This is a genomic window from Amycolatopsis sp. NPDC049868, assembly GCF_044461365.1.
Classification (GTDB): domain Bacteria; phylum Actinomycetota; class Actinomycetes; order Mycobacteriales; family Pseudonocardiaceae; genus Amycolatopsis.
Genome location: NZ_JBITKV010000017.1, coordinates 115,343 through 173,013 on the forward strand (window position 1 = coordinate 115,343; position 57,671 = coordinate 173,013).

Sequence of the window (57,671 nt, forward strand, 5' to 3'; positions counted from 1 at the left end):
GCGACCCGATCGAGGCTGGGGCGCTCGCCGCGGTCTACGGCGCGGACCGTCCGGCGGACCGGCCGCTGCTCCTCGGCTCGCTCAAATCGAACCTCGGTCACACCCAGGCCGCCGCCGGGGCCGCCGGAGTGCTCAAGATGGTGCTGGCGATGCGGCACGGCATCATCCCCGCCACGCTCAACGTCGATCGGCCCAGCTCCCATGTGGACTGGACCGGGGGCCTCCGCCTGGTCACCGAGGAGACCGAATGGCCGGACGGCGACCGCGTCCGGCGGGCGGGCGTCTCGTCGTTCGGCATCGGCGGCACCAACGCCCACGTGGTACTGGAACAACCTCCGGCAGAAGACGAAGCCCCAGCGCCCGACGAGGTTTCCCCCGCTCCACTGTGGACTTTGTCGGCCGGCTCGCGGGACGCCCTGCGTGCACAGGCCGCCCGCCTGCTCGCGCACTCCGCCGCAGAGACCGACGCCCGCGACCTCGGGTTTTCGCTCGCCACGACGAGGGCCGCACTCGCGCACCGCGCCGTCCTCACCGGCGACCGTCCACAGTTGACCCGCGCGCTGGCCGCGCTGGCGGCCGGCCGGACCGACCCCGCGCTCACCACCGGCGAAACCGTGGACGGCGGATTGGCTTGCCTGTTCACCGGACAGGGCAGCCAGCGCCTCGGAATGGGTCGCGCGCCGGCCGAGCGGTACCCGGTGTTCGCTCGCGCCTTCGACGAGGTGTGCGCCGAGTTTCCCTTGCCGTTGCGCGAAGTCATGTTCGGTGAGGACCAGGACCGTCTGGACCGCACCGAATTCACGCAGCCCGCGGTGTTCGCGTTCGAGGTCGCGGCGTTCCGGCTGCTGGAGCATTGGGGCATTCGCCCGGATCTGCTGCTCGGGCATTCGATCGGCGAGCTGGCCGCGGTGCACGTCGCCGGGATGCTGTCGCTGCCGGACGCGTGCCGGATGGTCGCCGCGCGCGGCTCGCTCATGCAGGCGTTGCCCGAAGGGGGCGCCGTGTGGGCGGTGGCCGCCGCCCCGGACGAACTCGGCGAGCTGCCGCCGGGAGTTTCGGTGGCCGCGGTCAACGGTCCGCGTTCGGTGCTGCTCTCCGGCGTCGCCGAGGCCGTCGCGACGGTGGCGGAACGGTTCCGCGAGCAGGGCCGCCGGACCAAACGCCTGCGTGCCTCGCACGCCTTCCACTCCGAGCTGATGACGCCGATGCTGGCCGAGTTCCGCGCGGTGGTGGCAGAACTGGACTTCCAGCCGTCGCGTGTTCCCTTGGTATCGGGCTTGACCGGCCGGATCGCCACCGACGCGGAACTTTCCACACCGGACTACTGGGTGGCGCACGCCCGCGAGGCCGTCCGGTTCTTCGACGGCGTGCGGACGCTCGCCGACGAGGGCGCCACCACGTTCCTGGAGATCGGCCCCGGCGCGACCCTGACCGAGCTGGCCGCGGACTGCCTGGACGACGCCGAGGACACGGCCGTGCTCCCTGCGATCCGGGACGACGACGTGCGCGCCGCGATCGCCGCCCTGCACGTTCGAGGGCACGGACCGGACTGGGCCGCCTGGTACGCCGGCAGCGGAGCGCGCCCGGTGCCCCTCCCGACTTACGCCTTCCAGCGCAGCCGGTTCTGGCTGCCCCCCGAAACCGCACCCGCCGCGGAAAGCAGCGAGGACACGGAGTTCTGGGACGCCGTCGCCGGCGGCGACCCGGAGCGGTTCGGCAAGCTCCTCGGCACCGACCTCGACGTCACCGAGCTGCTGCCCGTGCTGGCGCGCTGGCGACGCGGCCGCGACCAGGACGCCGAGGCGGACCGGCTGCGGTACCGGATCAGCTGGCAGCCGGTCGCCGACCGCGACGCCACCAAACGGAACTGGGCACTGCTGCACCCCGCCGGGCACTCTGTCCCCGAGCCGCTGGCCACCGCACTCGGCGGCACCGTGCGCGCCGTCGAGCCCGGTGCCTCCCGCACCGAGATCGCCGCGCTCCTGCGCGAATGCGGGCCGGTCGACGGCTTCGTGTCCTTGCTGGCGCTGGACGAACGGCCGCACCCGGACGCTCCCGGCGTCCCCGTCGGGCTCGCCCTGACCACCGCCCTCGTCCAGGCCGCGGCGGACCTCGACCTCGAGGTCCCGCTGTGGTGCGCGACCCAGTCCGCCGTCTCGACCGGCCCCGCCGACCGACTCGACGCGCCCGGTCAGGCGATGGCCTGGGGGCTCGGCCGGGTCGCGGCACTGGAACATCCGCGCTGGTGGGGCGGGCTGGCCGACCTGCCGCAGACGGTGGACCGGGCGGCGGCCGAACGGCTGGCCGGGGTGCTGGCCGGGGACGAGAACCAGATCGCGGTCCGCGCGTCCGGGGTGTTCGCGCGGCGTCTGCTGCGCGCTCCGGCGGCGAACGGGGCCGGCGGCTGGCCGCGCCGCGGCACCACCCTGGTCACCGGCGCGTTCGGCGCGCTGGGCCGTCGGCTCGCCCGGTGGCTGGCCGCCGAAGGCGTCGAGCGGCTGCTGCTGACCGGACGCCACGCCGACGCCCCCGGGTTCGTCGCCGAACTGACCGCGCTCGGCGCGGAGGTCGAGGCGGTCGCGTGCGACGTCGCCGATCGGCAGGCGGTGGCGAACCTGCTGGCCGCGATCCCCGCCGACCGGCCGCTGACCGCCGTCGCGCACGCGGCCGGGGTGCTGGACGACGGCGTCATCGGCGCGCTGGACCCGCAGCGCCTCTCGCGGGTGCTGCGCGGCAAGGCCGACGGCGCTCGCCACCTCCACGACCTCACCAGCGGACTGGAAGCGTTCGTGCTGTTCTCCTCCGCGACCGGAGCCGTCGGCAACGCCGGACAGGCCAACTACGCGGCGGCCAACACCTACCTCGACGCGCTCGCGGACCAGCGGCGTGCGGACGGGCTGCCCGCGACCTCGCTGGCCTGGGGGCCATGGGGCGACGGCGGCATGGCGGTGGACGGCGCGGACGCGACGGTGGTCGGGGATCGGTTGCGCCGCAACGGCATGACCGTGCTCGCTCCCGACGTCGCCCTCGCCGCGATGGCGAAAGCGGTCGCCAACGACGAGTCCGGTCTCGTGCTCGTCGACGTCGACTGGGACCGGTTCCTCCAGGCGTTCGCCGGCACCCGGCCCAGCCCGCTGTTCCGAGAGCTGCCGGAAGCCCGCCAGAGCCAGGCCGCCGCACCGGCGGCCGAACCGGCCACGCTGCGGCTGACGGGCCTGTCGACGGCGCAGCGCCGCCGCGAACTGCGCGACCTGGTCTGCGAGCTCGCCGCGTCGATCCTCGGGCACGCCTCGGCCGCGCAGGTCCAGCCGAACCGGCCCTTCCACGAGCAGGGGCTCAGCTCGCTCGGCGTGGTCGAACTGCGCAATCAACTCGGCGCGCGGACCGGGCTGCGCGTGCCCGCCAGCGCCCTGTTCGACCATCCGACCCCGGTCGCGCTGGCCGGGTACCTGGAAGCCGAACTAGCGGACGCCCCGGCCGAAACGCCGACAGCGTCCGAAGAACCGACCGCGGCGGTCGAAGAAGGTTCCGAAGTGTCCGAAGCGGACGTGCTCGGCCGGGCCGAACGGGAAGTCTTGCTGGCGCTGGAGGATCTCATCGATGACTGACAACGGCGAGTTGCTGGCCACGCTGGACCGGGTGACCTCCGCGCTGCGGGCCACCAGGGAGCGGCTGCGCGCGACGCAGGCGCGGGCGCGGGAGCCGATCGCGATCGTCGGAACCGGCTGCCGGTTCCCCGGCGGGGTGACCGACCCCGACGCGCTGTGGCGGCTGCTCGAAGACGGCAAGGACGCGGTGACGGCGTTCCCCGCCGACCGCGGCTGGCCCGCCGACCTCTCCGGCGCGGGCGGCTTCCTCTCCGACCCCGCATGGTTCGACGCCGCGTTCTTCGGCATCGGCCCGCGCGAAGCCGAGTCGATGGACCCGCAGCAGCGGTTGCTGCTGGAGGTCTCCTGGGAGGCGCTGGAACGGGCCGGCATCGACCCGGCTGGCCTGCGCGGCTCCCGCACCGGCGTGTTCACCGGCACCAGCGAGCAGGACTACCGGCAGCTGTTGCTGCCTCGCCTGGACGAGCACGCCGACCATCTGGCGACGGGCACCTCGGCCGCCGTGGTGTCCGGGCGGGTCGCCTACCTGCTCGGGCTGGAAGGGCCGTCGGTCTCGGTCGACACCGCGTGCTCGTCCTCGCTGGTCGCCCTGCACCTGGCAGTGCGCGCGCTGCGCGGGGGAGAATGCGACCTCGCGCTGGCCGGTGGCGCGCTGGTGATGTCCACCCCCGGCATCTACCGCGCGTTCGAACAGCAGGGCGCGCTCGCCTCTGACGGGCGCTGCAAGGCCTTCGGCGACGGCGCGGACGGCGTCGGCTGGGGCGAAGGCGCCGGCGTCGTCGTGCTGGAACGCCTGTCCGACGCCCTCGAACAGGACCATCCCGTGCTGGCCGTGGTCCGCGGCACCGCGATCAACTCCGACGGTGCCTCCAACGGCCTGACCGCGCCCAACGGACTGGCCCAGCAACGCGTCATCCGCGCTGCCCTCGCCGACGCCGGGCTGCGCCCCGAGGACATCGACGCGGTCGAGGCGCACGGCACCGGCACCCGGCTCGGCGACCCCATCGAGGTCGCCGCCCTGCAAGCGGTCTTCGACGGGGACCGGGCCGCGCCGCTCGCCCTCGGCTCGGTCAAGTCCAACCTCGGGCACAGCCAGGCCGCCGCCGGGGTCGCCGGACTGCTGAAAATGGTGCTCGCCCTGCAGCACCGCACCCTGCCCCGCACCCTGCACGCGGACACCCGTTCGTCCCAAGTGGGCTGGACCGGCGCGGTCGAGGTGCTCACCGAGAACCGCCCGTGGCCTGCCGAGGAAGGGCGGCCGCGCCGGGCCGGCGTGTCCGCGTTCGGCATCAGCGGCACCAACGCGCACGCGGTCGTCGAAGAGGCACCGGAGCGCCCCGCCGCCGCGCCGGCCGGGAAGGACCAGCTGCCCTGGGTGCTGTCCGCGCGCAGCGAATCCGCTTTGCTGGCCAAAGCCGGACAGCTGCTGTCCCATGTGGACGGACGTGATCCGGTGGCGCTGGCACACGCGTTGATCGCTTCGCGCAGCACCTTCGAACACCGCGCTGTCGTGCTGGACGAAGACCCGCGGATGGCGCTGGACGTGCTGGCCTACGACTCGATCACCCCCGGCCTGGTGCGCGGGACCGCCGATCTGACCGGCAAGGTCGTGTTCGTCTTCCCCGGACAGGGCGGCCAGTGGGCGGGCATGGCCGCGGACCTGCTCGACAGCTCCCCGCTGTTCCGCGAGCACCTCGAACGGTGCGCCCGCGCGCTGGCCCCGCACACCGACTGGGACCTCCTCGCCGTCCTGCGGCAGGCCCCGGACGCGCCGTCGTTGGAGCGCGTCGATGTCGTGCAGCCCGCGTTGTTCGCGGTGATGGTGTCGCTCGCCGCCGTCTGGCGTGCTTCGAATATCGAACCGGACGCGGTGATCGGCCACAGCCAGGGCGAGGTCGCCGCCGCGCACGTCGCGGGAGTGCTGAGCCTGGAAGACGCCGCGCTCGTGGTCTGCCGCCGCGCGAAGGCGTTGACCGCCCTGTCCGGCCTCGGCGGCATGGTCTCGGTCGAACTGTCCGCCGAGCTGCTGCAGCCCCGTCTGGAGGAGCGGCTGGTGCTCGCCGCGATCAACGGGCCGGACTCGGTGGTCGTCGCCGGGGCTCCCGAAGCGCTCGACGCGCTGGTGACCGAGATGGCCGAGTCCGGGATCAAGGCCCGCCGCCTGGAGGTCGACTACGCCTCGCACTCTCCGGCGGTGGAGCTGGTCCGCGAACGGCTGCTCGCCCAACTGGCCCCGGTCACGCCCCGGGCCGCGGAAATCCCGTTCCACTCCACGGTGACCGCTTCCGTGCTGACCGGCACCGAACTCGACGCCGGGTACTGGTACCGGAACCTGCGCCAGCCGGTGCGGTTCGCGGAAACGCTGGCGGGCCTGCCGACGCCGGAGTTCGCCTTCTTCGTCGAGGTCGGCCCGCATCCGGTGCTCGCGCCCGCAATGGCCGCGACGGTCGGGGAAGACGCCGTCGTCACCGGCACCCTGCGCCGCGACGAAAGCGGCCGGGGAGCGTTCTTCGGCGCGCTGGCCGAGGTCTACGTCCGCGGATTGAGTCCGAAGTGGACGGAACTGGGCGAGCCGGGCAGTCCCGGGTTCGCCGCGCTGCCGACCTACCCGTTCGAACGCAAGCGGTTCTGGTTGGCGCAGAAGGAAGTCCGCCGCAGCACGCATCCGGTGCTCGACCCGCCGGTCGAGCTGGCGGGCACCGGCGAACTCGTGCTCGCGGGCCGGCTGTCGACGGCGGAGACGCCGTGGCTGGCCGATCACCGCGTGCTGGACGCGGTGGTGCTGCCCGGTACCGCTTGGCTCGAACTCGCCTTGCAGGCCGCTGCCGCTGCCCGGTGCCCGGCGGTCAAGGAACTCACCCTGGAACGTCCGCTGATCCTGCCGAACGACGCGACGGTGGCGGTCCAGCTGCGGGTCGGAGCCCCGGATGCGGACGGGCAACGCGGCCTGGAGCTGCACGCGAGGGTTGACGGCTCGGCGTGGGTCCGGCACGGCGAAGGAATTCTCGGCCCGCAGCAGGCGGAACCCGAGCCGCTCGGCGCGTGGCCGCCGGAAGGTGCGGAATCGGTCGCGCACGACGGGCACTACGCCGGCCTGGTCGAGCGAGGACTGCGTTACGGCCCGGCCTTCCAGGGCTTGCGCGAGGTGTGGCGACGCGGTGACGAGGTCTTCGCCGAGATCAGCTGCCCGGTCGACACCAAGGGTTTCACCGTGCACCCGGCGCTGCTCGACTCCGCCTTGCACGCCCTCGGCTTCGCGGCCGGCGTCCCCGCCGTCGACGGCCCGATGTTGCCGTTCTGCTGGACCGACGTGACCGCGCATTCCACGCGCCCGGCGGCGTTGCGAGTTCGCCTGCGCGGCGAGCTGAGCGGCTCGGTGCGGCTGGACGTCGCCGACGACCGCGGCACTCCGGTGCTGTCGGTGGCCTCCCTGGCACTGCGGCCTGCCGCGGCCCGCGACGGCGTGCCCAGGGACGCGCTGTTCCGGGAGAAATGGGTCGAGGTTCCCGCCACCGGCAGCGCCGCGGGCACTGTCGTGGCTGTCGACACGGACAGCGCACAGTTCCCCGCGTACGCGGACCTGAACGCGCTGGCCGCCGCTGTCGTGGCGGGAGAACCGGTGCCGAACGCGGTACTCGTCAACGCTTCCGAGGGCTCGGTGCGGGATTCCGCGCACCGAGCGCTGGCGCTGGTGCAGTGGTGGCTCGCCCATCCGGCGTTCGCCGCGTCGAAGCTGGTGTTCCGCACGACGGGCGCGGTCGCGGCCAGGGGCGGCGACGAGCTGCGCGACCTGGCCGGCGCGGGCGTGAGCGGCCTGGTGCGCTCCGCCCAGACCGAGGAACCCGGCCGGTTCGTCCTGCTCGACGCCGACGAGGTCACGCCCCTGACTGTGGCTGCCGCGCTCGGCACCGGCGAACCCGAACTCGCCCTGCGCGGGGGAGTGCTGCTGGCACGCCGCCTGGTGCGGGCGTTCGCCCCGACGCCCACACGGTTCGCCGGCGCGGACGACGTCGTGCTGATCACCGGCGGCACCGGCACCCTCGGCGGACTCCTCGCCCGCCACCTGGCGACCGCCCACGGTTTGCGGCGGCTGGTGTTGCTCAGCCGCCGCGGCTCCGCACCGGAACTGGTCGCCGAACTCGCCGGGCTCGGTGCGACGGCCGTCGTGGAGTCCTGCGACGTCACCGACCCGGCCCAGCTGTCCCGCGTGCTCGCCGAACACCAGCCGACCATCGTCGTGCACGCGGCGGGCGCGCTCGCCGACGGCGTCGTGGCGGCCCAGACCCCGGAGCAGCTGGACGCGGTGCTGCGGCCGAAAGCGGAGGCCGCGCTGCACCTGCACGAACTCACGAAAGACAAGCCGCTCAAGGCGTTCGTGCTGTTCTCCTCGGCCGCGGCCGTCGCGGGCAGTGGCGGCCAGTCGAACTACGCCGCCGCGAACGCGGTCCTCGACGGGCTCGCCCGTCGGCGGCACGTACTCGGCCTGCCCGCGCTTTCGCTGGCGTGGGGGCGATGGGCCGAGCGCAGCGATCTGACCCGGCACCTCGCCGTCGGCCCCGACGAACTGGCCACCGAGGAAGCGCTCGCGCTGTTCGACGTCGCGGTGTCGCTGCGCGATCCCGTGCTGGTGCCCGCCCGGTTCGACCCGGAGGGCGCCGAGGATCGGCCCCTGCTGCGGGAACTGGCCGACCGGCCGGACACCGAGGACGGCGACCTGCGGCAATGGCTGGACGGCCTCGCCGGCCAGGAACGGGAACAAGCGCTGCTCGACTTCGTCCTTACCACCGTCGCGGGCGCGCTCGGGCACGAGGACGCCGCGGAACTGCGCCCCACCGCAGGGTTCCTGGAGATCGGCGTCGACTCGCTGGCCGCGGTCCGGATCCGCAACCAGCTCGCCGGGGCGCTGCGGCTGCGGCTGCGCGCGACGGTGACCTTCGACCACCCCAGCCCCGTGGTGCTGGCCCGGCACCTGGCCGAACTGCTGACCACCGGTGCGGAGGAGGCGATCGACGAGGAAGGCGCGCGGATGCGCGAATCGGTGCTGATCGCCCGAGACTCCGAATGGCAGGCGACCCGCACCTTCGCCGACTCCGTCGCCGATTTGGCCGAGCGGCCCGTCCCGGTCCGGCTGGCCGGCGGCGACGCGCGCACCGCGCTGGTCTGCGTCCCCGGCATCGTCGGTATGTCCGACCCGGTGCAGTTCGCGCGGCTGGCCAGGTCCTTCAAGGGCGAGCGGGACGTCTGGGCGGTGCGGCACCCGGGGTACCGCCGCGCCGAGGCACTGCCCCGGACCCGGGAAGTGCTGGTAGACCTGCACGCGGAGGCCCTGCGCGCCGAACTCGGCGACCAGCCGTTCGTGCTGACCGGACTGTCCGCGGGCGGACTGGTCGCGCACCAGATCGCGCGCCGCCTGCACGAACTGGGCACCCCGCCCGCCGGGGTGGTGGTGCTCGACAGCTACGTGCCCAGCGAGCATCAGCGGCTGGTCCGGCTGCTGCCGGGGCTCGGCGAGGAAGCACAGGCCCGGATGGACAACCCGGACCTCGCGGTTCCCGGCGACGACGGCTGGATCACCGCGATGCTGCACTACCAGGACTTCGACTGGGCCCCGGCCGAACTGCCGATCCCGGTGCTGTTCGTCCGCGCCGCCAAGCCGCTGGAGGGCTGGCCGTCGGACTGGGCGCCGGTCTGGCCGTTCCCGCACACGCTCGCCACCGCCCCCGGCAACCACTTCACCATCCTCGAGGAGCACGCGGCGGACACCGCGGCGCTGATCGGGGCATGGCTGCGCGACGCCCTCTCACCCGCGGGCGACGAGCAATCCGACCGGACGACCACCTGAGGGGATCCACCGTGCCACCCATGCGAACCGCCCGGCTGGCCGGGCACACCCTTGGCGAAAGCCTTGCCCTGCTGGCGAAATCGACCCCCGAGGCGCACGCCAGGTTCCCCACCGCGGGTGACGGGATCACCGCCGCCGAACTGGACCTCGCCGCCACCGCCGCCGCGCACGAGTTCCTCCGCGCCGGGGTGCGCCCCGGCGACGTGGTCGGCGTGCTGGTGCCGACCGCGGCCCGCTTCTTCACCACGATCTTCGGCCTCTGGCGCGCCGGGGCCGCGGTGAGCGTGCTGCCGGTGCAGGCCGGATTCGCGGACGTGCCCAACACCGCGCGGCGGCTGGCGCGGATCGTGACCGCTGCGGGCATGCGCAACCTCGTGCTCGACCCCGGCTACGCCGAACTCGGCGAGGCGCTGCGGGAACTCGGCACCGGCGTGGCGCTGGTGCCGCCGCCGGACCCGCACGGCACCGGCGACGCGCACTCGCTGCCGACCGTCGAACCGGACTCGCTGGCCGTCGTGCAGTTCACCTCGGGCAGCACGAGCCTGCCCAAGGGCGTGATGCTGCCGCATGCCACGACCATGGCCGGACTGCGGGCCTGCGTGGTCTCCGGCGCGTTCAGCCCAGACGACGTGTTCCTCCAGTGGGTGCCGACCTTCCACGACATGGGACTGATCGGGCTCCAGTCGCACTGGCTGAACGGCGCGGACGTGCACGTCTTCGCGCCGACCACCTTCCTGCGGCGCCCGGAAGCGGTGCTGGCGCACTTCGCCGAGCACCGCGGCACCGTGATGACCGGCCCCAACTTCTCCTACGACTACCTCGTCGACCGCGTCCCCGCCGAGCGGCGGGCAGCCATGGACCTCTCCAGCTGGCGGCTGGCCTTCAACGGCGCGGAACCGGTCAGCGCGGCGACCGTCCGCCGGTTCGCCGAAGCCTTCGCGCCCGGCGGTGTGGACCCGTCGGTGATGTACCCGGTGTACGGGATGGCCGAAGCCACCCTGTCGATCAGCTACCCCAGCCCGGGTTCCCTCCCGCAGATCCGCGCGGTGGACCGCCAGGAGCTCAGCGGCACCGGCCTCGCGCGTCCGGTGCCCGAATCCGCAGGCGCGGCCAAGCCGGTGGTTTCGGTCGGCCGCGCGGTGCACGGCATCGAGCTGCGGGTGATGCGCGACGACGGCGCCGTCGCCGCCGACGGCGAACTGGGCGAAATCCAGATCACCGGCGAAGCGGTGACCACCGGCTACTTCCGGGACCCCGAAGCGACCGCCGCGGCGTTCGACTCCGGCTGGTTCCGCACCGGCGACCTCGGCTTCGAATTGGACGGCGAGCTGTACGTCACCGGGCGGCGCAAGGAGATGGTCGTGGTGCACGGCCAGAACTTCTTCCCCGACGACGTCGAGACCGTCGCCCGGACCGTGCCCGGGATCTACCGCGGCCGGTGCGTCGCCTTCGCTGACACCGACGACGAAGGCGGCGAACGGATCGGCGTGATCGTCGAGACCGCCGAAGACGCCGCCACGGTCAGCGAGGCGGTCCGTCGGCGGATCGCCGCCGAGGTGGACCTGCCGCGGGTGGCGGTCTACCCCGTCAAACCGCGCTGGATCCCGCGCACCACCAGCGGGAAATGGCAGCGGGTCCTGGCCGCGCGGCTCCTCGCCGAGGGCGCTGGGGGCACTGCGGGCGCCAAGGACCGGGCCGAAGTTTCCGAGACCGCACCCGACGCGCAAGGAGAACGAGTGTGAACACCAGGACGACTTCGCGGGCCGGCGTGCCCCTGCTCGCCGACGAGCAGATGCACAGTGCCCGCATCTTCGCCGAATACCAGCACGCCACCTGGGAAATGCACCACATCCCGTGGTCGGAGTTCACCCCGCAGGCGGTGCGACCCGAGCACGTGGTCTTCGCCAAGGGCGCGATCATCGGCGAGTCCAATGTGGTCGCCGCGACGCACGGGCTGCTCAACGAGTTCGGCATGGACTACGACTTCTCGCAGTTCACCTGCATCTGGGGCTACCAGGAGATCCAGCACCACCTCGCGTTCCAGACCTGGTTGCAGCTGGCGGGCCACAGCATCGAGCACCGCACCATCGCGTCGATGCGCGAGGCGTACCCGCCGGGCGTCACCCGGGCGGCGACCTTGGCCACCAACGTGATCTGCGAGGTGCTCGCCACCCACGCCTACAAGTGCGTGGCGCGCAGCATGGAAGAGCCGGTGCTGGCGGAGATCCTGCGCAAAGCGAGCGGCGACGAAGCCCGGCACGCGCGCGAATTCGTGTACTACACGGCGCAGCAGCTGGCCGAGCGGCCCGAAGAACTCGCTTCGGTGGTCGAGACCCTCTACATCTACATGGGCACCACCCGCGACCTGTACCGCCACCCGGTGAGCCGCTTCAAGGGCAACCTGCCCGAGCTGGAGGGCCACGAGACCATCGACGAGATGTTCGCCTACTTCGCCGAGGTCGACGAGGACGGCGCAGAGTGGGCGAAGTGCTGCGAGCAGCTGTTCAAGTACTTCTCCGCGATCACCGGGTACAAGCTGACGAAAATGGCCGACGTCCGGCGCGCGATCGCCGAGGAGTCGATCAAGGCCGAGGCGGCCGCGGTATGACCGTCGCGTCGTCTCTGCCGGGGGAGGAGATCGAATTCCCCTGGCACGCCGAACCGTCGTTCAACTGCTTCGGCTGCGCGCCGCGCAACCCGGTCGGCCTCAAACTGCGGATGCGGAAGCTGCCGAACGGCGAATTCGGTGCGGTGACAGTGTTCTCGCCGGACTATGCGTCCTACCCGGGGATCGTGCACGGCGGCATCGTGCACGTGCTGCTGGACGAGGTCATGGGCGACACTCTCGCGCTGGTGCACGGCATGCTCGCGTTCTCGGTGAGCCTGAGCAGCCGGATGCTGCTGCCGCTGCGCGTCGACGTGCCGTACACGACGGCCGCGCGGATCACCGGACAGGGCAACGGCGTGCTGCACACCGAAGCCGAGATCACCGGACCGGACGGCGAGGTGCACGTGATGGCGCGCGGCACCTTCCAGCCGATCCGCTCCGAACAGGCGAAGGACCTGATGGATCTGGACGAGGCCGCGTTCGGCCGCGTCAGCCACTATTTCGACCACGGAACAGGAGAATCATGAGCACCGACACGATCACCCGCGAGGAGATCGCGGCCGCGACCGCCGAGACCCTCGCCGGGGAGCTGAAGATCCCGGCCGCCGACATCGCCGCCGACGACGTCCTGCGGGACCTGCCCGGCGCGGACTCGATGAAGATGCTGCGTGTGGTGTCCAAACTGGAACGCCGGTGGGACGTCGAGTTCGAGGACGAGCAGATCTTCGCGGTCAAGACCGTCGACGAACTGGTCGAGCTGGTGCGGAAGGGCATCGGAGACGAGCTGGCGGGGTCATGACCGCGACGACCCCGCAGCAGGCGCGCGACGCGACGAACCAGCATTACGAGCTGCCGCCGGAGCTGTTCGCGCTCTATTTGGACCAGCGGTTGAAGTACAGCTCCGGGCTGTACGACGCCGAGCACACCGACCTTGACGACGCGCAGACGAACAAACTGCACTTCGTCGCGCGCGAACTCGGCCTGCGCGGCGGGGAGCGGCTGCTCGACATCGGCTGCGGCTGGGGAAGCCTGCTGCTGTTCATGGCACAGGAATACGACTGCCGCGTGACCGGTGTGACGCCGTCCGGACCGCAGGCGGACTTCATCCGGGCGCGCGCGGAGGAAATGGGCGTCTCCGAACTGGTCACGCTGGTGCCCGGGGCTTTCACCGGCGTTGAGGTCCCCGGGCCGTTCGACGCGGTGACCATGCTGGGCTCGATCGTGCACATGCCCGACCGGACCGACGTGCTGCGCAAGGTTCGCGGGCTGCTGCGGCGGAACGGGTCGCTGTACGTGTCGGAAAGCTGTTTCCGCGACCACGAGACCTATCGCGAGTTCTCCCGGCGGCCCGGCACCGTGCACGTCACCGACAGCATTTTCGGCTTCGCCGACATGGTGCCCGCGTCGGTGCTGGTGGAGGCGATGGAGGCGGCGGGGTTCAGCCTCGCCGGGCTGACCGACCTGACCGCGCACTACCACCGCACGATCGAGCAGTGGGAGGAACGCGTGCACGCCCGGCGCGAGCGCGTCGAAGAGGTCGCGCCCGGCATGAGCGAACCGCTGGTCCGATACCTGCAGACGGCGAACGCGGGCTGGGGCTACACCACCAAGCACTACGCGTTCACCGCGGTCAAATCGCGCATGGGCCCGACGGAGGTGCGATGAACCCGGCCGCGGAGCCCGGCATTCGTGCGGGACTGCCGCCGGAGGAGATGCGGCGGCTGGCCGGCTTCGCGGTCAGCCGTGCGGGCGCCCGGCAGTGGTCGGTCGACGATTTGGCATGGGACGCGCTGCGCCCGGAGGAGCTGACCGAGACCGACAGCTCGGTGGTCCGGTTCATCACCTTCATCGAGGACCACATTCCCGGGTACCTCACGTATTTCCTCGAAGCGTTCCCGGTCTCCGGCGGCGATCAGGCCATCGAGGAGTTCTGCTTCAACCGGGAGTACTTCCGGTTCCTGATCTCCTGGGCCAACGACGAGGAACGGCACGCCTCGGTGCTGACCAGGTACCAGATCGAGGCGGGCATCAGCGATCCGGACACGCTGATGCGGGAGCTGGCGCAGGAGGGGCGGAAGAAGTTCGCACTGCCCTATGAAACGCCGGTGCAGGCGTTCACCTACACGCTGGTGCAGGAGAAGGCGACGCAGCTGTTCTACCAGCGGTTCAAGGCGGTCGCCGCGGAGCCGGTGCTGCGCGATCTGCTGCACCGGCTGGCCCGTGACGAAGCCCGGCACTTCGCGTTCTACAGCGAACTCGTCGGCGCCTACATCGAGCGACACGGACTCGGCGCGACGGTGGCGGACCTGAAGGACGTGCTGGCCACGTTCCGGATGCCGCTGGCCGACACGCTCAAGGGCTATTGGCGGTGGTCGATGAAGGTCGCCGACGCCACGTCGTACGACCACACCGAGGCCTACGACGCGCTGGTGCGGCTGGTCACCGGCTTCGCCGGCGAGAGCGGCCGGGCCTCCGCCGCGGACCTGACCGAGTTCGTGCACCGGATCCGCGCCATCTGACCAGGGACGAGACGAGATGAGCACACTGTTCGACCCCCGTGACCCCGCGGTGCGCACCGATCCGTACCCGGTGTACCGGAAGCTGCGGGAGACCGATCCCGTACACCAGTCGGACTTCGGGTTCTGGGTGCTCTCGCGCTACGCCGACGTGAATGCCGTGCTGTCCGCGTCCGGCGTGTCCAGCGAGTTCTACCGGAGCCAGAGCTGGACCGAACGGCGGGGCGGCCCGGACAGCCCGCTGGTGACCAGCGTGCGAAGCTGGATGCTGATGCTGGACGGCCCCGCGCACCGGCGGATCCGCGCGGTGATCGGGAAAGTCTTCACCCGCGCCTCGGTAGACCGCCTCCGCCCGAGGGTGGCGGCGGAGACCAACCGCCTCCTCGACGCCGTCGGCGAGGGGCCCACAGACTTGATCGCCGACCTGGCCTTGCCGCTGCCGGTTACGGTCACCTGCGATTTGCTGGGTCTCCCGACGGAGCATCGGGACCAGTTCCGCCTGTGGACCGAACAGATCAGCCGGGTGATCGACCCGGCGATCACCGTCGAGGACTCGGCGGAGATGAACCGGGCGGAGACGGAGTTCCGGGAGTACGTCAAGGAGGAGCTGGACCGGCGCCGGGCCGAACCCCGGGAGGACATTCTGTCGCTGCTGGCCCACGCTGAGGTGGACGGCGTACGCCTGACTGACCACGAGATCATTGCGAACATCCTGTTTCTGTTCGTGGCCGGTCATGAGACTACGGTGAACCTGATCGGGAACGGGTTGCTCGCGCTCTTGCGCCACCCGGACCAGTTGAAGCTGCTGCGGTCGAATCCGGACTTGATCCCCGGTGCGATGGATGAGCTGACGAGGTACGACGCTCCGGTGCAGATCTTGTCGCGGCTGCTGGACGAGCCGGTGGGGCTTGGCGAGGCGGTGTTGCCGGCGGGGTCCAAGGTGATGTTGTTGTTCGGTGCGGCTTGTCGGGACCCGGAGCGGTATCCGGAACCGGATCGGTTGGATGTCACTCGGGGCGCGGTGAAGAATCTGGCGTTTAGTGGTGGGCCGCATTATTGCTTGGGCGCGGCGCTGGGGAAGATGGAAGCGGCGACGGTGTTGCGGGAATTCCTGGGGAGGTATCGGGGGATTGAGATGGTGAATGAGGGGGAGTTGCGCTGGCGGGGGAATGTGAGCTTTCGGGGGTTGGAGAGTTTTCCGTTGATGCTTAAGCGGTAGGGGTAGGGTGGGGTCCTGTCATGGTTTCCGTGTAAGCCACGGATGATTTCTTGCTGATTCCAGTGGAGTGGTAGTCGGTTAGTGCTTGTTTCCAGCCTCGGGTTCCGGTTCCCGATGGTCCGCCTCGGTTGCTGGTGATGTTGCGGAGTCCGAGGTATCGCGGCGGTGTCGCTGTCGAGATGGCCGCAGTTCGTGGTAATTTTCCGGAGTTGGAAGTTGATGTTCTCGATGAGGTTTGTCGTGTAGACGATCCGGCGGAGTTCGGGTGGGTAGTCGAGAAATGGCGTGAAGTCGTTCCAGGCGTGTCGCCAGAACTGGATCGCGGCGGAGTATTGTTTGCCGAAATCTTTGTCGAACTGGGTGAGTGCGATCTCGGCCGCTTCGAGTGTCGGTGCGGTGTAGATGTCCCGCATGGCGGCGGCGACTTTTTCCGGTCGCCGTAGGAGATCACGTGTACGACGCAGGTTTGGACCACGGTGTCGGGGAACGCGCCGCGGATCGCGCCGGGCAGGCCGTCGCAGCAGGCGATCAGGATGTCTTTCACGCCACGGTTGCGCAGGTCGGTTCGTCGAGCCGCTCGGCGGCCGGATCTGGCGGAGTACTTCGACATCGGGCAGTCGCGCTCAGTGCCTTGGGAGCGCAGGACCGAGGCATCCCGGTTGCTCGCCGAGCTGAAGAATCCGCGCCGGATGTGGAACGCCCTGGTCGTCGGCGAGGGCACCCGATGCTGGTTTGGCAACCAGTTCTCGCTAATCGCCCCGCGGTTCGCCGCCTATGGGGGTGGAGCTGTGGGTGCCGGAGCTCGGCGGGCGGTTTGATCCGCGGAACCCTTCGCACAAGATGCTGATGAGCGTGCTAGGCGGCATGAGCGAGTCGGAGCGGCAGCACGTTCAGGCTCGGGTGAGGGCAGCGATGGACGCGCAGGTCCTCAACGAGGGACGGCACCAGGGCGGCCGCACGCCGTACGGCTACGTGGTCGTAGACGGCGGACCTCATCCGAACCCGAGGAAGGCTGCGGAGGGGTTCCGTCTACGGGTGCTCGCGATCGACGAGCCTGCTGCCGAGGTCGTGCGGCGGATCTTCGCCGAGTACCTCGACGGGAAGGGCGACCGAGCGATCGCGAACGGGCTCAATCTCGATGGGATCCCGTGCCCTTCCGCTCGGCGGCCGGAGCAGAACCGGCATCGGCTCGCCGACGGATGGCAGGGCAGCACGACGCGATCGATTCTGGAGAACCCGCGCTACACCGGGTACGCCATCTTCGGTCGATGGGCGAAGCATGAGACGCTCCTGAACCCTGACGACGTAGGCGCTGGCCATGTGGTCCGGTTCCGGCGTGCGGCACCTGACCGCATCGTGCGCTCACGGCAGCCGGCGCATCCGAAGATCGTTTCGGTGGAGGACTTCACGCAGGCCCAGCTCATGCGCAGGTCACGGGCTGCTGGCGGACTGCGCGGTATCGCGAAGCTGGAGCGCGAGCGGCCCGCCGCCAAGCACACGTACCTGCTGAAAGGGCTAGTGCGCTGTGACATCTGCGCTCGGAGGATGCAGGGTGCGGTGATTCGTAAGGGCATCTACTACCGGTGCATCGCGCGGACGATGGCGCCGGGGTCGCCGGTGCTGGCCGATCATCCGAAGACGGTGAACCTTCGCGAGGACGTCGTGATCCCACCGCTCAATGCCTGGCTTTGCCAGGTCTTCGACCCGGACAACCGCGACGAGACCGTGGCCGCGATGGCCGGAGCCCAGCCGGGTGGGTCGGGAACGGGACGCGAGACCGTCGAGAAGCGGTTGAAGGCCGCAGAGGCACGGCTGCGGCGTCATCAGGCGGCGATCGAGGCTGGCGTGGATCCGGCAGCGCTCGTGGACGCGATGAACCTTGCTCAGGCGGAGCGCCAGGCGGCACGAGAGGAGCTGGAGAACCTGCCTGAGTCCGCCACGATCGACGCGGCGGAGGTGTACGCAATGCTGGACTCGCTGGGTGATGTCGAGCGGGCACTCAACTCGCGGAACCCGGACCGCATCACGCAGGTCTACCGGGATCTCGGGCTGCAAGTGCTCTATGACAACAAAAAAGAGGCGGTCGTAGTGACCGCCTCTCCACGTGTGGATAACGTGTGTGTCCGAGGGGGGACGCGGTCACAAATCCGTGGCAGATCTCCTAATTTCTGGGAGGTCATGTGTGGACGATACATGACCTCGAGACCGTTGCTCCACTCAGCAGCCGCGGAGGGCCTGTCACTGCTTGTCTTCGGTGGCCATGGGCGTCTTGCGTCGTTGTTGAAACGCAGTGAATTTCGCGGTCAGCTCAAACATGTAGTCCAATAGGGCCTCGCAGAGATCTAATGCGTCCTCGGCATCTTCTCGTGAGATCTGCGTTCCGGTGTAGTGTGCGCCTTGGTTGCCCAAGATCCGCAAGGCTTGTGCCCAGTCGAACAGGCGCTCATCGATCGCTCCGGATTCCTTCATCTCTCGAAGGCCCTCGAACAAGTTTCGCTTCTTGGTTCCCTTAACTGCGCACACACCTTCGAGGGTCCGGCGGACCATCACGCCGGCAGCGGTATATGCCTTGGCTTCGAAGCACAACCGCGCCTGTTCGTGTTCGTCGCGGAGTTCTCGCGGAACCGAGAGCCCGAGCCGCCGTCCGGGTGCCGGCCAGACGCGAGTTGGTTCGTCCCAGCCACCACCGTAGTCTTCGGATAGAAACAAGCTGGACTGTCCGCAGCTGGTGCAGCTGATCAACAAGCTCAGCAGCGGCGGTCCGTGCTCCGGGTCGTAGCCTTGGTGGCTTCCTTCGGTCTGACCCAGGACTGACTTCGAGCAGTGGGCACACACCATGGGGATGGCCTCAGGAATGAGCGACATGCACAGTTAGTCGCAAAGTCCGCTCCGCGGCGTTACAACGGTGCACGAATCATCGCAGGTAGGCGGCAACCGGGACGTGGATGAGTTCTGACTGTGGCACTGTGACCGATCGGAGCCCTTTCCGGCTCGATGTCGCGGGGCTTGACGCTCGGCTGGTGGAGGACCGCGGCCACCAGAGTATGGCGCGAGGGGCCGTGCGTGACCACCAGTTCTGTCGGTGCGAGCTCGTACCATGGGGCAGGCGAAAGCGAGGACCGCAGATGTTCGACTGCTCAGTGGACTACCCGACGGCAGTGGCCAGCTACGACGTCGAAGGCCTGGACGCGGCCATCGACTGGTCCTGTGACCACTTGCAAGACGACGACATCCTCACTGGTTGGACTCACCTGAAGTCAAATCTGCGCAACTGTGATCGGCTAGAACAGTTCGTAGCCCGGTATCGGAACGTCAAGCACGTGACGGGACGCGGCGGTGGATATGTCCGAGGTACCGGCCCGGTCTTGATGGCCTGGCCGGATATGGCCGACCTTGGTCAGCTGATCCAAGCTGGCGGCTATCACGTCCGAGCCCTCTGCGTCGTCACCTGGAACGCTGACGCGATCAGGCCCTGGGTTACGGCGGTCCGGCCCACCATCCTTGGCGACGACTCGCCATGGATGGAGTTGACTCCTGAGCTGGATGGCGTCGTACTCGAGGCTCTAAAGAGCATCACCCGCACGGTGAACCACAACAACACGATCTCGGCGGGGTTCGAGAAGGACCAGGTGGTGGGCACCCTGCTCGCCCTTCGCGACGCCGGCATTGCCATGGACGCCGAGGCTATCGAAGGCTGGTCGCTGGCCAACGGCTGGTCAGGCAAGAACCCGCAGCGGCTCGGCCAGTATGTGCGCGACATCAACGCCGGCAAACGCCCTCGCTGTCGCGCCATCCTTCGAGCTGACTACGCCGACTACCTACGTCGGCGCGCTGCTGGCGATGACGACTGACGCGCCTGCGTTCCCGGCCAGGGGCCGCGCGGCACTGGTACAAGTTCTCGCAGAATTAGAGATCAAGGACGAGCTCATGACGGTCTACACAGACTGGCTCAGGACTGACGGCTCACCTCAAGGAGCCATGGAGGCCCAGGCCGGGTTCCTTGATCGGGTCGCAGGATCGTACTGGGACCAGGTTCGCCACGTGATCAACGAATGGTGCTCTCACCTGCCAGCCAACTCGCGGCCAGGGTTGCGTAGTCGCCTACTGGACCGCAACGCCGATTCGAACGTCTACTCCGCGCTGTGGGAGCTGTATCTGCACGAGATGCTGCTCGGATCTGGGTACTCGGTGGAGATCGAGCAGCAAGTCGGCACTCGAGGACGGAAACCGGACTTCCTTGTCTCCCGAGGAGACGAGCAGTTCGTCGTCGAGGCGATCTGGACGGCTGAACGTATCGGTGACCCGCGGCACGGCAAACTAGCTGCTCAGTTACGTGACGCGATCGAGAAGAATATCCAGAGTCCTGACTTCGTCTTGTCCATGGCGATCGACAGAGTCGGGCCGGCTCTTCCGCCGCAGAAGCGATTGAAGTCCGAGCTGGGCCAGTTCTTGTCCGAACTGGACTACGGCAAAGTCGCCGCAGGAGGCGAGCGCCAACGAGCGCCGCGGTACACCTGGCGTGAAGCGGGATGGTCGGTCACTTTCGGCGCCATCCCGCGCGCCAAGCGCTCACGCAGCGGGCGGATCATCAGCATCTACCCAGCGATGAGCTTCTTCCGAGTCGACACTTCGCCGGTGCTCGACGCGGTCAAGAGGAAAGGCGGGAAGTACGGCAGGTTTGGAATCCCTTACGTCGTTGCCGTTGGTTGTGCGGGGGCGTTCGTCGAGGACGACGACATTGAGGCATCTCTGTACGGCAGCACGATCGAACGTGCCGATCGCGCAGGCATACCGACGTTCGAACGACAAGCAGATGGTTACTGGAAGCCAGGACGAGACGACGAGCATTCGATCGTCAGCGGAGTTCTCACCGTGGACAACCCTGCGCCATGGACCTGGACTAAGAAGAATCCCGCCCTGTGGATGAGCCCTCGTCAAGGGGCGCTCCCTGCGCCAGTCTTGCCGACATGGTCGACCGCCCGGGTTGACGGGGCCCTGATCGAACGTGAACCGGCAGCCGTCGCGCCTTACATCGCGCTGGGACTGGCTCAAGATTGGCCGGTTGGCGCTGCATTCGTTCGCGCCACGACGAGAAGCCGCACTGAGGTTAGTGGCCGACCTTCTGTGCACATCGGTCACCAGGGGCCTTCGAAGGCATGAGCCTAAGCTTTCCATAGAGCCATCGTTGGGTCGAAATGACTCTCGTTTGCGGAGGTTTCGTGCTCAATTCGCTAAACGAAGGGAGTATCTTCGGTACGTGACGATTTATGAGGCAATGCGCTGTTGTCTCAAAATTTAGAGTGAGCGACGTTGCTGTCATGGAAACGGCTCTGCTGGCGAGGGCGAGTCAGCGCCTCGCAGTGCGGTTAAATACAAGTACGTCCCATCCTGTCGTAATCATGAGCGCGCCGCCGGTGCTAAGCGCGACAGCTCCGATATCGCGGAAGTCGAAGGCGTTTAGTTCTTCACCGGTGGCGAGGTCCCAGACGCGTGCAGTGTTGTCGTTGCTGGCGGTGACAGCGACTGCGCGGCCCTCGATCGTGGCACAGGCTACTGCCTCGACGGATTTGGTGTGGCCGGTTAAGGTGGTGATTTCTTCACCAGTGGCGAGGTCCCAGACGCGTGCAGTGTTGTCGTTGCTGGCGGTGACAGCGACTGCGCGGCCCTCGATCGTGGCACAGGCCACCGCTTCAGGCCAGCCGGTGTGGCCGGTGAAGGTAGTGATTTCCTCGCCAGTGGCGAGGTCCCAGGCCCGCGCGACAGGTGTGCCGGCGGTGACGGCGATTGCGCGGCCCTCGATCGTGGCACAGGCCACCGCCCGCACGGAGCTGGTGTGGCCGGTGAAGGTGGTGATTTCTTCGGCAGTGGCGAGGTCCCAGACCCGAGCGGTCTTGTCGTTGCTGGCGGTGACGGCGACCGGCCGGCCGTCGAGCGTGGTGCAGGCCACCGCCCGCAGCGAGTCGGTGTGGCCGGTGAAGGTGGTGATTTCTTTGCCAGTGGCGAGGTCCCACACCCGCGCCGTTGTGTCGTCGCTGACGGTGATGGCGACCGAGCGGCCCCCGACGGTCGTGCTCGCCCCGGCGGCGATTCTGGCGGAGTGACCTAGCGCTGCGGGTGAATCACCCACGCTGGCAAAGAGACGCCAAACCCGTGACGTCTCGTCGATGCCCGCCGTGACGGCTATCGGGTGGCCTTCAAGGGTGGAGCAAGATACCGCCCGCACGGAGCTGGTGTGGCCGGTGAAGGTGGTGATTTCCTCGGCAGTGGCGAGGTCCCAGACCCGAGCAGTCTTGTCGCGGCCAGTGGTGACGGCGACCGGCCGGCCGTCGAGCGTGGTGCAGGCCACCGCTCGCAGTGAGTCGGTGTGGCCGGTGAAGGTGGTGATTTCTTCGGCAGTGGCGAGGTCCCAGACGCGTGCAGTGTTGTCGTTGCTGGCGGTGACGGCGACCGGCCGGTCATCGAGCGTGGTGCAGGCCACCGCCTCCAGCCAGTCGGTGTGGCCGGTGAAGGTGGTGATTTCCTCGCCAGTGGCGAGGTCCCAGACCCGAGCGGCAGCGCCGGCGGTGACGGCGATCGGGCGTCCCTTGAGCGTGGCGCAAGCCACCGCTTGCACAGAGCTCGTGTGGCCGGTTAATGCAAGAAGCTCCTCGCCGGTGGCGAGGTCCCAGACCCGAGCGGTCGCGTTGTTACCGGCCGTCACGGCGATCGGGCGTCCTTTGAGCGTGGTGCAGGCTACCGCTCGCAGTGAGTCGGTGTGGCCGGTGAAGGTGGTGATTTCTTCGCTAGTGGCGAGGTCCCAGACCCGAGCGGTGTTGTCCTCGCTGACCGTGACAGCGACTGCGCGTCCCCCGAGCGTGGTGCAGGCTACCGCTCGCAGTGAGTCGGTGTGGCCGGTGAAGGTGGTGATTTCTTCGCTAGTGGCGAGGTCCCAGACCCGAGCGGTGTTGTCCTCGCTGACCGTGACAGCGACTGCGCGTCCCCCGAGCGTGGTGCAAGCTGCCGCCATTATCGAGTTGGTGTGGCCGGTGAAGATTGCGTGAACGATGTGAGCAGCGTGCCGTCCAGTGGTCCAGCGTGGTCGCCACTCCAGTGATGCTGACAGCTCCTGGTGGAGGCGTGAAACACGGAAGCGCGCAGCATCGGTAGCAAGGACTTGGCGCCGACGACGGGGCGGTAAATGTCGGTGGCTATCGATCGAGCAGCGGTAGACCGCGGCGGCGAGGATACCCGGTTCCGTGTTTGTGCGATGCAGGGCCAGAAGGAGCGCAGCGGGCTCGGCGTACACAAGGTACTCAGCGTCGGCCACCAGGTTGTCGATTTGACCTGCGAGAGCAGCGTGGGTGGCGAGGTGTCGCAACGCATACGGGTGGGCGCGGGTCCAGTCGCGGCAGCCCCCAAATATGCGCGGCACCCGACTCAGTAGCACCTCGGTGATGGCTTCGTGCATCGCAGTCTCGTCAGCATGCTCACGGAGGTGGTCGGCCAAGGCATGATGGTAGAGCCGGTAGGTGGAACGGCCATCTTCGATGGCTTCGACGACATAGGAGCCTGCGTGCTTGCGTAGCCACAGCAAGTCCTCGTCGGTATAGGAAGTACCGGAGGCGCGGCAGGCCACGGCGGCCCAGATGTCTTCCCAAGGCAGGCCCTGGCCTTCGGCGTAAGCGAGGGGGCGGAGCAAGTCGCTGACGCGGGCAGCGTTGTGCCCGAGTCGGACTTCGAGGTCGTGACGCATCGCCTCGCCAGGCAGCCTGGGAAGGGTTCGGCGCCAGGCCGGATCATTTGGGTCGGCGACCCGTACGTGGGCGGCGAGGGTGGCGCTGGTGATTCGGGCGACCAGGAATGAAGGGTGCGCTGCTTCAGCAACGGCGTCCGCGACAGCGCGGAGCAGCGACGGTGGCGCATTGCGGTAAGGGCTGTGCGCGCTGGTATCCAACAAACCACGGCCGACGTACGTGGTGAGCGCTGCGAGGTCGGCGTAGCGATCGGCATCTAGATCGACCGTGTCCTCACGGCTAAAGCCCAGGCGCTCGAGTAGAAAGTCTCGGGTGCCGACGAGCAGTCGCAGTCGTCCGGCTGCGTGATCTGCCAGGGGCCGTAGCAGGCGGCGGACGAGATGGTCGGGATCAGTAGCTTCGTCGAGAGCGTCGATGAGCACGGTCAACGGTGTGCTGCGGTCATCGAGTTCTTCCAAAAGCTGGCCGGGGGTGCTGGCATTGGACTGCACGGCGGCGGCGATACCAGAGAGCATCTCTTCGCTGGTGAGGCCTTGAGCGTAGATCGCCACGTCCACCGCGTCCATGTCGGGTACAGCCGCGGCCGGAAGGCCGAGGCCGCCCAGGGGAACAGTGGCGCGCCGGTCAGGATGGGTGAGGGCGGCGATGAGACCGAGAACAGCAGTCTTGCCCGATCCCGGATTGCCAGTGACTACCTGCAGTGGCCGGGCAGCGTCAGGGTGGTGTAGCCAAGCGGTGATGTCCAGCAGTGCAGTGTGGCGACCGGTGAACCACCAGCCGCCGGTGCCATTGCTGGTGCCGCCCATGGCGCGGACCAACAACCGAGTACGGAGTTCGGTGTCACGTCGTTCGGCTTGGACCTCGAATTCGCTGGCGTGCTGGAGGGCGAGATCGATCTCGGTCATGCGCGGGTCGTGGCGTGGGTTGGGTAGGAATGGTGGTACCTCGCCGGTGAGTCCGGTGATGCTGTGCCCGATCGTCTGGTAACCGGGTTTGGCTACGCTGGTGTTCATCAACTTCACGAGCGAGTCCAGTGGCAGGGTCGCGGGGTTGTATCCAGCGGTAGGCAAGGCGCGGACCGCTTCGCGCAGCAGCCGTGGGAATGCGCCGGCTCCGGCCTGCTCGGTCGGCTGCGCGGAAGTGATGACGGCCAGGCCCGCCCCGTGGTCGTCACCCCAGGTGCGGGTCATCGTAGTGATCGCGGCGGCGGTGAGTTCGGCGACGCCGTGGCCCGAGTAGCAGGTGTCCAGCATCAGCAGCACCCGTCGGACCCGAGTCCTGAGCAACATGGCGCGTGCCAGGTCAGCAGTCGGTAGTGCGCCGGCGACGTCGTTCGGGTTGGTCTCGGAGGTCAGGAGCAGATGCTCGTGGGTCTCGTCGAGGACTTCGCCGTGTCCACCGATGTAGACGGCGACGATGTCGTCGGGTCGCCGCGCCGCGTCCAAGCAGAAATCCCGCAGCATTGCGGTCAGCTGGTCCTTGTGCGGGTCGAGTCCGAGGGAGCTGATGTGCTTGTAACCGAGGTCATCGGTGAACAGGCGGATGATCTGCTCACGGGCCTCGACGAGTTCGGTCCGGTCCCACTGGGGTGCCTTCGGGTAGTGCGCGACCGCTGCTGCAAGCAAATACCGGCGCGGCTCCTCTGGATCAATAGGCATACAAGCCTCCCGCGATCGCCGCCCCGGTGAGCTCGTCTGTCAGGTATGCGCCGACGGCATGGGCGTGGACACCGTTGTGCACAACCATGTTGATCACTCGTGGCCCGAATCGCGGGCGGAGGTCTTTCTCGAGCGCGACGACGTCACCGCAGTCGACCACGTTCGTCCACGCCAGGTCCTCAGAACCGGGCCAGGCGCCGAGCCCGCTGATGGGGGCCGGATCCAATCGATCGAAGATCAGCTTCTCGATGCCCAGCGGCGATCCCAATGTCACCAGCGCCCGCACTGAATGGCCCGGCATCGCCGCCAGGAGCTCATACGCCACCACCGATCCGAGGGAGTGAGCCAACACCACCCGGGTCTCCTCCGTGATCAGCTTGCCCACTGCCGCCCGAGCTGCCTCGCGCAGCTGCTGGTCCTGCAGGTAGAGGCGGACCTGCTTGAGGTCGGATACCATCGCCCGCAGCGCCAGACCGCCGAAAAACCGGGACCGAGACAACTGTCGCAGCGCCGCCTGAACCGATCCTGGCGCCCGCAGCAGCGTGTCCGCGTCCGGTGGTGCCACCTTCGGATCCACCCGCGCCGCCTCCCGCCACCACGCCAGGAGCAGGTCCTCTTCCAGACCGAGAGCGACGTCGTCGACGGTGAACATCGGGTCGCCGACGGCTAACCGTTCCCCTACCGGGCGGAACAGATCCCCGTAGAAGCCCATCACCACGTCGTCCGCGGTGGCGGCGCCCGCATGGCCAGCGCGAGTTAACCCGTCCAAGATAGCTGGCGTCCAGTCACGCAGCAGCGTCTGCTCCCCGGCAACCTGCTGCCCGATGCCGTGCACGCAAACGATCTGCCCCACACCGCCTCCCTCCGAGAGAGCACACGAGTCTAGGTGCGCTACGGCTGGTGATCGCCGGGTACGCTGCGCCCGTTCCACCAGTGCCTGTCGATCACTCGAATGGCTCAGCGGCTTGGAGGGGCGTGGGACGCAACGCCGAGCAATAAAGAGCCTAGTTGTAACCGGCCAAGGTCCTTGGAACGTGGCCGCCGTGGCAATCGGTTCCTGTGAAGCGATCATTCTGGCTGCATGTGCTCGCTTGTCATTGGGCTAGGTGAGGGTGAAGCCGGCTCGGCGGCCTCGGCAGGGTTGTTGTTCGTCTATGTTCTCTTCAACTCGTTCGCTGCCTGGACAGTCATCTCGGCGGGTTCTGTACGCCAAGGTCCCCAACCGTCGTCGCCGCCCTCGCCCGTCGATGCATGCGAGTTCTATGCTGCGGTAATGAGTGAGCAGTCGGTCGACGACAGGGCCGATATCCGGCAGCATCTTGACTTCACAAAGGCGGAATGGATCCGGGCTGAGCCGAAGGGCGCGACCGTCGACGACTGCATCGAGTACGCCTTCATCGGGCACACCGACGGCGTCACCTACACCGCCATGCGGGTGTCGACGGATCCGGACAGCGTCCTGGTCTTCACCCCCTCGGTGTGGCGCGAGTTCGTCGCGGGCGTCATCGACGGTGAGTTCGACCTGACCGAAGAAATCGCGAAGGCTTGAGCGTCAGCCGTTCTCAGTGACGTCCGGTTCACCCATGCCTTGGTTGAACGCCCCTGCGAACTAGGTCGCGAGCGTGCTCGGAGAGCAGGGCACCCATCCGGGAGGCCGGGTGGCGTTGTCTGGTCCTAACCGCTCCGCAAGGGCATCCCTGGGGCTGAGTCGCTGTCGTCGGTCTGTTTGGGCGGTGCACTGCTGGCTTTCGTCATGGGGCAGGACGCGGTGCGGTCCCGGCTTGGGGCAGGTGGAAGGGGTCGGGATGGGCACGTTGAGTGGGGCGGAGTTTGTGCAGGCTGTGGCTGCTCGTCGCCGTGGTTCGCCGCTAGGTCTGGTGGTCCGGTGGAGTTGGACAGTCCGGTTCACCTGGCGTTGGTGACGTTGCTGGGTGGGCACGCGCAGCGGGAGGTGGCGCGGGCTCGTCATCGGGTGTTGGCGGCGATGAGTACCCAGACACGGTTACAGGGTCGTTTTCTGGGTGGGCGCCCACCGTATGGGTATCGGTTGGCCGATGGCGGGCGCCATCCGAACGCTATTCATGCGCGGTGGGGGCTGGCGGCTGCACGTGCTGGAGCCGGATCCGGGTACCGCGCCATGGGTGCGGTGGATGTTCGCCGAGCGGGCTCGGGGCCGGTCTGTGGCGTCTCTGGTGCGCGAGCTGAATGACCAGGGCGTTCCCTGTCCATCGAGCGCTGATCCGGCGCGGAACTCACACCGGCTGGGAGCGGGATGGATCGTGCGGACGGTCGGAATCCGCGGTACACCGGACGCCAGGTGTGGAACCGTCAAACCACGACGGGCTACGGTGCCGGTGGACGCCGTGGCGGGCGAGGTTCGGGGGTCGTGCGCCGGAATACGGTGCGAGCGTGGAAGGTGTCCGAGCACCTGGCCCACGCTCCTTTGGTCGACGATGCCGTGTTCGTTGCTGTTCAGCGGATACGCGCCGACCGGCGGACCAAGACGGCGGCACGCGCAAATATGCGCTGGCAGGACTGGTGGCCTGCAGGGTGTGTGGCCGTCGGATGGACGCGCATTGGGTTCATAGGCGTGCGGGTATCGATGTCGTCACGGTTACACCACTGCCACCCCGCGGCCGGCTCACGCAGCTCGCAATGTCTATGCCCGAGAAGATCACCTTCTGGAGACATTGGCCGGTCTGCCTCCCCAGGGTGGACAGGCCGACGATCACAGGTCGGGCGACATCGGTGAAGACCTTCGCTGTCAAGGATTGGAGCTGGTCTGCGGTCATGAAAGCCGAGAACTCCGGCCAATCGCGGCACAAAAGGTCGTCAGGCTAGTCTCATCCGGCCAAATGCCCTTTGCTTTCGAAGAACGTCCGAACTCTAGCGACGTACCGAAGCTTCAGAGTAGCCCCGAGGCGTCGCTGTCCTCGGGCTCGACGCCCAGGCGTTGATATAAAGTTGTCCCACGAAATATCGTGGGATAAAAGAGTGTCCGAGGACGTGATCACAGATCCTTGGCAGATCCCCCAATTTCTGGGAGGTCATGCGTGTACTGTAGCAGATGCGTTGCTCTGCCTCGACCGGGGATGTCCCACGGTTGCTGCGATATAGACGAATTCCGTTGCGTTCTGGGTGTCGACATGGGGTCCTCGTCCGTTCAGTCGGTGCGAGTTCTAATTCTTGATTCCGTTGCCGGCTAAGTGCAGTTGAGTGGTTGACGCTCTTGCGTGGATCGGCGTGAACGGGTGGCGTTGTGGTGAACTGGCTTAGGGTGGAGCGCGCGTGTGTCTGGCTCTCACCTGATCGGGCGGCGTTGCCGGATTACTGAGGGGCCTGCGCAGGCAATGGGCACGAGTTATTCGCGGCATGAAGTTATCCGTCGTCACGTTTGCGTCATTACTGGCGTCTGACGCTACGAAGGGTGAGGACCGCAGTGGCAAGGGGCGGGGTGAGCTTAGTCTTGTATTGCCGCTTGGACGAACGCGACTAGATCACCGACTCGTCTCCGAAGACTGTCGGTCCACGACGATTGGCTCCAATCCTGACATATGGTCCTAGCGATGCGGACCTTGTCTGGGTTGGCTATGGAGCCGAGTGGATTCGTCCAGGGGTCGCCGTCCCAGTTCACTTCTTTCCTTGGGTGAACTGCTTTAACCGCTTCGCGTAGCAGCTCCTCAGGAACGTAACTTTCGATCGTGTATCCGTCGGTTGCCCACGCCAGGCCGGGCTGTCCGGGTTCGTTCAATTCATCGATTATTCGCTGCTTTGTCGCGTTGAGTTCCTGCTCGCCGGAGGTGGTATCAGAGTCGATCACGATCGCGAGGTGACGATTGAGTCGACGTAGTGATATGAGCTGCTCAGGCCAAGGATCGTCGGCAGTCAGATGTGAAACCAGGCTGCCTCCGTAGAACATGATCGAATAGTCAATACCCTCGGTGAGTTCTGGATCCAGCTGCTGGATCCAATGGTTGATGTAGATGCGATCGCTTGGCCCTTCGACCCAGATGACTGAGTTGGTTTGCAGCAGGTCGGAGGGGCGGTAGCCGAGGTCGGCGCAGATTGACCACAGCTGTGCGGAGGATTTAGCTTCGCTAGCTTGGAGGCCATTGCTGGTCGCTTTGATTTTGAAAATATTCGCGCGTTCGTAGTCGAGCATTGCAGCTGAGTGCGTCGCGATGAGATATTGGTTCTGTGTGTGGTCGGTTAAGTAGCGGATGAGCTTGCGTTGCAGGATCGGGTGCAAGTGGATCTCAGGTTCTTCGATGCAGACAAGGTGGTCGCGGAGCACGGTTGCTGCCGCTGCGAGGATGATCACCTGGTGGACGCCGGTTCCGTAGTGTTCTAGGGGGAGCATGGTGTCGCCGCGGGTGACGTTGATCGCACGGCGATCATGTTGAACTTCTAGTTGGACGGCGTCGTCGTCGAGTACGACTTGTAAGAACTTGTTGATCGCATGGAACTGCCGTTTGGCGGCACGGTTCGACGACGGTGGGTTCTGCAGTTGCTGAAGCTTGTCGATCAGGCCGCGACCGTCGTGCTTGTTCTGGCCATCGCCGGTATCCGGTCGAATCTGGCGGAAAGCATCAATGGCTGATACTGGCGGGAGGGTGTTAAGCACTGTGAGGTGTTGCCGAATTATGCGCTTGGCGTCTTCGCCCTCCTGTCCGCCGCTGGATTGGGTGAGTGCGCTGGAGAGGTGGCCAAGTGCGCGCCCGATGCCTTGTCGGGTTGCTTCTATTGCTTGAGCATGGCTTACGTCGTATCTCCCCTTGAGTTCTCCGCTGGTCACCGTGTATCGGATCCAGATGAGATCGTCATCGGTGAGGCGAAAGGCTGGCTGTGACAAGAACCGTTGAAAGTCGTCGTAGCTGCTGTTTCGGTAGTTGATGCTTGACTCGAGTCCGGTTATGAGCTCGTGGTCGGAATGGATGGCGAGCGCTAGTTCGAGGGGGTGTGAGTCCCCGCGGAGAGTTTGTGGTGCATCGTCGGTACCCGGAGCCTCAGGACGCCCGGTGAGGAACCGTTCAGCGAACCGAAGGATGGTCGACTTCCCCGCGTTGTTCTGGCCAGCCAAGAGCGTGATCTTGCTCATCGGGGCAATGAGGGTGAGATCGCTATGTGCGCTGCGATACCCGACGAAGCCGAATCCGGCGACTAGGCGGTTTGACAGGGGCGACTGGTCTTCCGGACTGGTCATGGCGATCATCTCTCGTGGAGCGCTAGCGGGCTATCGGTGGATTAGCTGAATCGAGCCGGAGTAGTTGGTCATCTATGAGAGGCGTTACCAGTCAGTACGACAGCCAGCCATGCTTGGATCTTTTGCATGACCTCTGCTGGCCGCGGCGCGGTCGAAAGGACGCCGAACTCCCGGTACTCCGGATGGTTCACGGGCAAGGGTGGGAGTCCGTCCTCGCGTAGGCGGACGACCGGGTAGCCGGCGTCGAGGAAGTCGCGGCTCTTGCGCTCGTCAACCTCTGATTTGTCGGCGTGCCAGTACGCCCCGTCATACTCGATCACCACTGTGCGTCCCGCGACTTCGACGCTGATGTCGGCCGTCCAGGACCGGGCTGCGGGGCCGGTAGTGCGCAAGATCGCGCCGGACCGGGCCTGGCCGAATGCGTCGACGGCCGCTTGATAGTGGGCCAGTTCGACGCGCGACTTGCCTGCCTCGCGGCATTCCGGGCAGTCGCCGCCGCTCGAACGCGAGCTCAGCGACATCTGCCACACGTGCGCTGGGTTGATGGGACAGACCCACTCAGGTGTAAAGGTGAGCGTGGCGTGTGGGCGTATGTGCCAGGCGCTGACTGGATTCACCGGGCTCCAGGTGGCAGCGAGGTCCGGACTCTGCCAGGCGAGCGAGCCGAGGATGGTGCGGCATTTCGGACAGCGGAGCCGCTGGTACTTGTCGCGATCGCGAACTGATTCCTGCCACTCGTGTCCGCAGCATTTTGCAAGCCACCACACTGTCCGTTTCGAGTCCCAGACCACATTCTGTGGAGTCAGCTTGCCGTTTCGGGTCGGATGCCACTGACCGGCGATCTCGGGAAGGGTGTCAGCGAGCCACTTCTTGTTTGCGGCGGTCTTCTTGCCACGGCAGTGTGGACAGCCCGAGTCGAGAAGGCGCCCTGGCGCGATCCGCGGATAGTGCCCGCTGTCACAGCGGAACCGTCGAAGCCTCGAGTCCCCGACCATCACCTCGCGGGGAGACCCTTCATCTGCCCACATTGCCAGCAGCTCTGGGACCTCGGAGACAGGGGTGACATCCCAGCGCGCCAGTGTTTCTCGCCATTCGGTCTGCTCCCGGCTCCTGCAATCTGGGCAAGAGGGTCCTAGAGTCATCTCCCTGACCTTCGCCGTGAAACGAAGGGAACACTGTGGACAAATCCAGTGACACAACCGAGTTGCCCGGACAGTCACTGCCTTGAGCGTCGTTTCATCGTTCCGATCGTGATCCCACCACTCGAGGGCTGGTGACTCCGAGTCGGTAAGGAAGGTCTTCGCGGCGGCGGGAGTGCTGGGGACCGAGGCTCGGGTGTTGCGCGAGCACGTGCATCCCCACCCAGTGTCGGAGACGCGGTCGACGGCGAGCTTCTGGCAGGCACGGCATTTTGTCACCATTACAGTGCTGGAGGTGATGACTTCGTCGAAGATCCTTACAAGGTCGAAGTTGTGGGCGTCGAGATGAGCCGTGAGCCGTTCCATCGGCCACCGTCTGGAGTTCAGGGAGTCGCGGACTGTGTCGGTCGGGACTGCTTCGAGGATCTGCTCTGGCGTGTGTTGCAGGAGATCGTTGATCGCTCGTTCAAAGGTGCTGAGTAGGCTTGTCTCGTTGCGTGTACCCCAGCGCCGAAGAAAGCAAGCGCGGCAGGTCTTCTCGCCGGATCGGTTCTTGTCGAGGATGTGCTCGAGCCGGTAGTGCGCCTGCACACCGCAGGTCAAGCATGTCGTGAGCCACCACGCTCGAAGCCCGGGGAATGGTTCGTCGGCTCGAAGTCCAGCGTTGTAGATGAACTCGCCGATGCAGTCGCGGCACCACGCCGGTTTTGTTCGCGTCGAGAACGCGGCTGAGTTCGAACACGTGCTGGTTGAGCACTCCTGCATGGCAGCGCGGGTCATGGCACCTCCTGTCGTCGACCGTTCATCGCCGCCAAGGTCATCTTTGTGACCGACGTGAGCAAATCGTGACGTCAGGACCGATGTCGCAAGGCATGCGCCGGAATCGGGAATTTCCAGGGGCAGTTGAGGTGAACGCCTGCCGCATGTTGATGTTGACGCGGGGCGGCCTGAGCACTGAGCGTGAAGTTCGTCCAGGCAGTCCTACGGAGACATGGTTGCCCAGGCAGAGTCAAGAGGCCACCAGCGATTGTCTGTTATAAGTCGACCTCGTGGCTACGAAGCCACGACGAATGATTGCTATGGCTGGGCTAGTGGGTGGGGTTGTCCGGTCATTGCGGCGAGTGCGGTGGCGACTGTTTGGAGGTCGGCTTTGATGTAGGTGGTGGTGGCGGGGCCGGTGTTGTCGGTGTGGCCTGCGTAGGCGCGGGCGATGCCGTAGCCGTAGTGGCGTTCGACCCAGGTGAGGGTGGTGTGGCGGAGCCAGTGGGTGGAGATGCCTTGGTTGGTGATCCAGGGGAGTTGCTGGCCGAGGCGTTTCCAGAGGTGGTCGTAGCGTCGGCTGGTGAGTGCCCGGCCGTCGCGGTAGCGCAACAGGCGCTCGCATGGTTCGAGTGCGCCGCGGGCGGTGGCGTGGTCGGCGAGACGGCTGGCGAGCAGTGGGCTGATGGGTTGCCAGCGGAGTGTGCCGCCTTTTTCTTCGAGGCGGACGAGGCATTGGGTGGTGTCGAGGTCTGTGAGGCGGAGGGCGAGGGCTCCGCCACGGCGGCAGGCGGTTTCGGTGTGCAGGCGGAGCAGGAGTGCGTCGAGGACGGGGTCGTTGCCACTACAACGGGCGGCGGTGTTGATGTGGTCGAGTTCAGTGGCGGTGAGCGCGCGGCGTGGGCTGGGGAGACGGCGGGGTTTGGCGACACGGTGGGCGGGGCTTGCCGCGGCGGGGATGAGGTCGTCGGCGATGGCGCGGTTGAAGATTGCGCGGGCGGCGGCGATGACGTGTTCGCTGGCGTGGCGCCCGTTGCGGGTGTTGCGTCGGGTCCGGGCGTGGGTGGCGGCGTCGTGTTGCATCGCCTCGATGTCGGTGGCGGTGATCTGGTCGAGGCGCCGGTCGCCCCAGGCTGTGGCCATGCGTGTCCAGTAGTTGCCGTAGGTGCGGGCGGCTCCGGGGCCTGCGGCGGCGATGACCTGGGGGAGGTAGTCGGCCAGGGTGGGGATGCCGGGTGCCTCTGCTGGGTTGTCCTGGAGGTCGGCGAGGGTGACGCCCAGTTCGGCCAGTGTCTGGCGGGCGGCGAGGATCTGGGCGGGGTCAGGCGTCATGATCCAGTCCGGTTATGTCGCGGTAGTGCCCGGTCAGGAGGTGGGCGACGGTCGTGCCGGGGTGGACGATGAGCAGCTGTTCGCGGATGGAGGCAGCGAGCACGAGGGGCCGGTCGGGTTCGATCCCGCACAGGTGGCGTGCGGCGGCGGGAAGGGTGAGAGCTCCGCGGGCATCGATGGCGTGCGGGCCGGAGGGTTCGGGTGCGATCACGATCAGCCCGTGCAGCGTGTCCAGTGCCAGCCGTCGGCCTGGGTTCCAGCCGAGTGCGCGGAGCAGGAGGCGTTCGTTGACTCGGCCGGTCCGGTCGATGCGGACGGCGCCGATCAGCAGGTCAGGGCCTGATTCCACCGGCAGCCGCGGCTCGGGCAGAGTCGGCAATCGGGCAGGTTGGGGGCGGCGCTGGGTGCTGTCGGGCACCAGTGCCGCGATCAACTGCTCCCGAGGCCGGACTGCACGTGCGGCCACGGGGACGCGTTGTCCCACCATGTCATGGTGGTGCCCGGAATGATCGACACAAACCCCGCGACGCCAGGATCACCCGTTCGTGAGGATTGGGCGAGGCTATTCGAACCTGAGCTAGAAGAAGCCTCTAATTGTTGCACTCGTCGGCGGCAGTCGTGCCACATGGTCCATGTGTCGATGGTCGCTGTGCATGTGTCATCAGCCTCAAATTTGGCTGGATACACATTGAGCTTCTGTCACCCGCATGCTTCACAGGTGATAACACCAGTCTCAGGATCAGCCCTTAGACACGTCATGTGTCGTATTAGGAGGACGACTGGTGCCATCCCGTCACTCGAGCGGCGGTCGTTTCCTCACATGGGCGACCGCCACGATCGATGTGGGGAGGTATCCGTGGCAACAGGACGTCGTCGCAAGACTCCGTTCAGGGCTTGGGGAGTGGTTCTCGCGGTCCTGGCATACTATTTTTATTCGGAACGGCTGTGGCAGCCTTTGCTTTTCGCTGTCGCAGCCTTGCTGCTCTACTTGACCGTAGTTCGGCTGACTCGTTGCAGGGTCGAGACGGTCAAGCATCGGCCGTGTCTCTGGCTTGTTCGGGGTATCGTCGGCACGTGCGACTTCCACGTCGGTTACAAGCGCGGGCTTCCTGTTCTTGTCCGCGGTAGAGGTTTTCTTGGGCTTCCGACCTTGATGTGGCCGCGTGACACCTTCGATCGTGGCGCTTTGCCAGAGCGGCAGCCAAGCTCGGCTGTCCGCGGTGCGGCCGCCATGTCTTCGAGGGCGGACAGGCCGGGTTACGACTGGGCGATGATGTCAATCGCCGGGGTGAGTATGTTGGTAGCGATCGCGGCGTTCATCAGAGACCTGATCGCCGGTTGAAGTCATCGGCGAATCGGTTTGTCGCTGGGCGTCGTCCATCAGATGTAGTGCGTAGTGGAGCCGGATCAGGCCGAAGGGACACGCAAAGTCGCCTTCAACCTGGCGAACGCTTAACGGTTGCGTGATGAACGTCGGGCGGAGCGGTTGGTGCAGCCAGGGTGTCTCAGGAAGTGGTTGCCCAAGGGAGCACGATGTAGGGCGCGACACAGCTTAGGCGATTTAGTCGCGTCAAGTAGAGCGGAGATCGGGATCGGCCAAGAAGATGATGCGGTCGGCCTTGCGTCCCTGCAACGGATTGTCGCATCAGGGGAGCAGGCGTATGGCGAGTACGGTTCCATCCGGGTGAATTGATACCGGGCCGCCCCATGAGCTGTCCCAGGAATCGCTGGGCCAGGCGGAGCGGTGCTCGTAGGCCTTGTGGCGGTACTGCGTCACTCGTCCGTGAGCCAGGAGCTCGAATAGTGCGATCTCTACGCCAGAGAAGGCTTCCACGCGGGTGCCGTTCAGTCGGAAGACGTGGTCGGTGCCGACGAAGCGTTTGCCGAGGAGGGTGTGGTTCGCGTCCTGCACGCTACCGGTGGCCGCGTGCGTGAAGCCGATGAAGTGCTTCCGTCCTTGGCGCTCGGTCAGGTACTGGGCGGTCTTTTCGCCATTGCCGGCGAAGGCTGTCAGTCCCGCGGCGGCCGTTCGTGCGAGCACGCGCCCGAACCATTCGTAGTGATCCGGTGTGATATGGAAGCCGGGGATCGAGATACGGGCTTCGTCACCGTTGGAAGGCAGGTGGATTTGGGGGAAATGGTTGACGTCGCTGAGCTCGGCATCCAGGTCGCTATCCTCAGCGCTGGGATTGGCCAGCCGTCCGCCGCTTCCTTCGGCGCAGAGGGCGTGCACGGTGACGTGGCCATCCAGGGGCAGCTCAGTGCTGAAGATCAGGCAGGGGGTCTCATTCCATGGTCCGACGTGCACCGCCTCCACATGAGCCGATGCAGACGCGAGTTGGACGTGGGAGTGTGCGGCGTTGCTGTGGTTGCCCTTACAGGCGATCGGCAGTACTAGCGAAGGCGCTCCCGGCTTCCACAGCTCGGCGAAGAACTGCGGGCGGTACCGGTAGTTCTGTCGTTGTCCCTTGTCTCTGCTGGTCAAGGCCCAGCCTGCGCGCAGCGCCGTGTCCGCGGGCACGATGGAGACGACGCGATCCGGATATCGTTGCGCCAGGATCCGCCTGGCCAGTACCAGTGCGAAGCCGACACCGAGCTCGCTCGACTGGACGGCCTTGTAGTAGTCCGCCGTCTCTTTGCCCTCAGCGGATAGCTTCAGGAAGGAACCTGTGTCGCCGGTCAGCGCCTGGTTGTACTTCAGTGCGCCCCAGTGCTCGGCGAGTCCGCGCGCGGCGCCTCGTCTGGACAATGCGATGGCTCTGCCGAGTACATGCAGCACCTCCCACGGTGTCAGCTGCGAGTATTTGTCTCCCCATGCGCGTATCTGATGGAGTTCGGGCTTCCGCCGTAGGACTTCGTCGTCTTTGGCACTGCTCTCATCGTCCCGCTTCTTTGCGCGCCTTTCGTCGTCATCGGCTGCGGCGGCGGCCACGGCGCCAACCAAACTGGAATCCGAATGGAGGGAGACGTTCGAGCGTTGCGCGAGATCCCTCAGCACGTGCTTCGCCGGCTTCAACATCATTTTCCTTATGTGCCCTCTACGTCGACCTGGTCGCACTGCCGCGTGATCAACACCGACACACAACGATACGTTCTTGATCACGGGCGCGGTTCCGCTCAAGGAGTGAGGTATGTCGATGATCTTGGGGCGTAGTCGACGGCCAGAGTTTGAACCTTGCCCAACCATCGTGCCGGGCGAGCCTCCGTCTCGGGTCCGGAAACGAAAACTGGTGATCGTCATCGCGTTCTGCGCGGTTCTCGTAGTGGGCATGGCCACGTTCATCGTCATCAGGGCCTTGTCGCCGACGTGTCCGTCGAGCGGCCACGAGCAGGTGAATCCAGCTACAAACTTGCGTTCCGGCAGGTCGCCGTCCGCCGGCAGCCGAGGTTTGTCCGCTGCCTGGGGATGAAGGTGGCGACCGACCACGGCCAGACCGTCTACGGAGCCCGTCGTTCGATCGCGAGAGAGCCCACGTGTTGGCCGGATGTGTCGGGTGCGATCACGATCAGCCCGCGCAGCGTGTCCAGTGAGAGCCGGCGGCCTGGGTGCCAGCCGAGCGCGCGTGAGAGGAGGCGTTCGTTGACGCGGCCGGTCCGGTCAACGCATACGGCGCCGATCAGCAGCGGGGCCTGATTCCACCGGCAGGCCCGGCTCGGGCAACGCCGGTAGCCGGGCAGGTCGGGAGTGGCGCTGGATGCTGTCGGGTGCCAGTGCCGCGATCAACTGCTCTCGCGGCCGGACGGCTCGTGCGGTCCCGGGGACGCGTCGTCCCACCATGCCATGGTCTCGCCTGGTTCGGTCCGCGCAACCCCTGCGATGTCTGAATCACCCGTCTGTGACGGTGCAGCGCGAACTTTGTCTTCGCAGATGTCAGGCTGAGCGCATCGTGTCCATGTCCGGAGGTTCTTGTGCTGCAGACGGGGCTGATCGTCTCCAGGGAGGTGTCGCGTTGAGTGGTGGCGATCCCACCCAGTCCCCGGTCACTTTGTCTCTCGGGGCGGTCCCCAGTAAGGCGCGGAAGCCTGCTTCGGTGGTGCACTCGCGGGCAAGCTTGGCGATGTATGCCTCGGTATAGCCGTAGTCGCGGTGTGGCTCGTCGTAGAGGCAGTACTTTTCTTCGGTCCTCTCGGGATGCGGATCTCCCACCTTCGGCCGCACACCGATCTTTTTCCAGGCGGTGGTGAAATGGTTGGTGTTGAATACGAACGGGATCCGGTCTTGAACTGCTTGCGCGGCCTGTGTCGGCCGGAGCAACCCGTGTCCGACGACGGGGCGCTTCTGTTCGCGGACGACTACGTAGCCTTTTCTGCCGATCGCCTCGACGGCGGCCCGCTGTTCGTCGGTCAGGTCGTCATAGCGGGTGAACTGGACCGCGAGCGCGTCCGGGTCCTTGGGCGCGAGTTCCTGGAGCACTCGCAGCCGTAAGTCGTACCGAGGGTCCCGGGCGACGGATGCGTCGAGGCCGGCGTCGTAGTCGGCGATGAAGGTTCGCAGCGGTACGGGTAGCTGTGAGCGCAGCCGTCGCAGGGTGCGTTCGCCTTCGTCGGTGAAGCTTCCGACGAAGACCGGGAATCGCAGGCGGGTGGCGAGGGACGATCCGGTTCCGAATTGGCCAGTGAGTTCCTGCTCGTAGTTGAGCAGGAGCGCCTGGCTCTGTCCGCTCACGGCGACGGCGAGTGCTTGCTGCTCGCGGGCGTACCGGTGCTCGATCTTGTTGCGCAGCGCAACGAAGAACTCGAGATTGGCCCGCACTGCGGCGGCCTTGTCGGGCCAGCGATGCCGCACGCAAGTGGCCAGATCCCAGCGCTTCGGTTCACCGTCGACCCGTTCCAGCCGCCGTGCTCGTCCCCGAGTGCGCCAGTACCGGAAGTCGATGCTGTCCCGAGTGAGTTCGGCGTGCAGGAGGTAAAGCCAGGCAAGGTGCATGTGGACTACGAAGCCCTCGAAGGAACGAACCTCCGACGAGTCGTTGTACAAGCGCACGGCAAGCTGCGCTTCATCGCGAGAAGCGCTGACCATGTGCATAAATCGTGGTCGCGGTGGCATGAGATGAAGGTCGGGATCTTGTCACCGACTGTTACTGGCCTGCCCTGCTCGGGGCAGATGCCGAACGGTGGGGCGAGACCACGGTCTCGAGATGACGCTGGACGGGACAACCGTGGGTAAGACGTTCGAAGTGGCTCAAGCCGAACGCCTGAGCGTACTGCTGAGCCGACGGGATCAGGCGATCTGACGTCCGTTGGGTCGGTTGAGTTTCCAGTCGTCGGGGTCGTGGTTGCCCCAGACCGTGGTGTCCGGCCTGCTGGCGAGCAGTTTCAGGTTGCGCAGACCGTTCTCCTTGTCAGGGTTGGGAGACGTCCAGAGGCATGCCAGTGGTCTGGTCGATGTTGCTGCGCAGGTGGGCGGCGTCGCTGCTGAGGACGATCTGCTTGCCGTCGGGCAACCGCACGTGGAGTCCGAGGGTGTGTCCGGTCAGGGACTCGGCGCGGACGAAGCGCCGGGTCGCTGCCCACTAGGTGCTGGACCTACGGCCACAGTTTTGTTTCGGTCGGAGAAGCTCGCGTAACAGGTTGACCCGCTCTACGACTTGTTGAGTCGTTCGACTGATTCGAGGGTGGGTGGCGTGTGAGCGACGTTGACGGGATGGAAGGCGTGGTAGGGGGCTCGGTCGCCTTGTCGGCTCCTGCGAGCGCTGTGGTGGTGGTCGGTCCTGGAGTGGCAGGAGAGGAGTCAGTCGCGGTCTGGCATGTGAGTCCGCAAGGGATGCCGGTCGGAGCGTGGATCTACCAGCTCGATCGTTTGCTGGTGTCGCGGGACGAGGCGCGTCGCTTGTTGACCTTGGTGGAGCGACGGTCGATCGCCGCGGTCGTTCCGGGAGAGCTGGATGAAGTGCTCGACAGAGTCACGAAGGCCGCTGGTGTCGAGGCGGAGAAGTGGTGGACAGCGCAGTTGTTTTCGCCGCTTCAGTGTTTCGCGGATATCGTTAGCCGTCGGGTGGCGTACGACAGCACCGTGTCGGTGGCGAAGCGTGAGCTCAAGAACGTAGCGGACCTGGAATGGAGCCGCGACCTCACAGTCGAGCAGGTCGTCGGATTCGAAGACCTACGGTCCTTGTCGAAGGTGTCTGCCGTCGTGGGATCGACAGAGGTCGGTTCCGCCGCGTTGACGGCGGTCGGGGTACTGCGATGGCTGGTCCGGCAATGGGTCGAGACCGAAGGCGTCAAGAGGCGAAGCTACGTCCGGGACGCGCACGGGGAAGCAGAGCCGTTGCCACCGTCCTGGCTTGCGTCGGTGCGGGCAGGCATGACTACCCGGCTGCCGCTATGACGTCGCTTCGTGGGTTCGCGGTCGTCGACACCGAGACAACGGGGATACGGCCCGGTTACCGACATCGAATCGCCGAGATCGCGGTCGTCCATGTCGATTTCACGGGCGAGGTCACCGACGAGTGGTCGACCCTGGTGAACCCGGACCGTGATCTCGGCCCTCAGGCCATCCATGGCATCCGCGCCGCTGAGGTGCGTCGTGCTCCGAAGTTCGAGCAGGTCGCCGGCGACGTGCTCGAACTCTTCCGAGGTCGTGTTCCTGTCGCGCACAACCTGCCGTTCGATGCCATGCACCTGCATGCCGAGTTCGCCCGCCTGGATGTGGATCTGTCTCGGTACCTGTCCGGCGGCGTGTGCACTATGAGGTTCGCAGGCGAGGTCTTCCCTGGGATGCCGAGGTCGCTCGTCGAGTGCTGCAAGGCTGTCGGCGTGGACGGCGTGCGGTTCCATACTGCGCTCGGTGATGCCGTTGCCACCGCACAGTTGTTCGGTCGACTGGTAGAAGGCGCCCCGGACCTAGCCTCATTTCGGCTTCGGGGCTTGCCGGATGTGCATGGGGACCTGCCTTCCATGCCTCGAGGTCTGGTCAAGCCGGTACACCGGCAGGCTGCCGGTCACGCCGAGCCGCACTTCCTTGCCCGGTTGGTGGATCGTGTCCCTCGTAAGGGGAAGCCCGAGATCGACGCGTACCTTGCTGTCCTGGATAGAGCATTGCTTGATCGGCAGATCTCGGCTTCGGAAGCCGATGCGCTGATCGACGTCGCTCATGACCTCGGCCTGCACAAGGCGGAAGTCATCCAGTTGCACCACGGCTACTTACGCAGCCTCGCGCAAGCCGCTTGGGCGGACGGGCACGTGTCCCTGGGAGAGCGACGAGATCTGGAAGCGGTAGCTGCCCTTCTCGGCCTTGTTGCCGATGAGGTCGATCTCGTTCTCCGTGAGGAACAGCCCACGCGGGTGGAGCGATCTCGGTCCCAGGTCGTGGAGGTCAATATCGGAGGGCTTGTGCTGCGCCCTGGTGACCGGATCGTTCTGACCGGAACGATGCGCCGTCAGCGCAGCGAACTCACCGCAGAAGCGCTGGCCCTCGGTCTTCAGGTGATCAGCTCGGTGAGCAGGAAGACCCGAGTCGTTGCCGCCGCGGACCCGGATTCGTTATCCGGCAAAGCGAAGGACGCGCGGGCTCTAGGAGTTCCCGTTGTTACCGAGGATGCCTTCGTGCGTGCGCTCGAAGCGATGAAGAGGTGAATGGATCGACTCGGCCCGTCGCGTATGAGAAGAGAAGCGAGACTGCGTTCTTGCTGGGATGGGCGCACGAGCACCAAGCCCGTGACGCTCGTCGAGCGTGCCGTCGTTCGAAGGTGCAGTAAATCGGACGAACCAGAAGCGTCCGCTAATGCCGATCAACGACTGGTGGCAGTGGCCGGCAGGTCATGTCTGGTAGGGATGGATTCTGATCTTCTCGGGTCTTAGGTCGATCTCGACCCATGTGCCGGCCATCCCTTGGGGCAGGCCGTCAATAGGGCCGAGGTCGATCACCGCGCCGGCCATTTCCAGGTGCGCGAGCGGCTGCGCCACCTCAATCTCGGTGAGGCCGAGTCGTCCTTGGTAGAAGACTTCGCGTTCGTCGTTGTAAAGGCGCGGTTCCTCGATCGCGGCTGGCGAGCAGATGGATCCCCACCGGAACTCTTCGTCCAGTTCCCATTCGATGTGGTGCTCGCCCGTTGCCGTCTCCGGGTTTCCGGCCCAGGACGCCGGCACGGTTCCGACCGAGGTCCTCACGGTGACCAGAGCGGCATCGTCGGGATGTCGCTCCACCTGAACCAGCACTGGATCATCGTTCCGTACGGCACGCGCCCTGCCAACTATGCCCTCATACCGAGTCGAGGGTGTTCAGGCGCTGCGGTTGTAGTGGGCCATGAGCGGGTTGTATTCCGGCGAATACTGTCCCGGCGGCTGAGGCCGTGGGAAAGAACAAGACTGTTTCTCCGTGAGGTCGCTGTGCATCCTCGATGTCACTGATCATCGATTGCGGGGAGCGCAGGAATGACCGTCACTGAGATCGATGTCGAGCAGCAGTACGTGGCGGTCTTGTACGCCCGGGTGGATGCCCTGCGCGAACAGGCGGCCACGCGGTTGGCGGCAGTGCGGCGGGTCGGCGAAGACCACGCGGCGATAGCCATCTGGGAAGCGGAGGTGACCCGCCTCGACGGGGTGGAAGAAGGGCTGTGCTTCGGGCGGCTGGACATGCGCGACGGCCGCCGTGTGTACGTGGGTCGGCTGGGGTTGTTCCGGGACACGGATGACGTGCCTTTGATGGTGGACTGGCGCGCACCCGTGGCCCAGCCGTTCTACGCCGCGACCGCGACCGAGCCGCACGGCGTCCGCCAGCGTCGGCGCATCACCACGCGGGGCCGCAAGGTCGTTGCGCTCGACGACGAGTTGCTCGACCCGGACACCGCCGCCGACGGCAGCCTGGTCGGTGAGGGCGCGCTGCTGGCGGCGGTGACAGCGGAACGGACCGGGAGGATGCGCGACGTCGTCACGACCCTGCAAGCGGAGCAGGACCGGATCATCCGGAGTGAGTACCAGGGAGTCCTGGTGGTGCAGGGTGGCCCGGGCACGGGAAAGACCGCTGTCGCGTTGCACCGGGTCGCCTACCTGCTCTATACGCATCTCCACCTGCGTGCCCGCGGTGTCCTGGTCGTGGGCCCCAGTCGGCTCTTCCTGGACTACATCGGCCAGGTTCTGCCCGGTCTCGGCGAGAACTCCGTGGTGACGGCGACGATCGCCGACCTGTTCCCGGGCATCGGTGTCAGCCGGGTGGATCCACCTGAGATCGCTGAGCTGAAGGGCCGGGTGGACATGGCCGAACGGTTGAGAGCAGCGGTGCGCGCGCGGGTCCGGATTCCCGGCGAGCCGATCGACATCGAGTTCGAGCAGCAGGAACTGCGGCTCGATCCGGAGACCTGCCGCCGTGCCGTGCAGAGGGCCTGGCAGACCGGACTGCCGCACAACCAGGCCAGGCTGGTTTTCGTACGGGAGATCGTGGACGCACTTGCTCAGGATTTGATCGAGGACCTGGAGACGGTGGTGTTCTCCGATACCGGCGAAGCGCTGGATGGTGGCAGCCCTGATGGCCGTCTGAGCGAAGCCGACCTTCGTGCGTTGGCGGCCGCGGGTGTCGTGATCGGCCAGGACGATCACGACGGACTGAGGAACCTGCTGGACGAGACCGACAAGGCCCGTCTCCGGGACAGCCTGCTGAGTGATGCCGGCGTCCAGGACGTGCTCGACGACCTGTGGCCGCTGCTGACTCCGCAGCACGTGGTGTCGGACGTCGTCGACGGTCCGGGCGCCGGCTGGAGTGTCGCCGACGTCCCGTTGTTGGACGAGGCTGCTGCTTTGGTCGGCCAGGGCGGCAGCCCGGCGACGTTCGGACACGTGGTCGTCGACGAGGCACAGGAACTGTCCGCCATGGCCTGGCGGATGCTGATGCGCCGCTGCCCCAGCAGATCGATGACCGTCCTCGGCGACCTCGCTCAGACTGGGAACCCGGCGGGCGCCTCCTCGTGGGACCGCGTGCTGCGGCCGCACCTGGACGACCGTTGGCGGCTGGCCCAGCTTACCGTCAACTACCGCACACCAGCGGAAATCATGGCCGCCACCGCGGACCTGCTCGTCGCCCACCATCCCGGATTGCGGCCACCCCGGTCGGTCCGCTTCACCGGCCGGTCCCCGTGGCGCCTGCGCACCACCCCCGCCGAGCTGCCGAAAGTCGTCGCCGACCTGGTCGCGACACACGTCGAAGGCAGGCTGGCGATCATCGCCCCGAGCACGCATCTCGGAGGGCTGGCCGCCGAGATGTCCCTGGCCACGCTGCCGGACCTGACGGACAAGGTGGTGTTACTGGCTCCCCAACAGGCCAAGGGGCTGGAATTCGACTCGGTCCTGATCATCGACCCTGTGTCGATTCTCATCGCGGGACCGCTGGGCCACAACGACCTGTATGTCGCCATGACCAGAGCGACCCACCGGTTGGGCATCGTGCATCCCGGTCCTCCACCGGACGAACTGTCGGCCATCCCGGAACTCACACCCTGACGCGCTCGACCTCCACATCCCGTCCTCTCATGCCGCGCTGAGGGCCTTCAGAAAGCTGGCTAGACCAGCCCACGTTGCCCGGTCGCAGGCTGACCCAGCCGAGGAATTGCCAAGAGTTAAGACTGATCATGGGTGACGGACCGGGAGACAACCAAGAGCGCCCAGGTCGCATAAGCTGCCGAGTTGGCGGGCGCGGTCGTTTCCGATTGAACTACATTGCCGACGTAGAGCCTGACACTGGCCGACACGCAGCGGCACTCTGGTCATCCGGCATCCACTGCGCAGATCGCCGCTCTTCCTCCGAAGAGCGTTCGCGTGCTTCTGAAATAGAAAAACCTTCACCCGGTAGAGTTGAGTGAAGGTTTTCGCAACTGGTGAGATCTCACCTAAAGCGGTGTCCGAGGGGGGACTTGAACCCCCACGTCCGTTAAGGACACTAGCACCTCAAGCTAGCGCGTCTGCCATTCCGCCACTCGGACTTGCTGATGTGAGAAGAGTATACGTCGCCTGAGGGGCCTCAATCAGGGGGGTACGTATAGTCACGCAGACCTACATTGAGACGATGATCGGTTACCCTCCGACAGGTCTCGGGACGTCGGGTGGGTAAGGATCCCCAGGTCAGCCGTCATAAGTGCGTAGAGTGACTGACGAGCGCAGGGCGTGACAGGCGGCGGGGAATCAAAGTCGGGCGCGAGGCGCTTACACGGGCGTGAAGAAGATTGGTTTCCTGTCCTTCGGTCACTGGTCACCGAGCGCGCACTCCGAGACGCGGTCCGCCGCCGACTTCCTGCATCAGTCGATCGATCTGGCGGTCGCGGCCGAGGAGCTCGGCGTGGACGGCGCGTACTTCCGGGTGCATCACTTCGCGCGGCAGGCGGGTAGTCCGTTCCCGTTGCTGTCGGCGATCGGGGCCCGGACGTCGAAGATCGAGATCGGCACCGGCGTGATCGACATGCGCTACGAGAACCCGATGTACATGGCCGAGGAGGCCGGCGCCGCGGACCTCATCTCCAGCGGCAGGCTCCAGCTCGGGGTCAGCCGGGGATCCCCGGAGCAGGTGATCGACGGTTGGCGGTACTTCGGGTACGGGCCCGCGGAGGGGCAGACCGCGGCGGACATGGCCCGGCAGCGCACCGAGGTCTTCCTCAAGCTGCTCGAGGGCGAGGGGTTCGCGCAGCCGAATCCGCGGCCGATGTTCGCCAATCCGCCGGGATTGCTGCGGCTGGAGCCGTACTCGGAGGGGTTGCGCGACCGGATCTGGTGGGGTTCCAGCTCGAACGCGACCGCGGTGTGGGCGGCGGAGCAGGGCATGAACCTGCAGAGTTCCACGCTCAAGGACGACGAGACGGGGGAGCCGCTGCACGTCCAGCAGCGCAAGCAGATCGAGGCCTACCGCGAAGCCTGGAAGGAGGCCGGTCACCCGCGTGAGCCGCGGGTTTCGGTCAGCCGCAGCATCTTCGCGTTGACCAACGATCTGGACCGGGCCTATTTCGGCCGCGATCGTGACTCGCGGGACCAGGTCGGCATGATCGACGAGACGACCAGGGCGATCTTCGGCCGGTCGTACGCCGCCGAGCCGGACGAGCTGGTGCGGGCGCTCAAGGAGGACGAGGCGATCGAGGCCGCGGACTCGTTGCTACTCACCATCCCGAACCAGCTCGGCGTCGAGTACAACGCGCACGTGCTGGAGAGCATCCTCACCCACGTGGCGCCGGAGCTCGGCTGGCGCTGAGAATGCGCGGTTCGGCGGATGGGCCGGGGCGTTCCGCTCGTTACGATCGGGACATCCCCGGCCATCGGAGGGTCCCGTGCGACTGCCCCGATCCCTGTCCTGCCTGGTCCTGGCCTTCGGCTTGGCACTTCCGTCGACCGCGCAAGCGAGCGCTCCCGCCCCGCTCGGCGGCGGGAGCGTGTTGCAGAGCAGCGCCGCGACGCGGTGTACGGCCGGTTTCGCCGCCGTCGGGGGCAAGGTCGGTTACCTGATCGCGAGTTCGGCTTGCGGCAAGCCCGGTGACACGATCCGCAGCGCGGGCCGGGTGGTCGGGGTGGTCCTGGGCGCCCAGGTGCCGCCGACGGGCGCCATCGTGATCCGGGTGACCAATACGACCGACTGGCGGCTGGTCGGTTCGATCCCGCCCACCGAACCCCGCGTGACGATCACCGGATCGGTCGAGGCTCCGGTGGGCGCGTCGGTGTGCAGGTACGGCGCGACCACCGGCTGGCGGTGCGGCATCATCCAGGCGAAGAACGTGTCGATCACCTTTCCCGAAGGCACGCTGACCGGCTTGACCCGCACGTCCGTCTGCGCGGAGCCGGGGGACAACGGCGGCCCGTTCGTCAGCGGGACACAGGCGCAGGGCGTGCTGGTCGGTGGCAGCGGTAACTGCTCGAGCGGCGGCTCCACCTACTTCGTCCCGGTCAACCGGGTCCTGTCGGCCTACGGGCTGACGATCCTCACCGGGACCTAGAACGGCAGCGCCCTCGGATACGGGGGAGGCGAGTGGAGCGCGAACGCGGGCGTGGTCGTGACGCGGGTTTCCCCGACGATGTCGAAGATCGTCTGGTGTTCCGGGGCAAGTTCGCTTGCTTCGGAGTTCAGCGTCGCAGGGCCGGTCGACGGCCAGTGTCCGCGATCCAGCCGCCGCTCCAGCGTGCGCAGGGCGGTGATCTCCTCGGACGCGGTGAACACACAGTGACCGGCCCGGTTCACGAACAGCTGCCGGAGCTCGTCCTGGTCGCCTAGCCGTGAGACTCGTTCGGCGTAGGCGCGTTCGTGCGCCGCGGGCGCGGTGCCGTCCGCGACCGTGTGCATGGTCAGCACCGGGACCGGCGTTCGACCCAGCGGCAGCCCGAACCGCGCCAGATAGCCGGCCGCGGCCGGATCCGGAGTGATTCGGGGCGCCTTCGCCAGTCGGTCGAGGTCGGCGCCGAGATCGAGCCCCGCCTCCGCGTAGGCCCGTTCCACCAGCGGACGCTCGCCGGATTTCGCCAGGATCCGCCGGTAGTCGACACCCACGTTCCAGCTCGGGTTGCCGCCCGCCCGTTGCTCCAGGCCGGCCCTGTCGATGCCGAACGCGCCGGCGCGGTAGTAGCGATCCCATACGCCCTGCCAGAAAACCTGGTCCGCGACGTCCGGCGGACGTGGCTGCGTGGCGTCCAGCCAGCCTGGGATCTCGGCCAGCGCGTTCGCCAGCGCGAGCCGTGCCCTGCCGCCCGGATTCGCGGTGGCGGCCTGCACCACGTCGACGAATCTGCCCACGTTGGCCGCGGGATCGGTGATCCGCACCAGCTGCAGCCGTGCGTCGAGCAGCGTGTTCAGCGCGTACCCGACATCGAGCGACGAATTCCAGTGCGCGGCCCCGCCGGCGAGGGTGCCGCAGAAGGTCATCAGGCCGTCGAACCGGCGCGGGTTCCGCTCGGCGAGCAGGGTCGCGGTGATCGCGCCCACCGATTCGCCCGCCGCGATGGTGCGTCGCGGCGGGCCGATCGTGTGGGTGAACCAGTCGTGCAACCGGGTCTGGTCGGTCAGCGCCTCCTCGATCGACCAGCCACGCACGGTCCGATACTGGGAGGCGGCCAGCGCGTATCCCTGCGCCAGCAGGAAAGACTCGGTCGCGGGCTGTGACGTCAGCGCGATCCGATCGGGTTCCGGATACGCCACGGAGTACATCCCGTGGCTCCACAGCACGAGCGTGCCGTTCCAGTTTTCCGGCACCAGCACCAGATAGCGTGCGCCTTCGAGGTCGCCCTCGTACCTGGTGACCGGGCCGTCGGCCGAGGCACGGGGAACCATCAGCCCCAGAAAGATCGTGAGCAGGGCCAGGAAGACAAGTCCACGTCGTGCCACGACGACCACCCCCGCGGCTCATCTTTCGCCGCGCGGACCGCGGTGTCGACGGCCGCTCGGCCTAACTGAAGATGACCGAGCGCAGGAGAAGTCTGTCCGAGCCCCGGCCGCCGTTCGGGCGAAGCGAGAAGTAGGAATCGCTCGAGCAATCGTCGTCCAGGAACACCACCGCGGTCGAATCGGTGTCGTTCCGCGGACGGAACGCGTCGACGTCCCAGTCGGCTATTTCGGGTATTTCGATGCATTCGCCGCTGGGCGGATCCACCAGGGTGCCGACCTGGAGCTCTTCGTCTTCGTCGTAATAGCGGTAGGTGAATTCGCCTTCGGCCGCGGAGGCCACGGCCGGGATCGAGAAGCAGAGGGCGACGGCACTGGCAAAGGAAAGAAAAGCGGTTCGTGTACGCATGGTTCGACGTTAGGACGGTGATCGACATCTCCGGTAGGCCCCGCGGCGAGGTCCACCCGAGGGAGTGGACCGAACCCGGACGGTGATCGATAGTGAGGGCATGTACACCGGCAACCCCGACGTCCCCGACGACGTGTTCGCGGACGTTCTCGGCCAGATCAAGGATTTCGTGCGCACTCGGGTGATGCCCCGTGAGCTGGAGATCGTGAACACGGACGCCGTTCCGGCCGATCTGCGGGCGCAGGCGGCCGGGATGGGGCTGTTCGGGTACGCGATCCCCCAGGAGTGGGGCGGGCTCGGCCTCGACCTGGTCCAGGATGTCGAGGTCGCGATGGTGCTGGGGTACACGTCGCTGGCGTTGCGGTCGATGTTCGGCACGAACAACGGGATCGCCGGGCAGGTGCTGGTCGGCTTCGGCACCCAGGAACAACAGGCCCGGTGGTTGCCGGGGATCGCGTCAGGTGAGGTCGTCGCGTCGTTCGCGCTGACCGAGCCCGGCGCGGGGTCGAATCCGGCCGGGTTGCGGACCAGCGCGAAGCCGGACGGTGACGGCTGGGTGATCGACGGCGGCAAACAGTTCATCACCAACGCCACCGAGGCCGTACTGTTCGTGGTTTTCGCGCGTATGGACACCGGGATCGCGGTGTTCCTCGTGCCCGCCGACGCGCCGGGCATCACGGTCGGGGCGAAGGACGCGAAGATGGGGCAGGAGGGTTCCCGGACCGCGGACGTGACGTTCTCGCAGGTCCGTGTCGGGCCGGAGGCATTGGTCGGCGGGGACGGCGACGTCGGCTACAAGGCGGCGATGACGTCGTTGGCGCGCGGCCGGATCCACATGGCGGGCCTCGCCGTCGGAACGGCGCAGCGGGCGTTGGACGAGTCGGTCGCGTACGCCGCGACGGCGACCCAGGGTGGCACGCCGATCGGGGATTTCCAGTTGGTGCAGGCGATGCTGGCCGATCAGCAGACCGGTGTGCTCGCCGGTCGCGCGCTCGCCCGTGAGGCGGCGCGGGCGTATGTGACGGGGGAGGACCGGCGGATCGCGCCGTCGGCGGCGAAGCTGTTCTGCACCGAGATGGCAGGCAAGGCCGCGGATCTCGCGGTGCAAGTCCATGGCGGAAGCGGCTACCTGCGTGAGGTCGCGGTCGAACGCATCTATCGCGACGTCCGGCTGATGCGGTTGTACGAGGGCACGAGCGAGATCCAGCGGTTGATCATCGGCGGTGGGCTGGTGCGGGCCGAGAAGAAGAAGGCATGACGCGGCCGCTCGACGGGGTCACCGTCGTCGCCGTCGAACAGGCCGTGGCCGCGCCGCTGGCCACCCGCAACCTCGCGGACCTCGGCGCACGGGTGATCAAGGTCGAACGCGTCGACGGCGGGGATTTCGCCCGCGCGTACGACCACGCCGTGCACGGCAGCGGCGCGCATTTCGTCTGGCTCAACCGCGGCAAGGAATCGCTCGCCGTCGACCTCAAGACCGGCGAGGGCCGTGACGTCGTCCGGCGGCTGGTCGCGAAGGCCGACGTGTTCGTGCAGAACCTCGCGCCCGGCGCGGCGGAGCGGCTCGGTTTCGGCGATCTGCGCGCCGAGCATCCCGAGCTGGTCGTGGTGAACCTGTCCGGATTCGGCTCGGGCGGGCCGATGGAACGGCGGAAGGCCTACGACATGCTGGTCCAGGCCGAGGCCGGGCTCATCGCGATCACCGGCACCCCGGACGCGCCGGCGAAGACCGGGATCCCGACCGCCGACATCGCCTCGGGCATGTACTGCGCGCAGGCGGTGCTGGCGGCGTTGCTGCGCCGGTGGCGCACCGGCGAGGGCGCGACGATCGAGGTCTCGATGCTGGAAGCCACCGTCGAATGGATGGGATACGCGCTCAACACCCGGATGTACGCCGGAACCGAGCCCGAGCGGATGGGGCTGAGCCACAGTTCGATCGCGCCGTACGACGCCTTTCCCACCCGTGACGGCCAGATGCTCATCGGCGTCCAGAACGACACCGGCTGGCGAACGCTCGTCACCGACGTCCTCGACGCACCCGAACTCGCCGACGACCCGCGTTTCGCCACGAACGTGCGGCGGGTCGCTCACCGCGTGGAGTGCGACGCCGCTGTCGCCGCCAGGACAGCACTGTGGTCCAACAGCGAACTCGACGAACGGCTCGCCGCGGCCGGGGTACCCGCCGCCCAGCTCAAGGACGTCGGCCAGGTCGCCGAGCATCCCCAGCTGCGGGCGCGCGACCGTTGGCGCGAGGTCGGCACCGAATTCGCCCGGGTCGACGCGCTGCTGCCGCCGGTGACCTTCGACGATTTCGAGGCCTGCATGGGCGACGTCCCGGCCTTGGGAGAGCACACGCACGCGTTGCTCGTCGAGTCCGGAGTGGACGCCGACGATTACCTCCGCCGCGGTATCGCCCGCTGATTTTCCGGGAGCGACTGGAGGAACTCCAGGTTTACGATCGAAATCATGCGATTCGCCATCAAGACTTCGCCGCAGGACACCGTTTGGTCCGACATGCTCGCCGTCTGGCAGGCCGCCGACGAGATCGAACTCTTCGAATCCGGCTGGACCTTCGATCACTTCTATCCCATTTTCTCGGATTCGACCGGTCCGTGCCTGGAAGGGTGGGTGACGCTCACCGCGCTCGCGCAGGCCACGAAACGGCTCCGGCTGGGCACGCTGGTCAGCGGGATCCACTACCGTCACCCCGCGCTCCTCGCGAACATGGCCGCGACACTCGACATCGTTTCCGGCGGCCGGCTGGAGATCGGCGTCGGTGCGGGCTGGAACGAAGAAGAATCCGGCGCGTACGGCATGGAACTGGGCACCATCAAGGAACGCAGTGACCGGTTCGAGGAGGCCTGTGAGGTCCTCGTCGGCCTGCTGACCCAGGAGACCACCACCTTCCAGGGCGAGCACTACCAGCTGACCGACGCCCGCTGTGAACCGAAGGGCGTGCAAAAGCCGCATCCGCCGATCTGCATCGGCGGCAGCGGCGAGAAGCGGACCCTGCGCACGGCGGCGAAGTACGCCCAGCACTGGAACTTCGTCGGCGGCACGCCGGGGGAGTTCGCGCACAAGCGCGAGGTGCTGCACCGGCACTGCGCGGACATCGGCCGGGATCCGAAGGAGATCACCTTGTCCTCGCACGTGCGCCTCGGCGCGGACGGCGACTACGCGAAGGTCGCCGCGGAGGCCGAAGCGCTCGGTGAAGCGGGGCTCGACCTGGCGATCATCTACCTGCCGCCGCCGCACACCCCCGCCGTGCTGGAACCGCTGGCGAAGGCGCTCGAACCGCTGCGCTGAGGTCTCGGAGGCCGGCCGGGGAGCGACGGCCCGTTGCGGAACCGGCCGGTCTCGCTATACGGTGACAGAACTAGAACAGGTTACAGTTCTGCACGGTGGGCTGACCGAGGAGCGGACATGGCGAACAGGGCTGCGCGCGGCGACGAGGCCGACTACGTGGTCGTCGGATCGGGCAGCTCGGGCGCCGCGATCGCGGGCAGGCTGGCGGAAGCCGGGGCCAGCGTGATCCTGCTTGAGGCGGGCAAGACCGACGAGAAGCTGCTCGTCAAGAAGCCGGGGCTGGTCGGCCCGATGCACGCGGTGCCCCAGCTCAAGAAGCCCTTCGACTGGGGCTACTACTCAGTGCCGCAGAAACACGTTCTCGATCGCCGGATGCCGGTGCCGCGCGGCAAGGTGGTCGGCGGCTCCAGCTCCATCAACGGGATGGTCTACGTGCGCGGCAACCGCGCCAACTTCGACTCCTGGGCCGCCGAAGGGAACAAGGGCTGGGACGCCGACAGCGTCAACGCCGCGTACAAGCGGATGGAGGATTTCGAGGACGGCGAGAGCGAGTTCCGGGGCGCGGGCGGGCCGATCCGGGTCACCCGCAACAAGACCCCGCAGGAGGGCACGCTCCAGTTCCTCCAGGCGACCGCCGACGCGATCGGCTGCGACATCCTCGACGACTACAACGCGAAGTCCCAAGAGGGCGTCAGCCGGATGCAGCAGAACGCCGCCGACGGCCTGCGCTACAGCGCCTCGCGCGGCTACATCCACCACCTCGCGCCCGCCACGCTGCAGGTCCAGTCCGGAGTGCTGGCGAAGAAGGTGGTCATCGAGAACGGCCGTGCCGTCGGTGTCGAGGTCGTCGACACGAACGGGGGACAGCGCATTCTGCGCGCGGGCAAGGAGGTCATCCTCTCGGCGGGCTTCGTCGGGTCCGCGCAGCTGCTGATGCTGTCCGGGATCGGCCACGCTGAGCACCTCAAGGAACACGGCATCGACGTCGTCGCGGACCTGCCGGTCGGCGACAACCTGCACGACCACATGTTCCACGCGCTGACCTTCCGCGCGTCGTCGAGCAAGAACAGGGGCACGCCGCCGTACTTCGCGCGCGGCCTCGTCAGCGAACTGATGCGGCCCGGCACGACCTTCCTGGCGAACTCGGTCTTCGAGGCGGTCGCCTTCCTCAAGACCTCCCAAGCCGCCGAGATCCCGGACCTCCAGCTGCATCTCCTGCCGTGGGCGTACGTGACGCCGAACCAGGACGCGCCCATCCGGCACGACGTCGACAAACGGCCCGCGCTCACCGTGCTCACCACGCTGATCTACCCGAGGAGCCGCGGCACGCTGCGCCTCGCTTCGGCCGATCCCACGGCGGCGCCGCTCATCGACTTCCAGTATCTGTCCGATCCGGCCGATCTCGAGGTGCTCGGCGAGGGGTCGGAGATGGTCCGCGAGATCTTCGCGTCGGGGGCGTTCAACGGCTCGATCAAGGAGGAGCTCCACCCGGGCAAGTCACTGCGGGGACAGGAGTTGCGTGACGCGATCCTGAACCGTGCGACCTCGGTCTACCACGGCGTCGGCACCTGCCGGATGGGCGTGGACGAACTCGCGGTCGTGAGTCCTGATCTCAGGGTCCGCGGCGTCGAAGGCCTGCGGGTCTGCGACGCCTCGATCATGCCGTCGATCACCGGCGGCAACACCAACGCGCCCGCCATCATGATCGGCGAAATGGGCGCGCAGCTCGTCCTTTCGGGGACGGATGGCGGAGCTGAGGGATGACCGAGAAGGGACCAGACGCGTGAACCCGCCCGGCCGAAGGCCCCGCTATCGCGGTGGCAGGGCGCCTTGTTCACACACCGGTACGCGCATCGCCGACGAGCGCCCTGCCGACGTCGATCGCGGACGCGGGTTCACCACCAGATATTCGGACAACTGACGGAAAGAGGGCCATGACCGTCACACCGCTCGCGCTCACCCGTCCGGCGTCGGTGACCGACGCGTTCCTTCAACGGCTCGTCGCCCGCGTTCCTGGCTCGTCCGGCGCGAGCTGGAAGCTCACCGAGGTCTACACCGGCGACGTGCTCGTCGAGCTGCCCCAGTCGACCCCCGCCGACATCGAGCAGGCGTTCACCACGGCGCGTGCCGCGCAGGAGAAGTGGGCGGCCACACCGCTCAAGCAGCGGCTGGAGGTGTTCAAACGGGCGCACACGCTCTTCGTCGACAACGCGCCCGCCGTCACCGACCTCATCCAGGTCGAGAGCGGCAAGAACCGCCGGATGGCGATCGAGGAGACCTGCGATCCGGCGATGGTGATGAGCCATTACCTCACCCGGGCCGCCAAACTGCTGGCGCCGGCGAAACGCGGGGGACCGGTCCCGTTCCTGACGACGTCCACCGAGATCCGGCAGCCCAAGGGCGTGGTCGGGATCATCGCGCCGTGGAACTTCCCGTTCGCCACCGGCATTTCCGACGCCGTCCCGGCGCTGATGGCCGGGAACGCGGTGGTGCTGAAGCCCGACAACAAGACCGCGCTCTCCCCGCTCTACGGCGTCGAGCTGCTGGAGCAGGCCGGGCTGCCGAAGGGGCTGTTCCAGGTGGTGTGCGGCGAGGGCCCGGACGTCGGCCCCACGCTCATCGGCCAGGCGAACTACGTGATGTTCACCGGTTCCACCGCCACCGGCCGGGTGATCGGCGAGCAGGCGGGCCGCAACCTCATCGGCTGCTGCCTCGAACTCGGCGGCAAGAACCCGATGATCGTGCTCGAAGACGCCGATCTGGACGAGACCGTGCAGGGCGCGATCTTCGGCGCTTTCGGCAACACCGGGCAGATCTGCATGCACATCGAGCGGATGTACCTGCCAGAGTCCCGCTACGAGGAGTTCAAGAACGCCTACGTGGCCAAGACCAAGGCTCTCGACGTCCGGGCCGCCTACGACTTCGGTCCGGACATGGGCTCGCTGGTCTCCGTCGACCACATGAACCGGGTCAAGTCCCACGTCGATGACGCCGTCGCGAAGGGTGCGACCGTCCTTTGTGGAGGAAAACCGCGGCCCGACCTCGGTCCGGCGTTCTTCGAGCCGACGATCCTCGAAGGCGTCACGAAGGACATGCTCTGCGGCGTCACCGAAACCTTCGGACCCGTTGTCGCACTGCACAAGTACCGCACGGTCGACGAAGCCGTCTCGCTCGCCAACGACACCGAGTACGGGCTCAACGCCTCGGTCTGGGGCGGTGACGTCGGCGCCGCGCGTGCGGTGGCCGCGCGGATCGAGTCCGGCAACGTCAACATCAACGACATCCTGGCCACCGCGTACGCCTCGAAGGGGACGCCGTCCGGCGGAGTCAAGAACTCCGGCGTCGGCGCCCGCCACGGGGACCAGGGCCTGCTCAAGTACACCGACGTGAAGAACGTCGCGGTGCTCAAGAAGCAGGTCATGGGTCCCCGCGGCGGCCAGACCTACGAGAAGTACGTCGAGGGGATGCTGTCCGGGCTGAAACTCATGCGGCGCTTCCGCATCCGCTAAACCTCGTCGGTGTGCTGCGGCGCGGCCAGCACACAGGCGATGCTCAGGACGCACATCCCGATCAGCAGGCCGATCGCCGGCCAGACACTGCCCGTCGCCTGGAACAGCAGCGTCGACACCAACGGCGAGAGGCCGCCGAACAGCGCGCCCGCGAGCTGATAGGACAGCGAGATGCTGGTGTAGCGCGCCCGCGGGCGGAACATCTGCGACAGGATGGCGGCGATCGGGCTGTAGGTCGCCGTCATCGCCAGGCGCATCGCCACGAACGCCGCGATGATCAGCACCGCGTTCTTGGTCGACAGCACCAGGAACTGTGGGGCCGCGAGTACCGCGACGCCGGCGAGGCCGATCACGACCACCCGCACCCGGCCGAAGCGATCGCCGAGCCAGGCCGCGCCGAAGCTGACGACCAGTTCGACGAAGGCGGCGATGGTCAGCGCGTTGAGCACGAGCGATTCGGAGACGCCGACGGCCGGATCGGTCGCGTAAGCCGTCGCGAAAGTGGTGACGAGGTAGTAGCCGCCGACCGCGACGGGCAGCACGCAGATGCCCAGCAGGATCGGCTTCCAGTTGGTCCGCACCGCGTACAGGATGGGGACGCCGGTTTCTTCGGCGGTTTCCTCGAAGACCGGTGACTCCTCGACCTTCAGCCGCACGATGAGCCCGACGCCGATGAGCAGCACGGACGCGAAGAAGGGGATCCGCCAGCCCCACGTGGTGAGCCATTCCGTACCGCCGGTGCTCAGGAGACTGAACAGGCCGGTGGCCAGCAACGCGCCCGCGGGGTTACCGGCCTGGGCGAAGGCGCCGTAGAAGGTCTTCTTGTCCGGTGGCGCGTGTTCGACGGCCATCAGTACGGCGCCGCCCCATTCGCCGCCGACGGCGAGCCCCTGGACGAACCTGAGCACCACGAGCAGGATCGGCGCCCACGTGCCGATCTGGTCGTAGCCGGGCAGGCAGCCGACCAGGAAGGTCGCCGCGCCCATCATGGTCAGCGTGACCACGAGCGCGGTCTTGCGGCCGACCCGGTCGCCGACGTGCCCGAACACGATGCCGCCGAGCGGCCGCGCGAAGAACCCGACGGCGTACGTCGCGAAGGCCGCCGCGACACCGGTCAGCCGGTCGCCGGTCGCCGGGAAGAACACGGTGCCGAAGACGAGGCTCGCGGCCGTGGCGTAGATGTAGAAGTCGTACCACTCGATCGTGGTGCCGACGAAGGCCGCGAGCCCGGCCCGGCGGGCTCGGCGGAGCGACTGGGTGTCGGTTTGGACGGTCATCGGGCCACCTCGCCGTCGATCCAGGTTTCCAGCACGCCGATGCCCGCGATCCGGTCCGGCTCGCAGGTGAGGGGATTCTCGCCGAGCAGCACGAAATCGGCGCGTTTTCCGGGGGTGATCGAGCCGAGGTCGCGTTCACGGCCGAGCACCCGGGCGCCGGCGATCGTATGCGCGGCGATGGCGGAGCGTACGTCGATCAGCAGGTCGTCGCCGCCGAGCCGGTGGCCGCGGCGGGTCGTCCTGGTCACCGCGGTCTGGATGGCTTCGAGCGGATTCGGTTCCGCGACCGGGGCGTCCGAGCTCAGCGTGACCGGCACACCCGCGGCCTGGAACTCGCCGAGGGGGTTGAACCGCTCGCCGGGGGTGCCGACGGCGTCGGTGACGCCTTCGCCCCAGTTGTAGTAATGCTGAGGCTGGTTGACCGGATGGACGCCGAGCGCGGCCATCCGCTCGATCTGCTCCGGGGACGGCAGCCCGCAGTGCTCGATGCGGTGCCGGGCGTCGGGCCGGGGATTCCGCCGCTGCGCGTCCTCGATGGCGTCGAGCACCATGGCGATCGCGTCGGGGGACTGGGCGTGGGTCGCGGTCTGGAGCCCGGCTTCGTGGGCCTTGCCGATGAGCGCGGCGTAGTCCTTCGGGTCGTGGTAGAGCTGCCCGGTGCGGCACGGGTCGCCGACATAGCCGTCGGGGAAGTACGCGGTCCACCCGCCGAGCGTGCCGTCGGCGTAGAACTTGATCCCCGCGAAAGCGAGGCGAGCCGTGCCGAAAGCGCCGTGCAGTCCCATTTCCAGGGCCTGGTCGAGCAGATGGGACAGCAGGTACATGTGGACGCGGGTCTTGAGCTGCCCGGCTTCGTCCAGCCTCAGGTACATGTCGAACTCGCGGCGCGTGACCTGGGCGTCGCCGATCGCGGTCACCCCGGCGGCGAGGAACTTCTCCTGCGCCGCGGCCAGCTGCCGCGCGTGCTCCTCCGGCTCGTCTTCGAGGTGGAAGTTCGGCCCGTGCCGCCCGACCTTCACCCCGGTGACCCCGGTGAGGATGTTGCACGCGGCGTCCGAGAGCTCGCCGGTGAGTTCGCCGTGCTCGTCACGGAAGAACACCCCGCCGTCGGGATCCGGGGTGTCCCGGGTGACGCCGTTGCGCCGCAACGTGAAGCTGTTCACCACGCCGCCGTGCCCGCTGGCGTTCATGAGATAGACCTCGCGATCGACGGCGACCGCGTCGAGCTCCTCCTTGCGGGGATGGCGTTTCTCGGCGAGGTTGCGGTGCTCGTAGCCG

The 57,671-nt window shown here is 67.2% G+C and carries 37 protein-coding genes, 1 tRNA gene and 2 pseudogenes (2 of these 40 running past the window's edge); 24 read left to right on the plus strand and 16 right to left on the minus strand.

The window, feature by feature from the left end; translation table 11 throughout:
- The 9 genes in view from ACIBTM_RS41230 to ACIBTM_RS41270 are tightly spaced (at most 20 nt apart) and all read left to right on the plus strand, a layout consistent with a single transcriptional unit that may run on beyond the window.
- Positions 1-3,608: the 3' portion of a type I polyketide synthase gene (locus tag ACIBTM_RS41230; RefSeq protein WP_395882568.1), read on the plus strand. Its footprint begins 2,956 nt before the window's first position; the window shows 3,608 of its 6,564 coding nt (coding positions 2,957-6,564); its start codon lies beyond the left edge, outside the window; it ends in the stop codon at positions 3,606-3,608.
- Positions 3,601-9,450 carry an SDR family NAD(P)-dependent oxidoreductase gene (locus tag ACIBTM_RS41235; RefSeq protein ID WP_395882569.1) on the plus strand — a complete coding sequence of 1,950 codons (5,850 nt, stop codon included), beginning with the start codon at positions 3,601-3,603 and terminating at the stop codon, positions 9,448-9,450. Before ACIBTM_RS41230 ends, ACIBTM_RS41235 begins: the two co-directional genes overlap by 8 nt.
- 20 nt (positions 9,451-9,470) lie before the next feature.
- Positions 9,471-11,192, plus strand: coding sequence for an AMP-binding protein (locus tag ACIBTM_RS41240; RefSeq protein WP_395882570.1), 1,722 nt, complete (start codon positions 9,471-9,473; stop codon positions 11,190-11,192).
- The gene (locus ACIBTM_RS41245) at positions 11,189-12,058 is read left to right on the plus strand and encodes a ferritin-like domain-containing protein (protein ID WP_395882571.1); all 870 of its coding nucleotides are present in this window, start codon (positions 11,189-11,191) and stop codon (positions 12,056-12,058) included. Before ACIBTM_RS41240 ends, ACIBTM_RS41245 begins: the two co-directional genes overlap by 4 nt.
- A complete protein-coding gene (locus ACIBTM_RS41250; protein WP_395882572.1) occupies positions 12,055-12,585 on the plus strand; it encodes a PaaI family thioesterase in 531 nt (176 codons plus the stop codon). The genes ACIBTM_RS41245 and ACIBTM_RS41250 overlap by 4 nt, the downstream gene beginning before the upstream one ends.
- The gene (locus ACIBTM_RS41255; RefSeq protein WP_395882574.1) at positions 12,582-12,857 is read left to right on the plus strand and encodes an acyl carrier protein; all 276 of its coding nucleotides are present in this window, start codon (positions 12,582-12,584) and stop codon (positions 12,855-12,857) included. The genes ACIBTM_RS41250 and ACIBTM_RS41255 overlap by 4 nt, the downstream gene beginning before the upstream one ends.
- Positions 12,854-13,723, plus strand: a complete 870-nt coding sequence (locus ACIBTM_RS41260) for an SAM-dependent methyltransferase (protein WP_395882575.1) — start codon at positions 12,854-12,856, stop codon at positions 13,721-13,723. The genes ACIBTM_RS41255 and ACIBTM_RS41260 overlap by 4 nt, the downstream gene beginning before the upstream one ends.
- Positions 13,720-14,577, plus strand: coding sequence for an acyl-ACP desaturase (locus ACIBTM_RS41265; RefSeq protein WP_395882576.1), 858 nt, complete (start codon positions 13,720-13,722; stop codon positions 14,575-14,577). Before ACIBTM_RS41260 ends, ACIBTM_RS41265 begins: the two co-directional genes overlap by 4 nt.
- 16 nt (positions 14,578-14,593) lie before the next feature.
- Positions 14,594-15,793, plus strand: coding sequence for a cytochrome P450 (locus tag ACIBTM_RS41270; protein ID WP_395882577.1), 1,200 nt, complete (start codon positions 14,594-14,596; stop codon positions 15,791-15,793).
- 155 nt (positions 15,794-15,948) lie between these two features.
- On the opposite strand, the pseudogene ACIBTM_RS41275 reads toward ACIBTM_RS41270, so the two are convergent.
- Positions 15,949-16,355: pseudogene (locus tag ACIBTM_RS41275) on the minus strand (transposase); the annotation flags it as partial.
- A 212-nt stretch (positions 16,356-16,567) separates the two neighbouring features.
- Here ACIBTM_RS41275 and ACIBTM_RS41280 point away from each other — a divergent pair.
- A complete protein-coding gene (locus tag ACIBTM_RS41280) occupies positions 16,568-18,121 on the plus strand; it encodes a recombinase family protein (protein WP_395882578.1) in 1,554 nt (517 codons plus the stop codon).
- On the opposite strand, the gene ACIBTM_RS41285 is transcribed toward ACIBTM_RS41280, so the two are convergent.
- Positions 18,032-18,658, minus strand: a complete 627-nt coding sequence (locus tag ACIBTM_RS41285) for a DUF4145 domain-containing protein (RefSeq protein WP_395882579.1) — start codon at positions 18,656-18,658, stop codon at positions 18,032-18,034. The two genes, ACIBTM_RS41280 and ACIBTM_RS41285, sit on opposite strands and share 90 nt — an antisense overlap.
- 293 nt (positions 18,659-18,951) lie before the next feature.
- On the opposite strand from ACIBTM_RS41285, the gene ACIBTM_RS41290 reads away from it, so the two are divergent.
- Positions 18,952-19,644 (plus strand): hypothetical protein, encoded by a 693-nt coding sequence (locus ACIBTM_RS41290; protein WP_395882580.1) that lies wholly within the window; start codon positions 18,952-18,954, stop codon positions 19,642-19,644.
- Entirely contained in the window at positions 19,634-20,953 is a 1,320-nt protein-coding gene (locus tag ACIBTM_RS41295) for a hypothetical protein (protein WP_395882581.1), read from the plus strand. The genes ACIBTM_RS41290 and ACIBTM_RS41295 overlap by 11 nt, the downstream gene beginning before the upstream one ends.
- Positions 20,954-21,140: 187 nt before the next feature.
- Here ACIBTM_RS41295 and ACIBTM_RS41300 read toward each other — a convergent pair whose 3' ends face one another.
- Complete coding sequence (locus tag ACIBTM_RS41300; protein WP_395882582.1) at positions 21,141-25,184, minus strand: hypothetical protein; 4,044 nt, start codon at positions 25,182-25,184, stop codon at positions 21,141-21,143.
- Entirely contained in the window at positions 25,174-26,037 is an 864-nt protein-coding gene (locus ACIBTM_RS41305) for a hypothetical protein (RefSeq protein ID WP_395882584.1), read from the minus strand. Before ACIBTM_RS41305 ends, ACIBTM_RS41300 begins: the two co-directional genes overlap by 11 nt.
- A gap of 420 nt (positions 26,038-26,457) precedes the next feature.
- On the opposite strand from ACIBTM_RS41305, the gene ACIBTM_RS41310 reads away from it, so the two are divergent.
- Both ACIBTM_RS41310 and ACIBTM_RS41315 read left to right on the plus strand, forming a co-directional pair.
- Complete coding sequence (locus tag ACIBTM_RS41310; protein ID WP_125737599.1) at positions 26,458-26,733, plus strand: DUF397 domain-containing protein; 276 nt, start codon at positions 26,458-26,460, stop codon at positions 26,731-26,733.
- A 601-nt stretch (positions 26,734-27,334) separates the two neighbouring features.
- A pseudogene (locus tag ACIBTM_RS41315) lies at positions 27,335-27,936 on the plus strand (recombinase family protein).
- A gap of 708 nt (positions 27,937-28,644) precedes the next feature.
- Here the strand turns inward: ACIBTM_RS41315 and ACIBTM_RS41320 are convergent.
- The 6 genes from ACIBTM_RS41320 to ACIBTM_RS41345 form a co-directional block, all read right to left on the minus strand.
- The gene (locus tag ACIBTM_RS41320; protein ID WP_395882585.1) at positions 28,645-30,387 is read right to left on the minus strand and encodes an AAA family ATPase; all 1,743 of its coding nucleotides are present in this window, start codon (positions 30,385-30,387) and stop codon (positions 28,645-28,647) included.
- A gap of 68 nt (positions 30,388-30,455) precedes the next feature.
- Entirely contained in the window at positions 30,456-32,306 is a 1,851-nt protein-coding gene (locus tag ACIBTM_RS41325) for a zinc-ribbon domain-containing protein (RefSeq protein WP_395882586.1), read from the minus strand.
- Positions 32,307-32,603: 297 nt separating this feature from the next.
- Positions 32,604-33,617, minus strand: coding sequence for a tyrosine-type recombinase/integrase (locus tag ACIBTM_RS41330; RefSeq protein WP_395882587.1), 1,014 nt, complete (start codon positions 33,615-33,617; stop codon positions 32,604-32,606).
- A complete protein-coding gene (locus ACIBTM_RS41335) occupies positions 33,607-34,083 on the minus strand; it encodes a hypothetical protein (RefSeq protein WP_395882588.1) in 477 nt (158 codons plus the stop codon). Before ACIBTM_RS41335 ends, ACIBTM_RS41330 begins: the two co-directional genes overlap by 11 nt.
- Positions 34,084-35,262: 1,179 nt before the next feature.
- Positions 35,263-37,044, minus strand: coding sequence for a hypothetical protein (locus tag ACIBTM_RS41340; RefSeq protein WP_395882589.1), 1,782 nt, complete (start codon positions 37,042-37,044; stop codon positions 35,263-35,265).
- Between the two features lie 444 nt (positions 37,045-37,488).
- Positions 37,489-38,637 carry a DUF3644 domain-containing protein gene (locus tag ACIBTM_RS41345; RefSeq protein ID WP_395882590.1) on the minus strand — a complete coding sequence of 383 codons (1,149 nt, stop codon included), beginning with the start codon at positions 38,635-38,637 and terminating at the stop codon, positions 37,489-37,491.
- Between the two features lie 606 nt (positions 38,638-39,243).
- Between ACIBTM_RS41345 and ACIBTM_RS41350 the strand changes: the two genes are divergently transcribed.
- Both ACIBTM_RS41350 and ACIBTM_RS41355 read left to right on the plus strand, forming a co-directional pair.
- A complete protein-coding gene (locus ACIBTM_RS41350) occupies positions 39,244-39,945 on the plus strand; it encodes a DUF6218 family protein (protein ID WP_395882591.1) in 702 nt (233 codons plus the stop codon).
- Positions 39,942-41,192 carry an exonuclease domain-containing protein gene (locus ACIBTM_RS41355; protein ID WP_395882592.1) on the plus strand — a complete coding sequence of 417 codons (1,251 nt, stop codon included), beginning with the start codon at positions 39,942-39,944 and terminating at the stop codon, positions 41,190-41,192. Before ACIBTM_RS41350 ends, ACIBTM_RS41355 begins: the two co-directional genes overlap by 4 nt.
- A gap of 183 nt (positions 41,193-41,375) precedes the next feature.
- On the opposite strand, the gene ACIBTM_RS41360 is transcribed toward ACIBTM_RS41355, so the two are convergent.
- Positions 41,376-41,774 carry a hypothetical protein gene (locus ACIBTM_RS41360; RefSeq protein WP_395882593.1) on the minus strand — a complete coding sequence of 133 codons (399 nt, stop codon included), beginning with the start codon at positions 41,772-41,774 and terminating at the stop codon, positions 41,376-41,378.
- A gap of 216 nt (positions 41,775-41,990) precedes the next feature.
- On the opposite strand from ACIBTM_RS41360, the gene ACIBTM_RS41365 reads away from it, so the two are divergent.
- Complete coding sequence (locus tag ACIBTM_RS41365; RefSeq protein ID WP_395882594.1) at positions 41,991-44,048, plus strand: HelD family protein; 2,058 nt, start codon at positions 41,991-41,993, stop codon at positions 44,046-44,048.
- A 395-nt stretch (positions 44,049-44,443) separates the two neighbouring features.
- Here the strand turns inward: ACIBTM_RS41365 and ACIBTM_RS41370 are convergent.
- Positions 44,444-44,527: transfer RNA gene (locus ACIBTM_RS41370), tRNA-Leu, on the minus strand.
- 230 nt (positions 44,528-44,757) lie between these two features.
- Here ACIBTM_RS41370 and ACIBTM_RS41375 point away from each other — a divergent pair.
- Complete coding sequence (locus tag ACIBTM_RS41375; RefSeq protein ID WP_395882595.1) at positions 44,758-45,780, plus strand: LLM class flavin-dependent oxidoreductase; 1,023 nt, start codon at positions 44,758-44,760, stop codon at positions 45,778-45,780.
- 76 nt (positions 45,781-45,856) lie between these two features.
- Entirely contained in the window at positions 45,857-46,516 is a 660-nt protein-coding gene (locus ACIBTM_RS41380) for a S1 family peptidase (protein ID WP_395882596.1), read from the plus strand.
- On the opposite strand, the gene ACIBTM_RS41385 is transcribed toward ACIBTM_RS41380, so the two are convergent.
- On the minus strand, positions 46,513-47,895 hold the full coding sequence (locus ACIBTM_RS41385; RefSeq protein WP_395882597.1) for a DUF6351 family protein: 1,383 nt from the start codon (positions 47,893-47,895) through the stop codon (positions 46,513-46,515). The two genes, ACIBTM_RS41380 and ACIBTM_RS41385, sit on opposite strands and share 4 nt — an antisense overlap.
- Before the next feature lie 61 nt (positions 47,896-47,956).
- Complete coding sequence (locus ACIBTM_RS41390; protein WP_395882598.1) at positions 47,957-48,301, minus strand: hypothetical protein; 345 nt, start codon at positions 48,299-48,301, stop codon at positions 47,957-47,959.
- Between the two features lie 100 nt (positions 48,302-48,401).
- On the opposite strand from ACIBTM_RS41390, the gene ACIBTM_RS41395 reads away from it, so the two are divergent.
- From ACIBTM_RS41395 to ACIBTM_RS41415, 5 genes are all read left to right on the plus strand, one after another.
- Positions 48,402-49,559 (plus strand): acyl-CoA dehydrogenase family protein, encoded by a 1,158-nt coding sequence (locus ACIBTM_RS41395; protein WP_395882599.1) that lies wholly within the window; start codon positions 48,402-48,404, stop codon positions 49,557-49,559.
- The gene (locus ACIBTM_RS41400; protein ID WP_395882600.1) at positions 49,556-50,722 is read left to right on the plus strand and encodes a CaiB/BaiF CoA transferase family protein; all 1,167 of its coding nucleotides are present in this window, start codon (positions 49,556-49,558) and stop codon (positions 50,720-50,722) included. The genes ACIBTM_RS41395 and ACIBTM_RS41400 overlap by 4 nt, the downstream gene beginning before the upstream one ends.
- Positions 50,723-50,767: 45 nt before the next feature.
- Positions 50,768-51,607, plus strand: coding sequence for an LLM class F420-dependent oxidoreductase (locus ACIBTM_RS41405; RefSeq protein WP_395882601.1), 840 nt, complete (start codon positions 50,768-50,770; stop codon positions 51,605-51,607).
- Between the two features lie 117 nt (positions 51,608-51,724).
- Positions 51,725-53,371, plus strand: a complete 1,647-nt coding sequence (locus ACIBTM_RS41410; protein ID WP_395882602.1) for a GMC family oxidoreductase — start codon at positions 51,725-51,727, stop codon at positions 53,369-53,371.
- Positions 53,372-53,541: 170 nt separating this feature from the next.
- A complete protein-coding gene (locus ACIBTM_RS41415) occupies positions 53,542-55,116 on the plus strand; it encodes a succinic semialdehyde dehydrogenase (RefSeq protein WP_395882603.1) in 1,575 nt (524 codons plus the stop codon).
- Here the strand turns inward: ACIBTM_RS41415 and ACIBTM_RS41420 are convergent.
- Together ACIBTM_RS41420 and ACIBTM_RS41425 are read right to left on the minus strand one after the other, a co-directional pair.
- Positions 55,113-56,393, minus strand: coding sequence for an MFS transporter (locus tag ACIBTM_RS41420; protein WP_395882604.1), 1,281 nt, complete (start codon positions 56,391-56,393; stop codon positions 55,113-55,115). The genes ACIBTM_RS41415 and ACIBTM_RS41420 overlap by 4 nt on opposite strands.
- Positions 56,390-57,671, minus strand: partial view of an amidohydrolase gene (locus tag ACIBTM_RS41425; protein ID WP_395882605.1) — the 3' portion only. Its footprint extends 380 nt past the window's final position; 1,282 of the gene's 1,662 nt are visible here — the last part of the coding sequence; its start codon lies beyond the right edge, outside the window; the stop codon is at positions 56,390-56,392. The genes ACIBTM_RS41420 and ACIBTM_RS41425 overlap by 4 nt, the downstream gene beginning before the upstream one ends.

Coding starts and splice junctions, on each gene's coding strand:
- ACIBTM_RS41235 (WP_395882569.1), top strand. CDS start 3,601: ATGACTGACAACGGCGAGTTGCTGGCCACGCTGGACCGGGTGACCTCC.
- ACIBTM_RS41240 (WP_395882570.1), top strand. CDS start 9,471: ATGCGAACCGCCCGGCTGGCCGGGCACACCCTTGGCGAAAGCCTTGCC.
- ACIBTM_RS41250 (WP_395882572.1), top strand. CDS start 12,055: ATGACCGTCGCGTCGTCTCTGCCGGGGGAGGAGATCGAATTCCCCTGG.
- ACIBTM_RS41255 (WP_395882574.1), top strand. CDS start 12,582: ATGAGCACCGACACGATCACCCGCGAGGAGATCGCGGCCGCGACCGCC.
- ACIBTM_RS41260 (WP_395882575.1), top strand. CDS start 12,854: ATGACCGCGACGACCCCGCAGCAGGCGCGCGACGCGACGAACCAGCAT.
- ACIBTM_RS41265 (WP_395882576.1), top strand. CDS start 13,720: ATGAACCCGGCCGCGGAGCCCGGCATTCGTGCGGGACTGCCGCCGGAG.
- ACIBTM_RS41270 (WP_395882577.1), top strand. CDS start 14,594: ATGAGCACACTGTTCGACCCCCGTGACCCCGCGGTGCGCACCGATCCG.
- ACIBTM_RS41280 (WP_395882578.1), top strand. CDS start 16,568: ATGGGGGTGGAGCTGTGGGTGCCGGAGCTCGGCGGGCGGTTTGATCCG.
- ACIBTM_RS41285 (WP_395882579.1), bottom strand. CDS start 18,658: ATGTCGCTCATTCCTGAGGCCATCCCCATGGTGTGTGCCCACTGCTCG.
- ACIBTM_RS41295 (WP_395882581.1), top strand. CDS start 19,634: ATGACGACTGACGCGCCTGCGTTCCCGGCCAGGGGCCGCGCGGCACTG.
- ACIBTM_RS41300 (WP_395882582.1), bottom strand. CDS start 25,184: ATGCCTATTGATCCAGAGGAGCCGCGCCGGTATTTGCTTGCAGCAGCG.
- ACIBTM_RS41310 (WP_125737599.1), top strand. CDS start 26,458: ATGAGTGAGCAGTCGGTCGACGACAGGGCCGATATCCGGCAGCATCTT.
- ACIBTM_RS41320 (WP_395882585.1), bottom strand. CDS start 30,387: ATGACCAGTCCGGAAGACCAGTCGCCCCTGTCAAACCGCCTAGTCGCC.
- ACIBTM_RS41325 (WP_395882586.1), bottom strand. CDS start 32,306: ATGACCCGCGCTGCCATGCAGGAGTGCTCAACCAGCACGTGTTCGAAC.
- ACIBTM_RS41330 (WP_395882587.1), bottom strand. CDS start 33,617: ATGACGCCTGACCCCGCCCAGATCCTCGCCGCCCGCCAGACACTGGCC.
- ACIBTM_RS41345 (WP_395882590.1), bottom strand. CDS start 38,637: ATGGTCAGCGCTTCTCGCGATGAAGCGCAGCTTGCCGTGCGCTTGTAC.
- ACIBTM_RS41355 (WP_395882592.1), top strand. CDS start 39,942: ATGACGTCGCTTCGTGGGTTCGCGGTCGTCGACACCGAGACAACGGGG.
- ACIBTM_RS41365 (WP_395882594.1), top strand. CDS start 41,991: ATGACCGTCACTGAGATCGATGTCGAGCAGCAGTACGTGGCGGTCTTG.
- ACIBTM_RS41390 (WP_395882598.1), bottom strand. CDS start 48,301: ATGCGTACACGAACCGCTTTTCTTTCCTTTGCCAGTGCCGTCGCCCTC.
- ACIBTM_RS41395 (WP_395882599.1), top strand. CDS start 48,402: ATGTACACCGGCAACCCCGACGTCCCCGACGACGTGTTCGCGGACGTT.
- ACIBTM_RS41400 (WP_395882600.1), top strand. CDS start 49,556: ATGACGCGGCCGCTCGACGGGGTCACCGTCGTCGCCGTCGAACAGGCC.
- ACIBTM_RS41405 (WP_395882601.1), top strand. CDS start 50,768: ATGCGATTCGCCATCAAGACTTCGCCGCAGGACACCGTTTGGTCCGAC.
- ACIBTM_RS41410 (WP_395882602.1), top strand. CDS start 51,725: ATGGCGAACAGGGCTGCGCGCGGCGACGAGGCCGACTACGTGGTCGTC.
- ACIBTM_RS41415 (WP_395882603.1), top strand. CDS start 53,542: ATGACCGTCACACCGCTCGCGCTCACCCGTCCGGCGTCGGTGACCGAC.
- ACIBTM_RS41420 (WP_395882604.1), bottom strand. CDS start 56,393: ATGACCGTCCAAACCGACACCCAGTCGCTCCGCCGAGCCCGCCGGGCC.